The sequence below is a fragment of the Stieleria tagensis genome (assembly GCF_024129865.1).
Taxonomy (GTDB): domain Bacteria; phylum Planctomycetota; class Planctomycetia; order Pirellulales; family Pirellulaceae; genus Stieleria; species Stieleria tagensis.
In genome coordinates this window covers 57,672-115,342 of record NZ_JAMYFE010000038.1, presented here as the reverse complement: position 1 = coordinate 115,342, position 57,671 = coordinate 57,672, and the positions used below count along the sequence as shown (strand labels likewise).

The following is a 57,671-nucleotide window of genomic DNA, read 5'->3' as shown; positions in this document are numbered from 1 at the left end:
GTCCGCGAAGATTACAGCGAAGGCGGGGATGCGACGTGGAGCTACTTTCCGCACGACCACGCTCGTAGCCGGGCCTATCGCTGGGGCGAAGACGGGTTGCTGGGTTTGACCGACCGCAAAGGCCGATTGTGTTTTTCGGTCGCGCTGTGGAACGGCCGTGACCCGATCCTAAAAGAACGCTTGTTCGGCGTCACCGGTCCGGAGGGCAATCACGGCGAAGACGTCAAAGAGTGCTACTACTATCTCGATAGCACGCCGACGCACAGTTACATGAAGGCGCTGTACAAGTACCCGCACAGCCGCTACCCCTACGAAGAATTGGTTGATGTCGGTCGACGCCGTGACCGCACCGAACCTGAATATGAGCTGATCGACAGTGGCGCCTTCGACCAATCACGTTACTTTGACGTCGAAGTCGAATACGCCAAAGCCGGTCCCGATGACATTCTGATTCGATTGAACATCACCAACCGCGGCCCGCAACCGGCGGTCCTGCATGTGTTGCCACAACTGTTCTTTCGCAACACCTGGACATGGCACTGCACCGACGAAGGTTGCACCACCCGGCCGTCAATGAGGTTGGTTGGCGATGTCGTCCAAACGCATCACGAAACACTGGACCAGTTTTGGTTTGCCTGTGACTGCATGGGAACACCGGATAGCTGGGCCTGGCTGTTCACCGACAATGAAACCAACACCGACCGCCATCCCGGGCTGCCCTCGGAATCGGAATTTTTTAAAGACGCCTTCCATCGCTATGTCGTCAACGGCGACGTCAAAACGGTGAACCCCGCCCAGCGCGGCACCAAGTGCGCTGCCTACGGATTGGACCTGGTGATGCCAGGCAAAACCAAAACGATTCGCATGCGGCTGTCGCATGTCCAGGAACCGATCATCACCGATCGCTGCAACGGCAACGTCGAAAACTACTCGGCGGCCGCCTTCGATGAATCGTTTGATGAAGTGTTTGACCAGCGGCGGCAGGAGGCCGACGAATACTTTGCGACACGGATTCCCGAATCCGTACCGGCCTGTCGGCAGCCGATCATGCGCCAGGCCTATGCGGGGCTGTTGTGGACGAAACAGTTTTATCATTACGTCGTGGCGACTTGGTTGGACGGTGACCCCAGCGGCCCGACCGGCAGCGAAACTCGCAAACTGGGACGCAACAGCGATTGGCGGCATCTGTTCAATCGCGACGTGATCTCGATGCCCGATAAATGGGAGTACCCTTGGTACGCCGCCTGGGACCTGGCGTTTCACATGGTCCCGATGGCACATTTGGATCCCAAGTTTGCCAAGGACCAAATGATCCTGTTTCTGCGCGAATGGTACATGCACCCTAGCGGCCAGATCCCGGCCTATGAATGGCATCTGGACGATGTCAATCCACCGGTTCATGCCTGGGGCGTGTGGCAGGTCTACAAAGCCAGTGGGCCGCCGCAACAGCGTGACAAGATGTTCCTGGCGCGGGCCTTTCAAAAACTATTGTTGAACTTCACCTGGTGGGTTAACCAAAAGGACCCCCGGGGCAAGAACATCTTCTCCGGTGGCTTTTTGGGCCTGGACAACATCGGCGTCTTTGACCGCAGCAAACCGCTGCCCCGCGGGCACTTGGAACAAGCCGATGGCACCGCGTGGATGGCATTCTACTGCGGCACGATGTTGCGGATGGCAATCGAGCTGGCTGATGAAAACGAAGCCTACGGCGATATGGCCAGCAAGTTCTTTGAACATTACGTGGCGATCGCCGAAGCCATGAACTCCATGGACGGCAGCGGTCTGTGGGACGAAAGCGAAGGGTTTTATTACGACCACCTGTACGTCGATGGCCAATCCATTCCGATCCGGGTTCGATCACTGGTCGGCCTGTTGCCGTTGATGACCGGCGTGATCCTGGAAGAACACATCATTGAAAAACTGCCGGGATTCCGCCGTCGCATGCAATGGTTCCTGGACAGTCGCCCGGATCTGTCGCAACACATGACGTACATGGAGGGCGAAGGCCCCGACCAGGCCAGCGTGACCCGCCGGCTTCTGGCCATCCCCAGCGAAGACCGGTTTCTGCGGTTGTTGAGCGTGATGCTGGATGAATCGGAATTCTTGTCGCCCTACGGAATCCGCAGCATGTCGGCGGCGCATCGCGACCAACCGTTCGTGTTTGATTTTGGCGGCCAATCACACGAAGTCAGCTATATCCCCGGGGAGAGTGACAGCGGGATGTTCGGCGGCAATAGCAACTGGCGCGGTCCGATCTGGTTTCCGATGAACTACCTGATCATCCAAGCCCTGAAACGCTATCACGCATTCTACGGCGACTCCTTCCAAGTCGAATGCCCCACCGGCAGCGGGCAACGCATGTCGTTGATGGAAGTCGCCCGCGAATTGGAGAGTCGCTGCATCTCGTTGTTCGAACGCGATGACCAGGGCGGTCGCCCGGCCCACGGCGAGGTGCTCCAGTACCGGGACGACGATGCTTGGAAAGACCTGATTCTGTTCTACGAGTACTTCCATGCCGACCAGGGAACGGGACTCGGCGCCAGCCACCAAACCGGCTGGACGGCGCTGGTCGCATCGATGATCCGCAGCCAAGCCGATGTGCCCAAACATTCACCGGCCGCAACGGCCCACTAGGCGACGCGGCGCGAGCAACCGTTGGAGTTCACGCTTCAGCGTGTCCGGTCTGAATTCAAGCAGCCACGACTGAACAACGCTGCTGAACAACGTTGCCGTTCATCTCCAGCGGGTTGCTGCGATCACTCGCCCATCAGTGTGACCACGACTCGGCGGGCGCCGCCGCGGTCGCGGTGCTCGCACAAATAGATGCCCTGCCAGGTGCCCAATTTCAAACGACCACCGCCGATCGGGATTTGAACACTTGCGCCCATCATGCTTGCCTTGACGTGCGCGGGCATATCGTCGGGGCCTTCCAGGGTGTGCACATAGGGCAGTGATTCCGGCACCACATGATTCATCGCGGTTTCAAAATCTGTTCGCACGTCCGGATCGGCGTTCTCGTTAATGGTCAACGACGCGCTGGTGTGTTGGATGAACACTTGCATCATGCCGGTCTGGATCGAGCCGATTTCGGGCATCGCATCGACGATCCGAGACGTCATCAAATGAAACCCCCGTCGCGACGCCGGGAGCGTTAAAGTTCGCTGAACCCACACACTTTGCCTCTTTTATCTGAATCAGGCGAACCAAGGGCACACTTCCAAATAAAAAATTAGGATTTTTTTTCGCCATCGCCACGACCGGAAACCTAGCGATTCGGCGGTGATTTTCTAGTGGCGGTGCGGATGCCGTGGCGACCGACGCGCTCATTGGTGCTGCCCCCATTGACGATCGGCAGGCGACTTGATGTCACCAGATTCAATCCCAGCGTTAAGATTTGCCCCCTTGCCTAAAGAAAGCTCGATGAAGCCGCCGACCGGTTGGGCCCCCAAGTCGGCGGCCCGGTTGCTGAAAAACCGTTGCGGGGTCCGCGTGGGTAAACCGCTTCTGCAGGTAGGATCCAACAGGGATGACAAGGGCTGAGCCAACAATTTTCTTGACTCGGTTGATCTAACGTCAATAATCCCTGCGTCGCAAACCCGGGGCACACGGAAACGTTCACTGGGGAAAATTTCAGCTTGGTGCGTTAGACAAGATTCGATTTGGTCAGGATCAACGCACCCATGGAAGCCACAATCGAATTGTGGATCAACTTTTAGAATTTCGAGTCGTACAAATGAAAGACATGTCACGTTGCAAGAACGTCTTCGAAGCCATCCTCCGTTACGGGCACGATGAAGACTTCGTCCCACATTCGGACGATCTGTTTTCACCGACTGATGCACCAGCCGGTAGTGCTGCGAAGATTGAAGTCTTGCGTAGTCGAGTCGAACGCGGTCAACCGTTGTGGCACAACACCGACCGCGTCGATTACAGCGGATTGACCGGCGCCATTCGCCCCCGCGAATAATCCCGGCAGTTCCACTGCAACCAATTCAGGGAACCCACAAGCCACGCCGCTTGTGGGTTTTTTTAATGGCCCTTTCGCTCATCTGACAGTTCCGCGTTGTCGGACGGCCAACCCCACTTGCCCAATGGCCGTGGGAACACGATTCTCTTGCATCTCTGTTCATCTGCGGATCTCGATCTTGGATCGTTTCTGATGGAGCATTTGCTGGAATTTGAAATCCAGACTCAACCCTCTGACACCAGTTGTGGGCCGACTTGCCTGGCAGCTGTCTATCACTATTGGAACGACCCGGTTTCGTTGCCGGAATTGATCGACGATATCGGCCAGCTCAATGCCGGTGGAACATTGATCGTCGACCTGGGATGTGACGCCTTGGCCCGTGGCTTTGACGCTGTCATCGCGACCTACAATCTGCAACTGTTTGATCCCACATGGTTTGACGCATCGGGCGACATGATTTCAGCCGCTGCACTCGCTGAAAAACTGCGCCAACAGCGTGACGCAAAACGGCAGCGAACGGATTTGGACCAACATCGATTGCAATTCGCCACGACCAAGTACCTTAAATTCCTGGCGCTCGGTGGTCGCGTGCGGATGCAACCACTCGATGACACCCTGATCGCACAAACCCTGTCGACCGGCGTTCCGATCCTGTGTGGGTTGAGTGCAACGTACTTGTACAACGAGGCTCGGGAACGACCACACCGAAACGACGATCGACACGAGAGCATTAGCGATGACATCGCCGGCGACCCGACCGGGCACTTTGTGATCCTACATGGCTACCAACCAGCCGATCGGGTCGTCTTGGTCGCCGACCCACTGCACCCCAATCCGATGGCGCCGACCAACAAATACCCCGCATCGCTGTGGCGTGTCACGTCGGCGATCCTGCTGGGAATCGTCACCTACGACGCCAACCTGTTAACCATCACCCCCGCGAGCACCGGTTCTGAATGAACACCATTTTGATCGCCGAATCAGGCGATGACTGGCTGGGCCCTATCGAAGGCGTCGAAACGATCGACCCAAGAGATTATCTGTCGACCAATGACGTCAAATTGCGACGCGGCACTCGCATTTACAACCTTAGCCGATCCTATGGCTATCAAAGTATCGGCTACTACGTTTCACTGTTGGCCGAAGCCCGCGGGCATCGGCCGATCCCCGATGTCTCGACGATCCAAGACCTGCACGGATCAGCTGCCGTACGCCTGATCCCCCAACCGTTGGAGGAATTGATCGAAACATCGCTCAAAGGACTGGCGAGTGATGAATTTGTGCTCAGCGTCTACTTCGGCCAGAACCTGGCCAAACGCTATGACCGGTTAACAAAAGAATTGTGCGGGCTGTTCCAAGCGCCGCTGCTGCGATTTCATTTCCGCCGCCGCAACCGCTGGCGACTCAGCAGTGCGTCGGCGATCGCATTGAAAGCGGTGCCGGAAAGCCATCGAGACTTTGTCGCCCAGGCGGCGGCCAAGCACTTTGTCCGCCGTGGGTTTGATCGCCCCAAACGTCGCACGATGCGGTACGACCTGGCCATTTTGCACAATCCCGACGAAGGCGATTTGGCACCGTCAGACGAACCGGCACTCAAAAAATTGGTCAAAGCCGCAGCGGCCGAAGGGATCGCGGCGGAGTTAATCACGCGGCAGGATTCCGATCGGCTGATGGAGTTTGATGCGCTGCTGATCCGTGAAACCACGGCGGTCAATCACCACACCTATCGTTTGGCACGGCGCGCCCAGGCGGCAGGAATGGTGGTGATTGATGACCCGCTGTCGATTTTGCGCTGCACCAACAAAGTTTATTTGGCCGAATTGCTCAACCGAGCCAAAGTGCCGACGCCAAAAACGTGGATCGTGCACCGACGCAACGCCGTCGAAATCGCCAGTGAGGTGTCTTATCCGATTGTCTTGAAACGCCCCGACAGTGCGTTTTCCCAAGGCGTCTTGAAAGCGGCTAATCCGGAAGAACTGGCCGCCCGGTTGGCCGAATTTTTCGAAGACTCTGAACTGGTGATCGCCCAACAATACATGCGAACGGATTTTGATTGGCGAATCGGCGTGCTTGACGGCCGCGCCCTGTTTGCCTGTAAATACCACATGGCTCGAGGCCACTGGCAGATCGCCAAACACGACAGTGGCGGCGTCAAACCTCGCTTCGGGAAATGCGAAACCTTTCCAGTGGAAACCGCGCCGCGCAAAGCGGTTGCAACCGCGGTCAAGGCTGCCAATCTGATCGGTGACGGGTTGTACGGCGTCGACGTGAAAGAGGCCGAAGGCGCCTTCTATGTGATCGAAGTCAACGACAATCCGAACTTGGATTCCGGTGTCGAAGACGCGGTGCTGCGAGACGAACTGTACCGCCGCATCATGCAATCGTTTGCCCGCCGCATTGAAACCAACAAACAATGAACACTCAGCCCCTTGGTTTGTTCGATGCGGTCGGCATCGAAATGGAATACATGATCGTCGATCGCGACACGTTGGACGTACGGCCGATCGCTGATGTGCTGCTGTCAACCTTGGCCGGCGGTCAAACCGTCAGCGATTTCACAGCGGGTCCGATCACTTGGTCCAACGAATTGGCCCTGCATGTGTTGGAGCTGAAAACAACGCACCCGGCCAAACGCATCCGATCGCTGCCGTCACAGTTCGAAACCGCAATCCGTGATCTGCGCCCGACGCTGGATCAGCTAGACGCACGACTGTTGCCGACCGCCATGCACCCCTGGATGAATCCGGCCAAAGAAACCGTATTGTGGCCGCATGAAAACCACGACATCTACCAAGCCTATGATCGCGTGTTTGATTGCCGGTCACACGGTTGGGCGAATGTGCAGAGTGTGCACCTGAACCTGCCCTTTGACGGTGATCATGAATTTGCATTGTTGCACGCCGCGGTGCGACTGGTGTTGCCAATCTTGCCGGCTCTGGCCGCCAGTTCTCCGATCGTCGGTGGCAGCTTGACCGGGCAACTCGATTCGCGACTGCACCACTATGCCGGCCACTGCGATCGCGTTCCGGCTTTGATCGGCAACGTGATCCCAGAACCAATTTTTGACGAATCCGACTATCGACGTCAGATTTTTGTGCCGATCCAAGATGCGATCGCTGCGCATGATCCGGAGGGAGTCTTCGAAGTCGACTTTTTGAACGCGCGCGGCGCGATCGCACGATTTGACCGTGGGTCGATCGAGTTGCGATTGATGGACGTGCAAGAGTACCCCGCGGCGGATGTTGCAATCTGCGCCGCCGTGACCGCGGTCATTAAACGACTGGTGCAACAACAAACCTCGACGACCGAGACGCAACAATCGATCACGACCGAGCAACTGCGCGGCCTGCTGGACGCCGTGGCGACGACCGGGGAACAGACCTTGATCGATGACAGCGACTTCCTGGCCTGTTTCGGGATCGAACGCCCGCAATGTCGCGCCGGCGAACTCTGGTCGCTGCTGCTCCAGCAAGCTCGCCGAGACGACGAATCACTGGACAGCTTGTACGCGCCGATCGAAATCATCCTGTCGCAGGGCACTTTAGCGACCCGCATCCGCAATTCGCTGGGACCGAATTTTAGCCACGAGGAACTGCACAACGTGTACGACCAACTGGCTGATTGTCTGGATCTTTGGGAACCCTTCCATCCGTGAATCGCCCCGCCGCCGGTTTCGTCGTCAGCTGTGAACACGCTGGCAACCAAGTGCCCGCCCAATTCGCCGCGGCGTTTGATTCCAAGCAAGCGGCACATTGGCTGAACAGCCACCGCGGTTATGATCCCGGCGCATTGGCGGCGGCAACCGAGTTCGCGTCGGCGCTGCAAGTGGAATTGATTGCATCGAAAACCACCCGGTTGTTGGTCGATCTGAATCGATCCGTCGACAACGACCAATTGCTATCCCAATTCAGCCGCCGACTGCCCAGCGACGTTCGCGCAGAAATCCTTGCGGGTTTCTATCATCCCTATCGCCAAAGAGTGTGCGATGCGGTGACGTCGACGATTTCGGAATTTGGCCGGGCCATCCATCTTTCGATTCATACCTTCACCCCCCGAATCCGCGGTCAATGGCGGCCGATCGACATCGGTTTGTTGTTTGATCCGGATCGGGAGTTAGAAAGACGTTTCTGTGAAGTCTGGCAGCGGGGGATGCAGCGCTGCCATCCCAGGCGACGTACGGTGATGAACCAGCCCTACGCGGGTACCGACGACGGATTCACGCTGGCGCTGCGTCGACAATTTCGGCCGCAAGACTACCTTGGCATTGAAGTTGAAATCAGCAATCGCTATTTCAAATGCAATCCAGGCACACAGCACCAGGTCGTGGCCGCGCTGATCCAGACGCTGCCGTCGTTGTGACAAAGATTCGCCGCAATCCCCTTTCAACCATTCGATTCGAAAAAACAGCCGCCGATGGATCGAATTTTGACCGCCGCCGTGACCACCGATCACAGTGAGCAAACCGCGCGCGATGAAAATCTGCGTCACTCGATGGTCGATGCAGCCTGCTTTGGTGGCATGGTCGGCTGTGGCGAATCCTATTTCCCGGCCTTCGCCCTCGCGATCGGGCTCGGCGAAACCGCAGCGGGATTGGTTGCCAGCCTGCCGCTATTGGTCGGCGGTGCGTTGCAACTGATTTCACCGGCGGCGATCCGCTGGATCGGCGGCTTGCGTCGCTGGGTGGTAGCCGGCGCGGTTCTGCAAGCATTGGCGTTTGCTCCGTTGGCCGTTGCGGCTTGGCACGGTGAACTGTCCCTGACCGCACTGCTGTTGATCGCCTCGGTGTACTGGGCCGCCGGACTGGCCACCGGACCGGCTTGGAACACCTGGATGGAACATGTGGTGCCTCAGCAGGGGAGAGCACGATTTTTCACCTCGCGGTCACGCTTGCAACAGGCCTGTACGTTTGCATTGTTGCTGGTCGCCGGGCTGATCCTGCAATGGGCGTCGATGAATGGATTGACCAGCAAAGCGTTTGCGCTGCTGTTCTGTTTGGCCGGTCTGCTACGTCTGTCCTCGGCCAGTTATTTGCAACGCACTCAGTCGGACCGCCAGCTCAGCGGCGGCAGCGCACCGGTGCTGCCCGCCGACAGTTCTGCGCAAGCCAACCAACCGGTCAGCCAAGCTGCCAAGCGGTTGTTGGTCTACCTGGTCTGCATGCAGGCGTTCATTCAGGTCAGCGGCCCCTTTTTTGCTCCCTACATGCTGAAACAACTGCACTTCGGTTATGGGACCTATGTGTCATTGATGTCGATCGCGTTTATCAGCAAAGTCTTGTCGATGGCATTTTGGGGACGCGTTGCCGAACGCTACAGCGCGAACCGGGTGCTATGGATCGGCGGCATCGGATTGATCCCGTTGTCCGCTCTGTGGATCGTATCGTCCAATGTGGTTTGGCTGGGGCTGATGCAAGTGGTCAGCGGGATTGCTTGGGCGGCTTATGAACTGGGTTTCTTTTTAATGTTTTTTGAAACGCTTCCGGCCGGCCAGCGAACACGCTTGCTGACCTATTACAACTTTGCCAATGCCGCGGCGGTATGTGTGGGTGCAGTGACCGGCGCGGTGATCCTGAGTTCGCTGGGGTGCGAATCACAGATTTACTATCTGTTGTTCGGTATCTCGTCGGTCGGCCGGATGCTGTGTCTGGGATTATTGGTCGGAATCGCGGTGCCGACACACAGGCTGAAATCCATCGGACTGCGGATTCTGTCGGTCCGCCCCGGCGCCGGCAGCGTCGTCAGCCCGATCATGGCCAGCCAACAACGCAGCGATCCCTAGCCAGGATATGCTGTGTGCCTGGATTGTTGTCATTTCGAGCAGCAATTCCGAAGGCGAATCTACTTCCGGCGAGCAAACTCAATGCGTTTCAACCTAGTCCGTGCCATCGTCGTCTACATCGCATTCGGGTTGGTTGCGGGGCGTCACAACCACACCGTCGCTGCCGACCCGATTGACAACACCGCGGACCTGATTGCCGCGATCAACAACGGTGAACCGGGATCAACCCTACGCATTGCCGCGGGGACCTACGCCTTGGACGCTCCGCTGGAACCCAAATCCGGAATGACGATCCAGGGCGCGGGAATTGGTCAAACCATCCTGACACACACGGCCGCTTGGGCGCCTTCGACCGAAACCCTGCCGGATCCGGAAATGAAAACCGACGGCATGGACACACATGCCTACCTGATCCGAATCGCTGACAAAGCCAACGCGGTCAGTGTGTCCGATTTGACGTTGCGCGGGCCGCAACTGCACGGTGCCATTTATGGATGGGGCAACCAAGACTTGCACCTGCATCATCTGCGAATCGAAGACACGCTGTGGAGTGGGATTCGCACGTTTTCGATGCAGGGCGCCAAGATTCACGACTGCGTCTTTGTCGACGCCGGCGGACGCTGGCAGCAAGGTCAACCGGGAATCAAGGGCGGCATCACCGGGGGTGCCATTTTCGCGATCTGGATGAAGGACAGTGAAATCGCACACAATCGATTCGTCCGCACGCAACAGGGAAAGGCCGACGAGTTCTACGGCATCAAAGTCCGCCAAGGCAAACGCTGTCGCGTCCATCACAACACCATCGGTGTCAATTTTTCAATGGAGTTCCCGTTTGAAAACGACGAGGACGTCGAGATCGATCACAACATCTGCGCTGGCACACTCTCGATCCCGAAATACGCCGGTGGACCGGTCCCGGAAAGCGGACGTACGTTCCACATTCACCATAACTGGATGCGTGACAGCTATGCGATCGAATTTGTCCGCAACGGCGTCGAAATCGATCACAACCTGTTCGATTTCAACACGCAGCAGGACCACGGAAACCTGATCTCCGGCTTCGGCAAAGCCCCCGCGGCAGGTCCCGCCAGCTTTCACCACAACTTGATCAGCAATCCCGGACGTGGCGTGATCTGGATCAACGAACCCTACAATCAATTGACCATTCGTAACAACCACGTCCTCAGCCGAACCACCGTCACACCACGCACCGAAGGCCTGTTCGGATTTCATCCCGAATGTGATTTTTCAAGCTTCACGATCGCCGATAACGTGATCGAATGCCAAGGCCAGTCGCGGCCTCTGTTCCGCAATGAAAACAGTTATCAGGCGACCGTCCAAAACAACCACTTGATCAACGTTGCCGATAGCGACCGATTCGACAACGCATCCAGCCGGCGCGGGATTGGGATCGAAACGGCGCTGAAATTTGAATGCGGCGTGCACGGCGAATTCACCGTCGACGGCTGGCAAACCCACGCGACCCAACAATCCCCCAAATAAACCGGCAGTCCGACATCGCGTTTGGTCCGCCCACTCTATTTCCTTTTTGATCGGACAGGGCTGATGAAATCTATCCTAGCGAAGTTGGTGATCGCTGTTCTTTCCTGCGCGGCGGCTGTCGCCCAGCCGGCCACTCAAATCCTGATCGTGGTCGGCCCCAGTTCTCACCCGCCGGGATCACATGAAGTGGCCGCCGGCGGACGGTTGATGGCACACTGCCTGGAACAGGCCGACAATCTGTCGTCGATCAAGGCCACGGTGGTTGAGGGGTGGCCTGAACAAGACGACCTGTTGGACGCCGCGGACACCGTGGTGTTCATCGGTGACACCTTTCCGCCGCAGCGTTTGCCGGAAACCCAAGCCATCTTGGCCAAACTGGATCAAATGATGCAGCGCGGTTGCGGCATCGCCTGTGTGCATTATGCGACGGGTCTGTTGGGAAAAGACGTTGCCGACGATGGTGACCACCCCCTGCTGCGTTGGATGGGCGGCTACTTTGCTAACAGCACGTGCCCGCACCACAAAGGCGTGGCCAAGATCTATGCGTCGGCAACCATCACACCAGCCAGCGCCGACCATCCGATCTGCCGTGGTTGGTCGCAGTTCACGCTGCACGACGAACCCTACATCAACAACTACTTTGGCAAAGACAACAATCGCTTGGCCAAAAACGTGACCGCCATTGCCACGTCCATGCTGCCACCGGAAGCCCCCCAACAAGAAACCGTTTCCTGGTGCGTGCAACGCGACCAAGGACGTGGGTTTGCGATCGTGATGCCCCACTTTTATAAAAACTGGAGTGACGACGATCTGAGGCGTCTGATCTTAAACGGCATCATTTGGACGGCCAATCGAGACGTGCCCGCCGGCGGTGTGCAGGGGCAGGCTCCGGATCTGGCGCAATTTCAACCGGCTGCGATCAAGCCCGCTGCGCGCAAATAGAAAGACTCGCCAGGTTGCACCTGGCCTACTGTTCAAGAGAACTCGCCAGGTTGCACCTGGGCTACTGTTCGAGTGATTTCAGGCGATTGACTAAGTCGAGCATTGGCTCGGTTAACAATCGGCCTTTGCGCCACATCAAGACGATGCGTCGCTGGCCGAGTTGTTTGCTGAGCGATCGAGAACCCAGTTTTCGACACAGCGTTCCCTCGCGGCGACCGGCCAAGATGCCCACCCCCATCCCCTCGGCCACACAAGCGATGGTGAATGCGCTGTTGTCAGTTTCCGCCACAATGTTGGCGGTTAAGTTGGCATTGTGAAAGGCTCGATCGAGTGCATCACGACCGTGCGTTCCTGCCAGCGTGACCACCAACTCGTGTTTCGCCAGCTCACTCAGTTCATCCGACTCAGCCGCCATGTAAGGGTGGCTCTGCTGGGCGACCGCAAAGAATTCGACGGTGTAGGCGGGTTCGTAATGCAGGTGCGCCGAAGCCTGGTTCAACCCGGGTTCCAACGACATCGCCAAGTCCGCTTCGTCGGCCAACAGCAATTCCTCGGCACGCCGATTGTTGCCGTGCCGGACGACCAAACGGTTGGGGTGGCAGCGATGAAATGCGGCTAGCGGAGACGCCAAATCCTCCAACATCATTCGCACGCCGGTCACCATCCGAATCGTCTGGTCGGACTGGGCGCTGACCAACTCAAACGTCGATTCCAGCTGCACCAAAATTCGATCCACCTGCTCGTACAACCGCTTGGCTGCATCGGTCGGCGCGACCTGGCGTCCAACACGCTCGAACAATTGCACGCCGTACGACTTTTCCATCGATTGGATGTGTTGCCAGACCGACGGGACCGAGAGATGTGACACCTTGGCCGCCGCTGCATAACCGCCTTCCTGCATCACCTGCCGGAAGGTGCGAAGCTGGGCAATGTTCAAATCACTCAGTCGATCAACCTTTCGAACTTCCGAATCGTCCATTTGCCACCACCAAACAATTACCCATTTTTATTTTATTGTAATAAACAAACCAGCGACCGCAATTCGAATCGGATCCCGGTCTCTGAAAAAGGGGCTGGGGTTTTTTTAGGAAAGTGAGCGGTGGTTGCGACAGGTTTTAGGACTGCGGTTTCGGATCCGGGGTGGACTCATTGGCCTGCTGTCTGGCCATCGATCGCAGCACGTCATCTAAGCGGCGGCGAATCAAAGACGACCAGAGATCGTAGCCAGCGTCGCTGAGGTGCAGTTTGTCTTGGACAAACAATTCCGGCCGCGGCGTCCCGTCGGGTTTCAGATAGTGACTGGCGGTGGGAATGAAATAGGTATCGGGCGTCGAAAGCGCGATCTCACGAAGACGTGCGTTGACGGCACGAATTTTGGGCCAGACAGCGAAGCGGCTTTCGCAAGGCGTGATCTCGATCAGCAGGAATGGCACACCCGGTTGATGTTGCTGCGACACGGCAACGATCGATCGCGCCAGCGCTTCGATCTGATCGGGCGTGTGGTCATCGGGTTTCCCGACCACGCCGTTGCCGACAAACATCACGATGGCACGATACTGGTGCGGCGTGATCAACCGCTCAGCAAACACTGCCATGTCGGTGAACTTGGCACCGCCGTATCCACGTCGAATCGTGCGATAGGGGGCCATGTCCGTTTCCATCGTCGTCCAGCGACGAATACTGCTGCTGCCGATAAATAAGATTGAATCAGCAGAATCGGTTTCCGCTGCGTTTAGTTCATCGAATGCGGCGATGTCCTTGGACCATCGTTTCTCCGCCGCGTCCCGGTAGGGTGCCAACAACTCACTGACGGACGATCCCTGGTCGGCCTGATCAGCAACCAGCACGTCCTGGGCGACGGAGGATCCGCAGGAAACGCAAACGAAAACCAACAACATCAACAAACGCATAGTGAACCCAAAGGTGTGCAGAGGAAACGCGTCAAAACCGCTGCACATCATAACCACGCCCTGCAGCCGATGTCGTGCCGCAGCAACGCCGGTGTGCCAGCGATCTTTACTTGGATTTATCGTCCGTGTCCTGCTGGGCTTGGTCATCCTGGTCAGCCTGGTCGTCGGCTTTCTTATCCGCATCGCCATCGGGCTTGGATTCAGCCGTGTCTGAGTTGTCCGCATCTGGCGTTTTCTCAGCCGGTTTGTCCTCTGCTGTGTCTTGGGGCTCTGGTTGCGGCGGTTCATTCCATTCCAGCTTGGCCGCTTCGTCGCGTTGTTGCTTGGTGGCGATCACAGGAAAATCGATGTGCGTCAGTCCGCGATCGACGATCCACAGATTTCGAAAACGGACCGGATCACCGTGGTCTTGGACATGAATCGGTGACAGCGTGGGAGCCTCTTCTTTGCCGGCACCCGTTTTGCTTTTGAGTGCGACGTCGTCTTGAACTTTGACACCGTTGACCCAACTGGTCACATGCGCGTCACGAATTTTGGTTCCGTCAGACGCCCAGCGTGGTGCGGTGAAATGAATGTCATAGGTTTGCCAGACCAAGGGTGGAAGCGCCATGTTCAAATCGGGAGCTTTCATGCGATACAGCGACCCCAATCCGTTGAACATTTTTTCAGTTCCGAAGGAATCCAACACTTGGCATTCGTAACGGCTTTGAAGGTACAACCCGCTGTTGCCGCGTTGTTGCCCATCGGCCAGTGGCATGTAAGGCAATCGGAATTCGACGTGCAAGTCAAAATCCTGGAACATCGGACGAATCCGAAAGCCTTCGACCAATAGCCCTTCGTCGTCGACTTTGGCATCAATCAAGTGCTCGGTGAGTTTGCCATCGAACAACACGGTCGCGCCGTCGGGTGCTGGTGCGCCCAGGGTTCGGCTTTGGCGATGCACGCGTTTGAGTCGCCCCACATTCTCGCCATTGCTATTGATCAGATTGCAACCGTCGGCGTCGACAAAGATTGCCCACGGACCGCCGGACAGAATCAGATTGTCGCCCGAGCGTAGCCCAATCAGCCGCATTTCTTCGCTTTCATGATTAGGCTGCCCAGGCAGTCCGCCGCGAAAGGCGATCGCTTGGAATTGGTTTCCGGCGATCGGTCGGATCTGTAATGCCAGTGGCTGGCGTTTCTGCTGGCCGTCGACTTGAACGCGACCGGCAAATTCGCCCATCAACGGATAGTTGGCATCGTTTTCGGGTGGAGCGGTGTAGGCGGGACCTTTTTTGGGTTTTCCGTCGGCCTCCTGAGCGAATGCCGATGTGGCAAACGATCCCTGAAAAACGAGCAAAAGTGCAGACACAGCCACGGCAAAGTGGAACGGGTAGCGCGAGACAATCATGCGAGCATGGCGGGAAGGAGGTGGGGAAAGAGACCGAAATCGACAATCCGAAAGTCTAGTTCGCCGACAACGCCCAAACCATCATTCGCATGGAAAAATAGCGGATCAAAACGTGTTTTTGCCACTCCAGCAGTCCATTGCCTGATTCCGCCGGCGACCACAAACGTTTGTCCTGGATGATCGCTACGATTAGGATCTGCGGATTCGATCTCGGCCCCCTTCCTGCCTCAATTAGCACCACCCATGCCCACCACCATTGCTACTGCATCGCAGCGTTTGCTGCTGCTGACCGTTTGCATGTTGGCGTTGCCCGCCACCATCAGTCGTGCCGCCGAAGACGGCGAGCGTCCCAACATCGTGTTCATCTTCACAGATGATCACTGCACCCAAGCGTTGAGCGCCTATGACCCGACGCGGATCACGACACCGAACATGGATCGGATCGCGCGCGAAGGCATGCGTTTTGATCGCTGCTATGTGACCAATGGGATCTGCGGCCCCAGCCGGGCGGTGATCCAAACTGGAAAATACAGCCACATCAACGGGTTCATGACCAACGGCAATCGCTTCAACGGCGACCAACAGACATTCCCCAAACTGTTGCAGTCGGCTGGTTACCAAACGGCAATCATCGGTAAATGGCACTTGGTCACGACGCCGCAGGGGTACGACTACTACGACGTATTGAAAGGTCAGGGGCCTTACTACAACCCGCCGATGATCACCGCAGGCGACGACGGACAACCGGTCACGCGGCCTCACACCGGATACACGACCGAGATCATCACCGACAAGACATTGGACTGGTTGCGCGAGGACCGTGATCCGAACAAGCCGTTCATGGTGATGTACCAGCACAAAGCCCCGCACCGCAATTGGATGCCGGCACCAAAGTATCTGAACTGGTTGGACGACGTCACGATCGCCGAACCCGAAACGCTACGCGACGATTACAAGGGACGTACCCAAGCGGCCAGTCACCAACAGATGACTATCCGTGATCACCTTTCGGCACGCGACCTGAAACTGGGCGATGTGATTTCGTTGAACCCCGAGCAACGCAAGGTCTGGGATGCGGCCTACGAGCCAAAGAACAAGGCATTCGAAGCCGCCAAGGCGTCGATGACAGAAGACGAGATCTTCCAGTGGAAGTACCAGCGTTATGTCAAAGATTATTTACGCTGTGTGAAAAGTGTTGACGACGGCATCGGTGAAATCCTGGATTACCTAGACGAGAGCGGGTTGGCCGAAAACACCATCGTGATCTACTCGTCGGACCAAGGCTGGTACTTGGGCGAACACGGCTGGTACGACAAACGTTGGATGTACGAAGAATCCTTGCGGACCCCGTTGCTGGCTCGCTGGCCGGGTCACATTGCACCGGGTTCGGTCAACAACGACATCGTCTCGAACCTTGATTTTGCCGAAACGTTCTTGGAGATTGCCGGCGTTCCTGTCCCCGATGACATGCAGGGCCGATCACTGGTCCCCGTGCTCGAAGGCCAGACACCGGACGATTGGCGCGAAGTGTTTTATTATCACTACTACGAAAATCCGGGTGCCCACAACGTCGCACGACACTACGGCGTGACCGATGGTGAACACAAACTGATCCACTACTACGCGCTCGAAGGCAAAAAGATCGACGACTGGGAACTGTTTGACCTGAAATCCGATCCGAACGAATTGCAAAGCGTCTACGGCAGTTCGGACTACACCGCGGTGCAACAGAAACTACAAACCCAGCTGGAACAAGCGCGTCAGCAATTCAATGTCCCCGAGGACACGAACATTGCTCCGCAGCGTCGCAATCGCCAGCAACCAGCGGCCAAACGCAAGCAGTAAGGATCGTCGCAACCCGTCAACGTTCCGACGATTCCTTAACGGACGATTCGCCAACAGCGGTGAATGCGTCGGTTGCGAAAGTCTTCTGGAACTGTTTGGCTGGAGATTTCGTGACACTCACTGATCTGCAACTGCTGCGGATCAAATTTAAAGCGGCGGAAATTGTTGGAAAACAAGATCACGCCGCCTTTGCGGACCAGTGGCAACAGTTTTTGCAACATCGGCATCGCATCGGTTTGCACGTTCCAATCACGCTCGGTTTTCTTGCTGCGCGAGTAGGTCGGCGGATCAAAGACGACCAAATCGTAGCGTTCACCGGCGGGGTGATTGTCGATGAATTCGGCCACGTCACCGGCGACAAATTGATGCCCATCTTGTCGCCGTTGGTCTAAGAAACCGTTGATCCGCAGGTTTTCTTTGGTCCAAGAAATATAGGTGTTCGAAAGGTCGACCGTCGTGGTTTTTCGTGCGCCTCCGGCTGCGGCGTAAACCGTGAACGCACCGGTGTAGCCGAATAGATTCAGAAACCATTTTCCCTCGGCCATCTCGCGAACCATCGAACGAGCGACGCGGTGGTCCAAAAACAAACCGGTGTCGACGTAATCGTCCAGGTTGACCAAAAATTTGAGACCGCCTTCGTTGACAACGATGCGGTTGCCCGTCGAATCAACTTTCTCGTGCTGAGTCAGATCGCGTTGGCGACTGCGGCGTTTGAGATGCACCTGTTCCTGCGGAATCTCCAACGTTTCGCCTGCCGTCCGCGCCATCAGTTCCAACCAATTGGCGTGCTGCGAGGGGTCGCGGTCGCTGGGCCGTTCATATTCCGTGATGTGCAAATGGTCTTCGTAACGATCGACGACCAGTGGAATCTCGGGGATGTCGCGCTCGTATAGACGAAAGCAGGTGATTCCGCGGCGGGTCGGCCAACGACGAAGGTGTTTGGCACGTTTGCGTAGACGGGTGGCGAACAACTCGGATTGCTCGATGGCTTTCGCGTCCAGATGCCCAAACGCCGCCGGGCCTTGCGCGTGCAGGTACGGCTTGGCGGGGGGCTTGGCCGGTGGCTTGGCTGCGACTGTGACATCCGCGGTGTCTTGTGCGGGCACTTCCGATTCAACGGCGTTGACCGATTCGTCGATCTCAGCAGTCTCGGTTGCAACGTCGCCGGTCACACGGCGTGGGCCATGGAATTGGTAATAGGTGCATTCGATCCGACCGTTGTACAGTTTTCGTCGCCTGTCGGCGGGGCGTCCGACAGCGGCTTCAAAGTTCGGATAGGCGGTCAGAAAATAATGCGACCAGGTCGGCAATCCGCGCAAGACTTCGGGCAGCGCGTGATAAAGCGCGTCGAGTTGCCAATCGTCACCGATCCGCAGACCGTAGGGCGGATTGGTGATCAAACATCCAAAACGACGCTTGTTGGTCAATTGCAGGACGTCGCCGGTTTGAAAGTGAATGTCGTCGGCTACACCGGCCCGGGCGGCATTGTCGCGTGCGGCTCTCAGCACCCGCCCATCGATGTCGCTGCCCAGAATTCGTTCCTCGAGCGAATCGAGTTGAGCGGCAATCGCGGTGCTGCGGAGATCCTCGACCACTTCGCCGGGCGTATGCGGCCAATCCAGAAAACTGAAGTGGCGATCGATTCCGGGAGCAATATTGCGTCCGATCCGCGCCGCTTCGATCGGAATGGTGCCGCTGCCGCAAAACGGATCCAACAACGGTCGATCGGGTTTCCAAAAACTGAGCATCACCAGTGCGGCTGCCAACGTCTCTTTGAGCGGGGCATCGGAAACTTCGATGCGATAGCCGCGTCGATGCAGACTGCGCCCGGTGGTGTCGATGGTCAGCGTTGCGATGTCCTTGAGCAGCGCGATATCGATTTTGTAGGTGGCGCCGGACTCGTCCAGGGCGGTGGTGTGATGGTCGCGCATCATCCCGTCCACGATGGCCCGTTTGACACTGCGTTGACAGGCCGGGACGCTTGACAGTTGCGATTTGATCGATCGGCCGGTGACCGGAAAACTGGCATCGACCGGCAACAGTTCGCCCCATTGGATCTCGCGCACCGTTTCAAACAGGGCATCAAAATCGGCCGCCGGAAATTCCGCGACACGGATCAGCACGCGGTCGGCACAGCGCAGATGCAGATTGGCGCGGGCGATGGTTTCCCAATCGCCGCGAAAGTGAACGCGACCGGACTGGCCGATCGATGCTTCGATGCCCAGCGATTCGAGTTCGCGACGGACGATCGCTTCGAGCCCGAAGGCACAAGCGGCGATAAGATCTTGGGTTGTTTGCACGTGTCTGTTAGCCGTATTTTGTTTCGCGGTGAGGATAACAGACCGGGGGATTCGCGATAGACTCGGATGCCCCGGGAGGGAAGCCCACGTTCGTACCCGACTATGAACCGGTGTTGCCGGCGGAGTACACTCTGTGTCGCTCGCCCGCCCGACACCCCCCTCCATTAGAACTCTCTCCGACTGGACATGCGATTGATGCGTTCTTTAAGTCAAAAATCCACCGGCATGTGGATCATCGCCGCGCTGGTGGTGCTGCTTCTGATTCTGCACCAGGACAATTGGTTTTGGACCGACGACACGTTGGTGTTCGGTTTTATGCCGATCGGACTTTTTTGGCACGCATGCATTTCCATCGGTGCCAGCCTGACTTGGGCCCTGGCAACGGTGATTGCTTGGCCGCTAGACGACGCGGTGACCGCCGAACCAGAAACCAAATCTGAGGAGGCTGCGTCCTAATGGATATCATTGACCACAAGGGGTTACCCCAGTTAATCATCATTCTGCTGTACCTGGGCGCCCTGTTGGCACTGGGACTGTTTTCCAGTCGCTTGTTCAAAGGCACCAAGGAAGACTACCAGGTGGCCAGTCACTCGATCGGCCCGTTCCTGTTGCTGATGAGCATGTTCGGTACGACGATGACCGCCTTTGCGTTGGTGGGCAGCAGTGGCGAAGCGTTCAAAGAGGGAGTCGGCGTCTATGGGATGTTGGCCAGCAGCAGCGGCATCATCCACTCACTGTGCTTCTTTGTGATCGGCGTCAAGGTTTGGAAACTCGCCCGCCGCAATCACTACACCACTCAAATCGAATTCTTTCGCGATCGCCTGCAAAGTGACTTTATCGGGTTGTTGCTGTTTCCGATTCTGGTCGGATTGGTGATCCCCTACCTGTTGATCGGAGTGATCAGTAGCGGTGTGGTGGTCCAGTCGCTGACGGCAGGACTATCCCCGGATTTGTTTCCGGTCATCGGGCCCGACGGCAACCCGATTCGCGCCCTCAACGGCGGCGTCCCGACCTGGCTGGGATCGCTGGTGATCTGTGTGGTCGTGTTGGTCTACGTGTTCTTTGGCGGCATGCGAGGAACGACGTGGGCCAACACGATGCAAACGATCGTGTTCATGATCTTGGGCATCGTGACCTTTTACGTGATCGCATCGAAGCTGGGTGGGCAAGATGGCCTGATGGCCAACCTGAAGGCACTCGGTGAATCGATACCGGAGAACAAATCCACGCGGATCGAGATGAGTAAGATGAAATTCTTTACTTATCTACTGATACCGCTGTCGGTCGGCATGTTCCCGCACTTGTTCCAGCACTGGATGACAGCCAAAAGTGCCAACACGTTCAAAGTCCCACTGATCTGTCACCCGATTTTCATCATGATCGTGTGGGTTCCCTGTGTCCTGGTCGGCGTCTGGGCGACCGGCAGCCTGATGCCCAGCAAACCGCCATTGCCGCTGATTCCGGGCACCAACGTCGTCAATGCCAACGCGATCTTGCCGTTCCTGGTCAACACACAAACCGGCAACATCTTGAGCGGGCTGTTGGCCGCCGGCATTTTGGCAGCCATCATGAGCAGTCTGGATAGCCAATTCCTGTGCCTGGGGACGATCTTCACCAACGATGTGTTGACCCATTACAAAGGCAAAGAAAACGTCACCGATGCCCAACAAGTTCTGTACACACGGTTGTTTATCATCGCCATCGTCGCCATCACTTATGGGTTAGGCCTGCTGAAACCACCCAGTGTGTTCGCCCTGGGCGTGTGGTGCTTCAGCGGTTTCAGCGCCCTGTTCCCGATCGTGTTCGCGGCCTTGTATTGGCGTGGCCTAACGGCAGCCGGCGCAATCAGCGGTGTCTTTGCAGCGATCACCAGTTGGAGCGTGATGTTCTACCAAGCGGTCCAACAGGGCACGCTGCGGACGTTTGTGCTGGAGTTACCGTTTGGCGGCGAGACCTACGAAGTGATGCCGGTGGTCGCGATGTTACTGAGTTCGCTGGTGACGATGATCATCGTTTCGCTGTTCACGCCCAAACCGAGTGAAGCGGTGCTGGCCAGGTTCTTTGATTGATCGGAAACCATGGCTGACAGCACGCAGCCATGCGACCGGGCTGACGGAGTCCGGTCGCGGCGGGTTAACGAAGCGGAATTCAGTCGCTGCGGCGATCGACTAGCCGCTTGGATTTGGCCTGGAAACGTGGCAGCGAACCAATCTCGACCGGTTGGACATCGACCCGCATTGCCAGTCGGGTGTGAAACAATTCGGCCAATTCGGCGCAGCGATTCGGATCGAGCTCGGCTTCGACCGCGAGCGTGTCCATCTCGCCTTGCTTGGTCACGATCATGCGAAACTCGGCGGTTGCGTCGTGTTGTCTGACAATCGATTCGATGCTGCTGGGGAACACGTTGACGCCGCGGATGACCATCATGTCATCGCTGCGTCCCAGCACACCGCCGTCCAGGTACAGAAAGCGACACCTGTGGTCGTGGTTTCGATAGCCCTGCACGATATCACCGGTGCGGTAACGGATCGCCGGTCCGCCGTAGCGTCCCAGCCCGGTCAACACCAACTCGGCCGGTTCGCCATCGCCGGCGCGGCGCCCGGTGGGATGACTGTCATCAAAACAGAGACGTTCGGCGATGAATTCCGTCTCGATCACATGCAAACCTCGACCGTCATCTGAACCGAATCCCCAGGCGCCGATTTCGCTGGCGCCGCTGTGATCGATCACCGTCGCGCCCCAGCCCTGTTCGATGCGGGCGCGGATCGCCGGTTGGCTACCGCCCGGTTCGCCGGCGACGATCAGACGTGTCACCGTGCTATCGCGCAGGTTGATCGACATCTGGTCGGCCACCGCCAACAGATGCAGCGCGTAGGTCGGTGTGCAACAGACTAGCGTGCAGCGATGGTCGTGAATCATCTGTAACCGCGTCTCGCTGGACATGCCGCCGCCGGGAACCATCAGCGCGCCGCTGCGAACCAGCGCATCGCTGGCGGTCCAAAAACCGATGAACGGGCCAAACGAGAACGCCATCATGGCGACGTCAGCCGGCGTGACATGGGCGGCATGCAAAACGTGTTGCCAACAATCCAGCCACCAGCACCAATCGGCGGCGGTGTCCAGCACCGGCATCGGATGCCCGCTGGTCCCGCTGGTTTGGTGAAAGCGGCAATAGGATTGACGCGGCAGTGTGAACAGACGGCCGGGCTGGCCGGGTGAATCGGCGACCAAATCGGATTTGACCAACAACGGCAATTCGTCGAGTTGATCGAGCGATTCCAGCGGCAGTTTGAGCGGACCAAGCCGGTCGCGATAAAACGCATTCTGACCAGCGTCGGCCAGCAACCGATTGAGTCGTCGCAGCTGGATCGTTTCCAATTCGTCGGTGTCCACGCCCCACTGCCAGGCAATGTCGGGACGGGCATCTTGTTTGATAGGCGTTTGATTCATCACGCGAGCAGTTTAGCAACTCCCATCAGCCACCGGACGGAGGGCCAATTTTTTCGCAGTCGAGAGCGAAGATGAATTGTCGCGCGCGAGATGCGTGAAGGAGCCATGAAGAAGGCGTTCAAAAATCGTTTTGCCATTGTTGTTTGTGTCCCCAGAAACGACTTTCAACGAGACAACAACCTGACGCAACGTTACTCCTGTCTCCCCCCTCTTGGAATGCGAGGCCCGAATCATGAACCCCCAATCGGCGCGATCCTCCCGCTGGCGAAGTGGTTTCACATTGATCGAAATGTTGGTGGTGATTGCGATTATCGGATTGCTGGCGTCGATGTTGCTGCCGGCAATGGGCAAAGCCCGCGAGGCGGCTCGGGCGGCCGCCTGTCAATCAAACCTTCGGCAGTTCGGTGTGGGACTGTTGGCGCGCAGCAGCCAAGTCCCTGACGGATCGCTCTGTTCGGGCAGCTTTGATTTTAAACGCGATGGCGTCCCGACCGAAAATAGCTGGGTTGCGGATCTGGTCGAACGATCGATCTTGGCCGGTGAAATGATGTGCCCGAGTAACTCGGCGGTGACCGGTAAAGCGATCGAGGAAATGTTATCGGCCCCGCTGACGGACTTTGCCGACACGGATTGTGTGAATCGACTGGGCAGGCCGGAATACACCAACCAATCGGGCGACGTGATTCGCAATGTGGCGCGACAAATCCTAGCCGAAGCGGCACCGCCACAATCGGAGTTGCGTGCCGAGATCGTCAACAGGAAAATGATCGAGAACGGCTACAACACAAACTACGCCGCTTCCTGGTTTATGTTGCGGACGGAATTCAATTTGGATGGCCAGGGCAACCCGGCGCCGCTGGGCGGGTCCTCCTGCACCAGCACCGACCCGCGCGGCACCAACGTCACCAAGGGCCCGCTGAAAATCCATTTCCTCGATGCATCAAAGGCTCCCAGCACGACTGTGCCGCTGTTGTGCGACGCCACGCCGACGGGATACACCAGCACCGCGGTGGGACCGATTGCATCGGGCAGCTTGTACACAACCCCGATCGTCGGTGGGCCGATCGGCAACGTCGCCAACATCGATTTGGATGCTGATGGAAACGCCGAAACGCTTAGTCCCTATCACCTGCAAACTCCACATTTTGCGAGCGGTACTAGTCGATCCGGCCCCAGCGGCTGGCACAGGCAATGGAACTTTTTTACGCGGCAGGACTACCGTGGCATCATGCCGCTGCATGCTGGCGTGGCCAACTGTTTGATGGCTGATGGTTCGGTTCAACAGCTGTATGACACCAACCGCGACCAGTTCATCAACAATGGTTTCGAGCCGAAATTGGGCGCCGGCCCGGTGTTATGGACCAGTCAGCAGCCAGAGGTCGACAAATTGAAATTGGCGAGCTTCCATTCGTTGAAATCAAAAGGCCCGACTGAGTAGCTACAACGATTTGCTGATCAGCGTTAGACTTGGCAGGCCCTTTGACCTGCACCCCGACTCAACGCATATGAATCAGCCCCGGAAAGTTCGCTACGGATCACTCGACAGTTACGTCATCGATGGGGAGAGTTCGCAGCCCCCCACCGCGCTGGTGGTGTTGTGCCATGGCTACGGCGCCCCCGGCAGCGACATGGTGGGCGTCGTGGGTGAATGGGTGCACCTGCTGGGTGACACCGCGTCCAAGGTCCGTTTCATCTGCCCCATCGCGCCACACAGTTTGGCTGAATTGGGAATGCCCAGCGGCCGTGCCTGGTGGGCACTGAACATGGCCAAATTGATGGATGCGGTGCAGGCCGAGCGGTTTGATGAACTGCACCATGCCGTCCCGCCGGGACTGGACCAGGCCCGCAGCGATCTGTCGCAGTTGATCCAATTGGCGCTGGAGGAACTGGCCGGGCAGCGACACTGCGACGTCGCGGACATCCCGCTGGCGATGGGCGGATTCTCGCAGGGGGCGATGTTGACGATGGACACCGCGGTGCGTGGCGACGTCCCACCGCCAAACCTGCTGATGTTGTTTTCTGGAACGGTGATTTGCCAACCACGGTGGACCGCCGCCTTGCCGCGACTAGAAAATACGCACGTCTATCAAGCACACGGGACACTCGATCCGATTTTGCCCTATGCATCGGCCGAACGCCTGCGCGACTTGATCGCCGCCGCCGGAATCGATTCGCAATTCCATTCGTTTGCCGGTCCCCACACGATCGATGCCGAATCGATCGTCTCGACTGCGATGGCGATTCGACATTTGGTTTCTTAGATCCCACCCGCCCAGCGATGAAAAACACGGACATGAAGCGAATTGCCAGCCACCGACCGGAATCCAGTGAGTTTGAAAACCCGTATCACGGCGAATTGATCGGGATTGTCGACGGCGATTGTGCGATCGAGCAGCTACGTGGACAGCTGCACTGGATCTGCGAGTTGGCGGCCAGTATCAGCACCGAACAGGTCGATCGGATCCACCCGCCCTATCAGTGGAGCGTGCGGCAGGTGATGGAACACTGTGCCAACGCCGAACGAATGTATGGCTATCGAATCATGTGTATGGCCGATGGCAGTGAGCCATCACTGCCTAACTGGGACGAAAACGTTTCAGCCGACAGCCGATTCGGATTGGGCAATTTCACCCGACTGGCCAAGGAATTGAGCCAGCTGCGGAGCGCGAATCTGGAACTGTTGGAACGGCTGTGCCCTCACAGTTGGGATTGTGTCGGCAGCGTTGCCGGCAATCATCTCAGCGTGCGTGCGTTGGCCTGGCTGGCCGCCGGACACCTGCAACACCACTTCGAAATCCTTGAAAAGCGATGTCAGGTCACTGCGATCCGAGTCCCTGCCATGTTAGAGTGACGGATTACGCAACCGTCCGCTCCCCTTTTTACCGTCTCCAACAACGATGTTTGTCGACCGCGTTCAGATCGAACTTCACGCCGGAAAAGGCGGCGATGGTTGCTACAGTATGCGCCGCGAAAAATATATTCCTCGAGGCGGCCCAGATGGCGGCAACGGCGGACACGGCGGCAGTTTGATCCTGGAAGCCAGACTGGGGGTCAATTCGCTGGCCGCGTTCGGTACCCAGCGTTTTTTCTATGCCCCCAAAGGCCAGCCCGGCCAGGGATCGATGCGGCACGGTCGCAAAGGCAACGACCGCGTCCTGTATGTCCCCCCCGGCACAACGGTGATCGACGCCGAGCAGGGGTTTGTGATCAAGGACATGAAACACCACGGCGATTCGTTTGTGATCGCAAAGGGAGGCAACGGTGGCCGCGGGAACACGCATTTTAAATCCAGCACCAACCAAACGCCCACTCAATTCACCCGCGGTGAAGAAGGTGAGTCGCGACGGGTCATTTTGGAACTGAAATCGATCGCCGATGTCGGACTGGTCGGCAAACCAAACGCCGGCAAGAGTACCCTGCTCAGCCGAATCACCAGCGCTCGCCCGGAAATCGCAGACTATCCCTTCACCACCAAACACCCCAACCTGGGCATCGTCGAACTCTCCGGCGAACGCTCGTTTCTGCTCGCGGATATTCCCGGACTGATCGAAGGTGCCAGTGACGGGATCGGATTAGGGCATGAATTTCTACGACATGTCGAACGGGCCGGATTGCTGGTGCACCTGGTTGAACCCCAGGCGGCCGATGGCAGTGACCCGATCGAAAACTATCGGGCGATCCGTAACGAACTAGCCCAGTACGATGACGATCTGGCGGCGCGCGATGAAATTTTGGCTGTGACCAAGTCAGAAACTCCCGGCGCGGACGAAGTCGCCCAGCTGCTGCGTGAAGAAACCGGCAAACCGGTGTTCATGATCAGCGCCATGACCGGTGATGGGCTGCCAGAGTTGACCGAGGAAATCATGGTCCGCGTCGATCGCCGCCGCGCCGAATTGCTGGAATCCGGGGAAGACATTCCGATGTTGCGGCAAACCGAGACGCCGGCGCGAAAGGAACGACGTCGTGTGCCGCCTCACTTGGCCGGTCCGACCGCGCAACTGTCCAACGACTTGCAAGCCAAAGATTTCGAGAACGAATCGGCCGACGACCAAACGTCTGCGAAGGATTCGTCGTGACCTGCGTCGATTGGTACGTCGCCGTCGATGTCGGCAACACAGCCATCAAAGTGGTGATCGCAGACGCCGTCCAGAACGCCCCCGAACAGTCCGACTGCAACAACAGCGGCTACCCACAACAAACGTTTTTGTGGGAAGACCCCGCCTGGATTGATTCACTGTGCGGTTGGGTCCACCACCAGACCGGCGGTGCGTCGTCGTCCTGGTGGATCGCGACCGTCAATCACGCCGCCAGCGGACGACTGCACCAAAGTGTTGCGGCAACCTTTCCCGATGCGGCCTGGATGGAACTGTGCCATCAACAGGTCCCGATGAAAGTGGACGTTGATTTCCCCGACCGATTGGGAATCGATCGCCTGGTTGGCGCCTATGCCGCGTCATTGCGCTTTCCCGTGCCGGTGATTGTCGTCGATGCCGGATCCGCGGTGACAGTGGACTGGGTGGGCAACGATCCATCGGGGCAGCGCGTGTTCGGCGGTGGTGCGATCCTGCCGGGCATCCGCCTACAACACGCGGCACTCGCGTCCGGCACCGAGGGCCTGCGGCGCACCCTGCACGACCTGCAGGACCAAGACCGGCAAGTGGAATCGCGACCGAACACTCCGTTTGCTCCGGCCAAAAACACCGTCGATGCAATCCGTCTGGGCGTATTAGCCGCGGTCGCCGGCGGCATCGAGCGATTGACCGATGACTACGCGCTGCGTTTAAATTCAGACGGTGACGGCGAAATTCGCGGGCAAATCGCCACACCGCAGCTAGTGTTAACCGGTGGCGACAGCCCGCTGATTTCCGCGCTCCTGCGTGTTCCACATCGCTGCGCCGCCAATTTGGTGTGTTTGGGATTGCTGGATTTGGCCAGACGGCAATGCCAGAAAGCCGGCGGCCGGCTAAAATAGAAATGACAGTCGTGTCGCTCCCGATCCATCCCTGGCCCCCTGCGTTCCCCGCTTTTTTAAAGTCTCGCTTTGATCGCAGGTGCGACGCGGGAGCCAGGGATTTAGCACATTAACGGAATCCCTCGCTCACGCGTCGGGTTAGGAAAAAACAATCACTCATGCGAACGCGCAACTTCAAAGGTTCCGCCGCCGCTTGATACCACACCGCGAAACAACGGTCCCTTCTTTTTAAGTCCATGTCCGCCACCAAACTCTCCGATTTGCTGCCGATACCGGGTTCGGTCAACAAGCCAAATGCCTACCAAGTGTTTGGCCTGCGCAGCGGCGAACCGGACACCGCCACCATCGGCGCGGCGATCCAACGCGTTTATGCCGACCTGAGGTCTGCCAAACCCAGTGCCGATCCGATCGTCTGGAAACAAGCGGCGCAGTTGGCCGAAGCGGCAAGAAAAGTTTTGGAAGACCCCACGCGACGACGACAACTCGAGTCGCGTTTTGCAGCCGCAGAATCGCCAGTGCAACCCGCCCGGCAAACACCGACCGCTGCCCAACCATCGCTGGATCCTCCATCGGCTGCCAGCGACGACGATGATCCGTTGGCCGGACTGCTGCCAGCGACCAACCCGCTCGCTGCCCAGACCAACACGCCAGCAACGGATCCATCCTCCCCACCCAACACGACGACATCTGCCGCTGCGTCGCCGGCGGCGGTGTTGGGTGTTCCACCGCTAGGCACTCCCCCACTGACACCCGCCCCCGGCAACACCACGACGGGCAATACAACCACAGGCAGCGCGGCAACCACGCCCCAACCGGCGGCGCCGGCACCCGCCGGGATCGGTTGGCAGCCGCCCAAGCCGAAAAAGAAGAAACGTCGCAAGAACCAGTCAGGCATGTTGGTGCTGGGACTGTTTGTGATCGCGATGTTGGGATTGATCGGGTGGTTGTTGAATTTTCTGGTCAATGGCAATCGCGTCGCGATCACCCCTAACCAGACCGGCGTCACGGTCGCCCCGCCATCAGCGGTGAATGATCGGCCACGACCAGCAGCGACGCCGCGGGATGGAATTTTAGGCGGCGTTGCATCCAGCGGCATCGCCGAATCATTGCGACCGTCTAATCCATCGGACGCGTCGGACAAATCGATGAACGATGCCATGCAACCAGCCGAGCCAACCAACTCGGCACAACCACCGACGATGACGCCCGATCCGGCGTCGCCGATGCAGCCTGATCCACCGGCAATGAATCCCACACCGGATGCCGCCCCGGCCACGCCCCCCACGCCGCCGCCCCCGTCGGCAGAAATGATGCAGGCCAACCAGGCCAAAATCGCAGCGGTCGAACAGCTGATTCAATCGGCCGACTGGGGACAGATGAAAACAGCAGCAGACGCATTGTTGAAACTGGATCTTCCCGCCGACCAAGCCAAGCGTGCTGCGACGCTTTATGACATCGCCGATTTGGCCAGTTTTTATCGGGGCGCGATCGAACGTGGATTGGCAACGTTAAGCACCGGAAACACGTTCGAGTACACCAAGGATTTACCGGTCATCGTGGTCGAAGCCAAACCCGATGAGTTGTCGATTCAATACAACCGCACCACCAAGACCTTTACCTTGGACGACATGCCGCCGCGGTTGACCGAAAAAATCGCTTCGTTCTCCTTGCCTCCCGATCAACCCGACGCGATCGCCGGACTGGCGTTGTACCGCTTGATCCATCCAGGGACCAATGACGAGTACCGCCAGGCTGCGCTCGGATTGTTAGCCTCGGTCGATGGCAAATTGGAAACGGTAGACACCGCAGCGCTGCAGCAAGTCGCCAAAGAGATGTTTTCGAAGTAGATGTCAAACACCATGGACGACCACTGCCCGGACGGCACACTCGAATCAGCCATCGCAGTGCTCAAAGATCTGATTGCCTATCCATCGGTCAGTTCCTCGAGCAACCTGGAGATCAGCGAGCATTGCAGTGCCCTGTTATCGGAACTGGGATTTTCGATCTGGCGCAGCCAATACGATGACCAACGTGGTGTCCGCAAAGTCAACTTGGTTGCGGTTCGGCAACCGCTGGCCGAACGATCACAGCCGCAGCTTCCTGGCCTGGCTTATTTCTGTCACACCGATGTCGTCCCTGCCAAACAATGGATTGGTCCCGGTGGTCAGGCCGACCGAGGCGATCCGTTTGACGCGCTGGTCTACAACGATCGAATCTACGGCCGTGGTGCCTGTGACATGAAAGGATCGTTTGCGGCGATGGTGTCTGCCGTCGCCCGGATCGATCGCCGTGCCCAGACTGCGCCGATCTGGCTGGTCTGCACAGCCGACGAAGAAATCGGTTTCGAAGGCGCCAAACACATGGTTCGGCAGTGCCCCGGCTACCGTCAACTGGTCGCCAGCGATCCACCATCGATCATCGGCGAACCCACCGAGATGAATGTCGTTTATGCGCACAAAGGCATCCAAGGATGTAAGATCCGCAGCATCGGGCGGGCCGGTCATAGCGCGACCGCCTATGGGATCAATGCCAACGAAGCGATGGTTCCGATGCTGTCGAAACTGTTGCAGCTGTGCAAACTGACTCGCGAAGATCCGGGGCTGCGCGATGATCGTTTCGACCCGCCGACGCTATCCTGGAACTTTGGCTTCAATGACCACAGTCATGTGGTCAACATCACGCCCGAACGGTCCGACGCTTGGGTGTGTTTGCGGACCATGCCGGGCGTCGATGAACAGCCGTTGTTCGCACAGGTCCAACAGGCCGCCGATCAACTGGGATTGCAGTTCACGCTGGTTCCCGGCTGCGATCCATTGTGGACCGATCCCAGCAGTGCGTTTGTCCAGCAACTAAAAACTCTCGCTGGAACGCAAACACAAACCGTGTGCTACGCCACCGACGGTGGGGTGATGAACGAACTTTCACAGCGGGTCGTCATCGGACCGGGCAGCATTCACCAAGCGCACACGGTGGACGAATGGATTGCGATCGACCAACTGCAACGCGGCATCGAGGTGTACGAAACCGCGCTACGCCATTGGTGCCTTAGCGGCTGATTCAACCGCTCTGCTCGGACGCCTCCCATTCGATCGCGCTGTCGGCGATCAAGGAGGGGATTCCACCTCGTACGGGATACAAACGAGCACCATCGGCAGTGATTAACGCCTGTTCAATTTGTTGCTCGACACGCTCGTCCAAGCGGTCTCGGAGGCTTCCCTGGGAAATTTTTTGGTTCAATTTTTGGACCAGGTCATCCGCAGCAATCTGTAAGGATTGCCCTGAAATAGGACATTGAATCAAGTTCAGCAGCTTGGGGTCGATCATCTTTTTTCTACGTCGCGTCGGTATTGTTCGAGTTCGCCGGGAGTCACAACCGATTTTTGAAAACAGTCCAACGACGTGGGGCCGCGTCGATCGACGAATCTACTTTTCAGACGGACCCATTCATGCCCAAGCAGTGATTGCCGCGGCGGGGGAGAATTCAGCATGAACGTTTATCAAACGGAATTGTTACGAAAATCAGCACTTCAATTATGCCTTGCAGCGGGTTGCCTGACGACGGCAAGCAGCAGCCTGGCTCAAGCCCCCTCGGGCGGGTTCCATCAAGATCCGGCGACAGGGGACGTGTATCGCAAAGTCACTCGCAGTGTGGTCACACCGGTTGTCGACGAACGCATTGAGCGGCAAGAAACGCTGGTCTATCGCCCTGAAACGGTGAAAGAAACCCGCCCGGAATACAAAACCACCTACCTGCCGGTGACGGAAGTCAAATGGCGTCCGGTCGTGCAAGGGCGCTGGAATTTGCTGCGACAACCCACCGTGGCCTACCGCCAAGTGCCCGAAACGCGCTGGGAAGCCCGTACCGAAGTGGTCGAGCGAACGACGATGCACACCCGCTATGTCCCCGAAAAACGCACGGTGGAAATCCCTCACCGCCAGGTTCGCTACGAAAACCGCCAGCACACCGAATTGGAACTGGTCGCTCGAGCGATGCCGCAGCCGACGATTCCGTCGTCCAACGTGGACCCGGCCGTTGTGGCCCGATTGCAGCCGATGGCTTCGCCCAACGCCCCCGTCTCCTCGGTCGCCAGCCGCAGTGATCCGTCACGTAGCGTGCATCAATCCGGCATGGATCCTCAAGTGTTGTATCCGTCCAACAGCTACTCCACGCCGATGACCACCACCACCATCGCAACCGTGCCCTCGATCACCGTTCGTCGATAAAAACGGTCGTGGATCCTTGTTCAAAGATCCCACGCTGCACGTCTCAGCGATCACTGCTCAGTTTCTTCGGCCACCGCAGTCTTTGCTTTTCGCGCTTCAATGAAGCTGCGGATAAACACCACCATCGCTAGCACGGTCGTGATCAGCATCACGCTGACACGACCGATTGCCGCCCCGTCGCCACGGCCGATCGCACCTTTGAGTGGCATCGCCAGTCCCAGCAGGATCAGCAGCGTCGCCAGCACCGCGACGTGCGCGATGGCTTTGTTGTGCTTGCGGACTCCCGGATTGGTCGCCAACAGGATCACCCCAAAGACGACGGGAATAAACGCCGTCGGCGAAGGATTCTCGGAGCTAAAGTATCCGATCAGTCCCAGGACAATCAGGACGATGGCATTGAGCAGGCTGACGTTGGCAGGATTCATGGTTTCGATTTCTGGGGATAAGAAAGGTGACCGCACAGGGTCGGTGGGTAATTCAGGTTCATTGCGGCACGTGGCTGGGGACCACTAACACCGGGTGTGGGCTGCGACGAATACGATCTTGCACGAACCCTTGTGCGAAACGATCGTCGACTTCGATCGGCATCACCAACAACTTTTGGGTCTGGTCTTGCAACGGGTTGGGGGGGGCAACTTCACCGGCTTGCGGCCGCAGGTAATAGGACCGCCCCATTTCGGATGCCGTCTTGGCCATCGTCGCGTGTAGTGATTGATGCGTTTTGGCCAGCGCATCGGCAAACGCTTGGGTGTCCAATTTGGTGTCGTCCGACAGCGCTTCGACGATCGATCGGATGTTCTCGTATTGTTCTTTTTCGACCACCAAATTCAACGTCACGGTAGCTCGCTCGGCAGACAGGCCGAATGCCCAAGCGGCAGCCTTGCGTTCGGCGTCGCATTCGCCGCCGACCACCACCGCAATTTCGCCGACACATTTCTGCAGCAACTGATCGTCGCGACGAATCACCAACATCGGACAGGGACAACGTGACAGCAGCACATCGATCACGGTGCCCGCGCTGTCGGTTCCGACCTTCTGAAAATCCCGGCCGAAGGGACAGGGCACGATCAGCAAATCCACCGAATGTGTGACCAGAGCCACCAAGATGGCTTCGTAAGAATCGCCGTGCACGCGATCGATCGGCCGCGCCCCAACGACCGCCTCGATCACCACCGAAGTGATATCGTCGTGCGGGCTGGTGTCATCGGCCACCGAAAGGGACTCTCGAGCATCCAACACCAGCGTTTCAACATTAAATGCCTCGCGCAAGTACTGTGCAGCGGTGATTGCGGTTTGGTCCTGTGAGGAACCATCCAGTACCAACATCACGCGGGCCGGTCGAATCGGCGACAGCGCTGCGGCCTGGCCGACCTGAGATTTTTCGAACAGACGCATCGACGCATCGACGTCACGGTCCAGTTCATTGGACTCCGATTCAGACATGGCAAATCAAACAGCGTGGGGGTACGAATCAATCAGTCCACTTGATTCTATCGCCTATCGCCCGCGACCGTTATCCGGCGTCGCCCAACTGCGTCAATTCGCGGCTGGCTTCGGTGTAATCCAGCACGGCAACCCGAGCCGCCATCGGCAGCGATCGAATGCGTTTGTCGGTGTAGGGATCGGCGTGGCCGACCACCAATCGTCGGTACCAATTTTCCTGGGACGCTGATTGCGAATCGTTGGGCAACAGGTGCTGCCAAAATTGGGTGATCGCACCGCTGGAAGATTCCTTTTCCAGCGCCAACGCGGCCAGTTTGCGATCCAAGTTCGCCAATCGCAGCGCGATTTCAGCGGCTTCCGAATCACCCTGCCGGTAAACGGCGACGACAAAGTTGGAAATCGCCAGCGCTCGGATCTTGGTCGGTCCGAACAAGGCGCGGTCGCGACCATTGGCGATCACACTGACATCGATCAATCCACCGCGCCATGAATGCGGCACGGCGATGGAGACACGAAACTGTTTTTCGCCCTCCAACACATGTTGCGCAGTCCAACGCAATTTGAAATAGACCCCCCGACCACGATCGGTGGTCCCCGATGCGACCACCGCTTGCATCGGGGCCTGGCGGTCGAACTGTGTCGAATCAGATCGCTTGTCCTGATCATCGGCACCGGCATGCGCCGCGCCAATTTGCGGGAATTGCCCATCGATGCTGATCCCGTACGACTTGTTTCGCTCCTGTTTATTGGTGACCGTGATCGGGCTGGCAAAATCCGTTTCCAATTCGGTGCGTGGCGAATAATCGACCACCGGCCAGTTGTCACGCATCGCACAGCGAATCAATAGATGATCGATCGGCGGCGCTGCTTGCGGCAAATGCCCCGCTGCATCGACGATCAGCGAGGAAACCACCAAATCGAACGACACTTCCCTCATCCCATGTGTTGATGCGGTTGCAGAGCCCCCGTGATCTTCGTTGTGAACACAGTCCAGTGCCGTGGTGATCGCCGGCATGTCAAACTGAATGCCAGGCGATTGCGCCGGCAGCAGTGCCGGCGCCAATGCTGTGGAGAGAACTTGCATCGTCACGAACGTCAACGAGAACGTGACGGAACGTCGAAAGCCAAAATCCATTGTGAGAACACTCCCGTGATCGTCTTGAACGTCATCGGAATCATTCCAAGATCAAAAATCGGTTCCACCGATTCGAAAGGGCCGAATGGCCCACCGCCGGCACTCATTTCGCTGCCGGCTGACACACCATCAAGACTAGCGGGCGTCACGCCCCAGGCAATCGGCCGGTGCGATCAATGCGATCCCGGTCATCGCTGCGGCCAATACGATCGGCCGGGCGTGAAACACGTCGTCGAGGGCTGCCTACAACAGTTCAGCGAACTCGAATTCAGCCGCTACGCGCCTAGCGTCCGGTTCGTCGGACGTTGCCATGTGAGTCTCTCGGAACCGTGAGCTAGCGCTCAACGGCTGATTTCGGCAAAGACATTCCTTCGATCTTTCGACTCAGGTGAATTTGCGGGAAGGCGTGAAACAGCCGGGTTAGCTGTGCATCCTGGCTAACGGACTGCCTTTTGCGATGATCGCGGTTTCCTGCTCGGACAGTTGGTTCAATCGCACAATCACCGTCTCGCGGTCGGCGAATTGTTCGGCCAGTTTGACATAGGTCGTATGGTGCCGGGCTTCGGATTCAAACAGACCGGCGTAGAAATCAGCCAGCGCGGCATCCTGCTCGCGGACATGATCGGCCAGCAATCGAAATCGTTCACAACTGCGGGCTTCGATCAGCGAGGCAACCAGCAAACGATCAACGGCGCGCTCGGGTTCACGGTTGCGGACCAATGTGTTGAGTTCGCGGCCGTAGTGACCGCTGGCCAAACGTTTGAAAGCAATCCCGCGTTGGTCCAACACTTCCAACACCATGTGGTAGTGCTCGAGTTCCTCTTCGATGATCCGCGTCATCTCGACACACAGCGGACGATTCTCGGTGTAGGAATTCATCAGATTCATCGCCGTCGTCGCAGCCTTGCGTTCGCAGTGGGCGTGATCGACTAGGACCTCCGGCAAATTCTCGTCGACTTGTTTCAGCCAACGTTTGGTCGATTCCGATTGCAGATGCAACATGCCGTCGTTAACCCTCGAACAGCGCGGACGCGAAACTGTCGGCATCAAATTCGGCAATGTCTTCGATGCCTTCGCCAAGTCCGACAAATTTGACGGGCAGTTCGAACTGACGCCGGATCGGCAAGATCACACCGCCGCGCGCTGAACCGTCCAATTTCGAGAGAATGATTCCTGTACAGCCGGCTGCCTCGCTAAACCCCTTGGCTTGGCTGAGCGCGTTTTGTCCTCCGGTGGCGTCGAGCACCAGCAAGACTTCGTGCGGGGCGTCCTCGATTTTTTTGCTGACGACCCGGCGGATCTTGTTCAGTTCCTGCATCAGGTTCGTCTGGGTTTGCAATCGGCCGGCGGTGTCAATGATCGCCACATCGGCGCCGATTTCGAGGGCGCGGTCGACGGTTTGAAAAGCGACGCTGGCCGGATCGGCCCCTTGAGAACTGGTGACGATTTCACATCCGATTCGCTCGGACCAAATCGTCAGTTGTTCCACGGCGGCGGCGCGAAAGGTGTCGCCGGCGCCGAGCACAACCTTTTTGCCGCTGGCGGCCAAGTAGTGCGATAGCTTGCCGATCGATGTGGTTTTGCCACTGCCGTTGACGCCGACCACCAGAATCACGCTGGGGCTGCCCGACAGATTCAGTGGCGCGGCGTCTTGTTTGAGCATCTGCTGAGTCTGCTCGGTGATCGACTGCAAGACTTCGTCCAAATGGACCTTTCGCCCGCGATAGCGTTTGGCGATGTCGTCACGCAATTCTTCGGCGGGGCCGGCCCCCATGTCGGTGCGGATCAGTTTGGCGAATAGCTCCCCTAGGAATTCGTCGTCGACCAATCGCCCGTCGTCTTTGAACAGATCGCGGATATCGGTATTGAGCGCGCGGCGGGTTTTTGCCAGCCCGCCGCGAAACCGCGACAACAGGCCTCCGGTCGGTGGCTCGCCGGGTGCCGCTGCAGCAGCCACATCCGCAGTGGTATCGGGTGCAGACGGCTGTGGTGACGCAGCGGCCTGCGGCGAGACTTCCTCGTCGGCTTCTGCAGAATTCTTTTTGGATCGCCAGAAAACCATCGGTTTTGCTTCCGGACAGACTGAGATTGAGTAGGAAATAGGGGATAAACAAAGAGTTTGTCGGATTGGCAGCCGTTGTGGTACCGCCCCAGCGGATGGTTTCTGCAATCAAGCGACGCACAGACCACCAGCCCCGCCTGGACCAATCCGGGGATTCAGACGCCACAACGCAGCCAGAAAAGTTTGACTGACAGCGCATTCCGCGACATCTGAACCATCTGGACCACTACCGGGGGGACTGCTGCCAAAGAATGCAGATTGCTCCCAACTCCTGAACAAACCATCCCGATAACCCACTCTGACGACAGAGGCGACACGTCAGAAGGTCATGTGAATGGCCTGACCAATGAGGGACATCAACGGCCCGCGTGCTTTGGTCGCGAGCGTAATGCGTTGTTGCCCCTATTTAATTTGAAACCCAGAAAATGGAAATTCGGGAGAATCTGAAGCGATGAAGCTTAGCAAAATTGCCATGATGGCGGCGATTGCCTGCGCGTCCTATACGAGCAGTATGACCGCCAATGCAAATGACCCCTTTCAATTAGTCTCGCACTGTGCCGCCTCGTGCGACTGCGGTGAACCGGTCTGCGGCTGCGAACTGGTCGACACCGGTTGCGGCGACTCCTGCGACGGCGGCTGTGACTCGGCGTGCGGTTGCGGTCTCGGCAGCATGCTGGGCGAATGTGACCTTGGCGAGCAATGGTCGCTGTTCGGCGAACACTGCGGCGTCAGCGTCGGCGGCTGGCTGCAACTGGGTTATCACAGCGCGGGCAACAGCCTGTTCAACAGCTATCCCGACCACCTGCAACTGCAACAAGCATGGTTGTACGCTGAAAAAGCGATCGACACCTCATGCGGATTCGATATCGGTGGACGTGTCGACTACATGTACGGTACGGACTCGCAGGACACGCAGGCCTTCGGAACTGACCCTCGCGGTTGGGACAACTCCTGGGACAACGGCGGCAACTACGGCCGTGCGATGCCACAATTGTACGTCGAAGCCGGCTACGGAGACTTCTCGGTCAAAGCGGGTCACTTCTACACCCTGATCGGGTACGAAGTGGTGACCGCCCCCGATAACTTCTTCTACAGCCACGCCTACACGATGTACAACAGCGAGCCCTTCACGCACACCGGTGTGTTGGGAACCTACAACGTGAACGACCGAGTGACCGCCTACGGTGGTTACACGATGGGTTGGGACAGTGGTTTCGACGACAACGGTGACAACTTCTTGGGCGGTCTGTCGGTTGCAATGACCGACAGTCTCACCCTGACCTACGCCACCGCGATCGGTCGCTTCGGTGACCTGCCCTTGGGAACTCCCGAGAAAGGTTACATGCATTCGATCGTCGCTGACGTTGCCGTCACCGACAATCTGCAATACATCTTCCAGAACGATTGGTTGGACACCGACGACGCCACCGGCGCAACGGTCCGCAAGACCTTCGACATCAACCAGTACCTGATCTACTCGATCAGCGACTGCTTGGCAGTCGGTGGACGCTTCGAATGGTACAACCAAGAAGGTGTCTACAGTGCTCAAGAGTCGGACATCTACGCTCTGACCACCGGCATCAACTACAAACCGCATGCCAATGTCATCGTCCGCCCCGAAGTTCGCTGGGACTGGGATGAAGATCAAGTTGCTGGTCTGGAAGACGGCGACAAACAAACCACCTTCGGTGTCGATACGATCTTCTTGTTCTAAGCAAGTCTCGATTCGAAACCATTCGGTTTGATGCATCAGCCGGCCATCGCTTTGCAAAAAGTGATGGCCGGTTTTTTTTGCGCCCATTCAAAGACGACCTGACCGGTACGGATTAACACCGCCTGTTAAAACAGGCGCCTTTGGCAAAACGCGAAAATCCAGAACACTCAATTTTCCTGACGGTTTCTCCCGATAGTTCTGTTGGCAGATGATCAGGTGGTGGCGATCGGCATCGAAGCAAGGGCGGGCGATTCTGATCACGCGCTGAGAAGATTACAGACAGGAACGTCCCGCGAGGACTCATTCGAGAAACACTATGAAACGTCAACTACTATTCAGCACGCTTGCTTTGCTGTCCTTCGGTGGCTCCGCCTTGGCTGCAAACCGCGGCGGTGACTTCGCCCCCGGTGGTGCGCAACAAGCCGGCTATCACGAAGCTCCCGGTGCTGCCCGCCAGGTCGCCCCGGTCGGATTTTTCGGCGAAGTCGGCTGTGGCTGCGAAACGCCCTGTGATTGCGATTCAGTGCCGTTTGAAGAACCGGGCTGTGGTGTCGAGATCGATTGTGGCTGTGCCGACATGTCCTGCGAAGGCGGTTGTGGCGGTGGATCGGCAGGCGGTTGCCTGACCGATTGCTGCTTCAGCGGCATGCTTGGCAGCTGCGATTTGGGGGAACCCTTTGCACTGCTGGGTGAAAGCTGTGGCTACTCGGCGGGTGGTTGGCTGCAATTGGGATACACCAGCAAAGCGCTGCCACTGTTCAACAGTCGAGCCGACAACCTGCAATTTCAACAGGCCTGGCTGTGGGCTGAAAAAGCCATCGACACCTCCAACGGTTTCGATATCGGTGGGCGAATCGATTACGTCTACGGTACCGATGCCCCTGACACCCAAGCGTTCGGCACTTCGCCCTACGGCTGGGACAATAGCTGGGACAACGGCGCCGACTACGGCCACGCCCTGCCGCAGTTGTACATGGAAGCCGGCTATGGCGACCTGTCGTTCAAAGTCGGTCACTTCTACACCCTGATCGGGTATGAAGTCGTGGGCGCCCCCGACAACTTCTTCTACAGCCACGCTTACACGATGTACAACAGCGAGCCCTTCACGCACACCGGTGCTCTGGGAACGTTGGCCGTCACCGACGACATCAAGGTCTACGGCGGATACACACTCGGTTGGGACAGCGGTTTCGACGACAACGGCGACAACTTTTTGGGTGGAATTTCGGTCGACGTCAGCGATGACATCAGCCTGATCTATTCCTGCACCGGCGGTCGATTCAACGACTCAAACGGCAACTCCGAACGCGGCTACATGCAGTCGATCGTGGCCGATATCTCGCTCACCGACAAACTGCAGTACATCTTCCAGACCGATTACCTGGACACCCAAGACAAGTTCGACGATGGCGTCCGCAACACCTTCGACATCAACCAGTACCTGATCTACTCGGTCAGCGACTGCTTGGCTGTCGGTGGCCGCTTCGAATGGTACGACCAGGAAGGCGTGTACACCGCCTATGGGGATGATTCAGACATCTACGCACTGACGTTGGGCGTGAACGTCAAACCGCACGCCAACGTGATGATCCGACCCGAGATCCGCTGGGACTATGACAACGAGGAAGTCATTGGCCTGGAAGATGGCGACAAGCAAACGACCTTCGGCATCGACTCGATCTTCTTGTTCTAAACGCCTGGCTCGCTCACAGCCAGACAGCGATTCCCGCAGCGGTCGCGTTCACTTTCACCCAGTGGACGCGACCGTTTTTTGTTGCGTTAAACAGCCTGCTCAACTCAAATCACTCAGCAAATTGCCGCTTCGATCGCATTGCTCTCCCTTGGGCAGGTCGTGCAGCTTGGCGTGCCACCNNGGGGTCACTGTCGAACCTGCTGAGTCTGCGCGCTCTCTGCTGAGAACGAAAGCCAAACAACACTTCGAGCGAGCCAGACACAGAGTCCCGCTTGCCCAAATCCCAGGCATCCGTCTGCGCATTGCCTAGGCAACTAACGCCTGGTCACGTCCTGTACACCTTAAATGGACAGCCATTTTCTTTTTCTTAGTTTTTTTAAACTCTTACTGTCATTCGACTTAGGAACGACGCTGCGATCACGATCCGGCATTTGGCGCGACTGATGCTTCGGATCCCGGTCCATCAGGCGGACGCTCAAGTTCCACGAGTACCCACTCAACCTTTTCGACGGATGGCCCGGGCAGGAGTAGGTAGCGGGCGGATTTGAATGGCTTGCTTGGATGTTGATGAACGAGGCCGGAGGAAGAAACGTTCATCGGCATTGTCAAAGACTGAACGGTCGGTCTTGGGACATTCCGTTAATTACCACACGAGAGAGAAGAAAATGGCACGTTTTGGAAAGTGGCGTCTGCCACTCGCCCTGCTCGCAATTGCGGGCGTTGGAATCGGGGTGGGTTGCCCCGAATTGTTGGCTCAGGAGGCGGAAGCCGAAGTGGAAGTGGTTGCTGCTGCGACGAACTACGACTACACGATCAACACCTTGATCATGTTCGTCTGCGCGGTGCTGGTCCTGTTCATGCAGGCCGGATTTGCGATGGTCGAAGTCGGAATGAACTCCGCCAAGAACACCGTCAATATCTTGGCTAAGAATGTGATGGACATTTCGGTCGGCGTGATTCTGTTTTTGTTCATCGGTTTCGCTTTGATGTATCCAGGCGATTCATGGATCATTGACGGCTACTTGGGGACGCCGGGTGCATTTGTTGGTGAAGACGCACCTTACGAGGGCGACTACAGCAACTCGGCTGACTTCCTGTTCCAAGTTGCTTTTGCGGCAACGGCAGCAACGATCGTTTCCGGTGCCGTTGCGGGACGGATGAAGTTCGGCGCCTACCTGGTCTACAGTGCCATTCTGACTGGATTTATCTACCCCATCAGCGGTGCCTGGAAATGGGGCGGCGGATTCCTGGACGCAATGGGCTTTCAAGACTTTGCGGGGAGTGTGGTGGTGCATGCCGTCGGTGGTTTTGCCGGCTTGGCCGGTGCGATCGCATTGGGGCCAAGGCTGGGACGCTACACCGCCGAAGGGAAAAGCGTTCCGCTACCCGGACACAACATCGCTTTCGCCGCACTCGGGGTATTCATCCTGTGGGTGGGGTGGTACGGATTCAACCCCGGTAGCCAATTGACCTACGCCGGTGACGCCAACGCCGCCGCGACAACCTACATCGCATTGACCACCACGCTTGCCGCAGCCGCCGGTGCAATCATCGCACTGCTGGTCGGTTGGGGATTGTTCAGCAAACCCGACCTGACGATGGCCTTGAACGGCATCCTAGGCGGTTTGGTTGCGATCACCGCGAACTGCGACCGTGTAGCCCAGTGGGAAGCCCTGGTGATCGGCGGGATCGGTGGAGCCCTGGTCGTGATGGGCATCGTGCTGTTGGACCGACTGAAGATCGACGACCCGGTAGGTGCCTGGCCCGTTCACGGTCTGTGCGGCGTCTGGGGTGGATTGGCCACCGGTATCTTCGGCGATTTGCCGGATGGAATCGAAAGCGTCGGTGCCTTCGTCGGTGTCCAAGCTCTGGCCACCGTCGTGATCTGTGCCTGGGCTTTCATCACCATGGGCATCGTGTTCTACGTGCTCAAAGCGGTCGGCATGCTGCGAGTCAGCCCCGAAGACGAACAAGCCGGTTTGGATGTTTCCGAGCACGGCATGCAAGCTTACCCATCGGACGCCTTGGCGGGCGGTTCGGTGAACTAACTGTCTACCTATCGCTGCCCTGTCACCAGCCGTGATTCGTCGCGACTGGCGGCAGGGCAACCGAACAACAACCAGAGTGATCACCGCAACTATGTGAGAACTTCTCGGCTCTTGCCTGGGCCAGAAGCTGCCCTGCTCGGATGAGTGTCCGCCTCGCTCGTCCGAGTTAGGGCTTTCTCGCACCCCTGCTTTTTGCTCTGCCGCAAAGCCGGCCATCCAGCGATGGATGCCGGCTTTGTTTCGTTGTCCGCTGTGGGTTATAACCCCAGTAGGCCAGGTGCAACCTGGCGATCTTACATCATCACCCGGATTCCGCAGCCGTGAAACTGATCATCGCTATCATCCAGCCGACCAAATTAGACGCCGTCAAAGAGGCGTTGACCCAGGTCGACGTGCATCGCTTGACCGTCCTAGATTGCCAGGGATTCGGTCGCCAGAAAGGCCAGACGGGGAATTACCGCGGCACCGAATTCAGCGTCAACCTGCTGCGCAAGGTCCAACTGCAGATCGCTGTGAACGAAGAATTTGTCAAACCAACGATCGAAGCCATTTTGGCCGGCGGTCGCAGCAGTGATTCGGGAGAGATCGGCGACGGCAAGATCTTTGTCCTGCCGATGGATGATTGCATTCGGATTCGCACCGGCGAACGCGGCAGCGAAGCGATCTGAGTTTAGAAGGGGGCGTCTTCTTCGCCCGCTTCGCTGAACGCAGCATTGGGATCTGACACCCGCTCACTCATTGCATCGGCCGGATTGGCATTGCCGGTGATTTTGAACGACGTCGCTTCGACGTTGACAAAGAACTTGACTTCGCTGGTGGCGTCCTTTTGCCAGCGCCGGCCGTTCAAACGGTAGGTGATTTCAACCTCATCCCCCTCGTTCATCTCATCCACGCTGTCACATGCATCGCGTGTGAATTCCACGGGCACGAAATTGGTGAAACTGCCCTTATCTTGCTCCAAGACAACCATTCGCTTGCGAAAGCCTTTGCTCCCGTAGGTCTTGGTTTCTTCAATCAGGTGAACAACGCCGGTAACGGAAGGATCGCTCATCGCTTTTCTCGAAATCGCTCTATTTTGGGGGGGTGCTTGCTCATGCAAGACGCTTCCTCGGCGCAAAATCCATGCCGCCGAACTGAATGTGATGGGGTCACGGATTGTAACGGGTTTTTAACCGACGCGAGAGGCGGGTTCTGGCAACCGGGTTAACGCGCAGTCATACTGCCCCGTCAAAACCTCCCCCCAAACCATACCCCTGCTGGAGAAATCGATGCCTCGTTTGTTTGCCTTGGGAACTTTGTGCCTGATCCTGACCGCCAACTGCTGTGCCGACCAACCGCCGACCGCAGCCCCACCTGAACAAGACGGCATGACCGAGTTGTTCAACGGCAAAGACCTCGATGGCTGGGACGGCGATCCGCGATTGTGGTCCGTCAAAGACGGGGTGATTCATGGCGAAACCACGTCGGAAGTTCCCACCAAAGGGAACACCTTCCTGATCTGGAAAGACGAAGTCGCCGATTTCGAATTGCGACTCTCCTTCCGCTGCACCGAATCCAATAACTCGGGCATCCAATATCGTTCGCAGCGCGTCAGCGGTGGCAAGAACCCTGGCAACAATTGGATTTTGCGCGGCTACCAACACGAACTTCGCAACGAAGAAAATTTCCCTAACGTGCCTTCGTTCATCTATGACGAAAAAGGATCGCGCGGGCGAATCTGCTTGGTCGGTGAAAAAGCCGTCTGGGAAAAAGATGGCAAACAAATCATCGGCGAACCATTGATCAACGCCGATGAGTTTAAAGAACTGATGAAAGTCGATGAGTGGAACGACGTGGTGATCATCGCCAAAGGCAATCACATTCAACACTACTTGAACGGGCGTTTGGTCCTCGACTTCACCGACAATCATCCTGAAAAATCGTTCTCCAAAGGCCTGATCGGATTGCAGCTGCATGCCGGCAAACCGATGTGGACCGAATTCAAGAACATCCGCATGCGCACTCTCTAGACGACTCGCATCGCCGGCCTGTCCGATTACCCGGCCCGCCGCGCGAGACCGATCAATGCCATGGATCGCTTCGTCGATCCAATGCCCCTAGGCGCGGATGATTCATCAGCCATTGAGCGATCGCTCACGACCAATGGCGTGAATCATCCGGGCGCCAGCGCGCACAACACACCGCTGGCGTTCAACCACATCGTCCGATTCTTTCTTGACGCAGATCGGGTGAAGCCCGTGTGTGCATTGCGTTAAACGCCCGCCACCTCGTTGGCAGAGTCGCGCCATTTGATGAAGCTGCGCCGTGGTCGTTGCAAAGGAACGATGAAGTCTCGGTAGCAGCACGCGGTTTGCGATTGCGGCGCCTTGAGAGCTCGGTTCAATACGCGGGTTCAGTCGACCGAGTTCATCGATCCAGCAGACTTCAACGTAGTCGGTGAATAGCTTCACCATTTACTCATGTTTGCCGCATCAAGACTTCTTCGAACTCTGGTTAACTGCTGTCGTGATGAATCCTTGGTGTGTTGCCGAGGCTCCGAAACCAAACATCGACGTGAGCGTCATGTCATGTGTGGAGTTTGAAAAGAAAAGAGTACTCGGCCAGCCGACTCTCTTGAGATGTTTCCCTATTGTCGGACGGGCACCATTTGCCAGTCCGTAGAAATCCAAACAAGGAATTTCGAAATGTCGCGCATGCGCAAGTCAGGTTTCACCCTGATTGAATTGTTGGTGGTGATCGCCATTATCTCTCTGTTGGCAGCCCTGTTGTTGCCCGCAGTGACCAAAGCACGTGAAGCTGCTCGCGCAGCACAGTGCCGTGCCAACCTGAAAAACGTTGGAATCGGATTGTTCAAATACAGCATCCGCAATTCGCGTGGCGCTCTGTGCAGTGGTGCCAGCGATTTCCGTCGCGACGGCTGCATGGACACCTATGGCTGGGTGGCCGACTTGGTCAACGTTGGTGACGCCAACATGAACGAGTCGTTGGACCCCTCGAACCCGCTGAAGGGTTCGGAAAAACTCAATGACCTGCTTGGTGGTGACACCAACGACAGCAAAGACAACGCCCCCCCAGCTCGCCTGGCCAAAGGTATCTGTGGCAAAGACGGTGATGTGGCCAACGGTGGTGGATTCGCCGGCACCAGCGGTGGTTCCGAACTGTTCTTCGCAGGAACCGCCGTCGACACCGATGAACGAGCCGCATTGGTGTCTCGCTACTTCATCGCGCAAGGCTACAACACCAACTACGCCGCGAGCTGGCACCTGGTCCGCGGCATGGTGAAGACCGCCGTCGACGTCACGGGCAACTTGACCACCGCCGACGCTCCCAACGACAAGTTCAAGGGTCTGGGCGGAACCACCGGACCACTGTCGGCCAGCTTGCTGGACAAGTCCCGTATCAGTTCTAGCAATGTCGGCTTGATCGGCTGCGCCGCTCCTGGAGATATCGACGAAGCAATCTGTGCGCAAACGATCTCCCACAGCCCCGACGACATTTTTGGCACCGCGTTGGGCACCAATGATGAACGTGTCGATATCAACGTCGGTGACCTGCTGACCGAAGCGTTCAACGATGGCCCCGCCTTCTGGGACGAAAACACCAAACGCATCGGATTGATCACCGGGCTGGCAACCTTGGAAGCTCAAAAAGCTTGCGAAGCCGGCGAGCCGACCACCGCCGCCTGTGGCGCTCCCAGCGGATCGGCGACCAGTGGCAACGACGTCTACATGCAAGACACACGCGACTGGTTTGCACTGCACCAGGGCTCGGCCAACATCCTGATGGGCGACGGCAGCGTCAAAGTCTTCTATGACCTGAACGCCGACGGATTCCTGAACCCGGGTTTCGACGTCAACGGGCTGACCGACGCCGAAGTCAGTGCTGTCGGTTACTCCGATGCCACTGTCGAAATGAGCAAAGACCAGTTCTTCGCCGGCTTGTTCCTAAACGACAGCTACTTCAAAGGTGTTTTCGAAGCTCCTTGATCTTCGAACCATCTGCTGTTTTCAATGGCTTCATCCCTGCGGCTTCTTCGGAAGTCGTAGGGATCTCTTTCGTTTCACGTCGAGACTGCTGTGACTGCGTTTTCAAGAAAACTGATTTGGTGTGCGACCGGAATGTTGACGTTCATGCTGGTGACAGCTGCGTTCGCCATGACTGTGACTTACAAACCCTATGGCGTTCCCGATCACCTGCGAGATCAATACGACATGGCAGTCGACAACCTGAAAACGCGACAGGTGATACGGCAAAACCTGGACGATCGTGCCAGACCTGTCGCACGGATCGATCAGCAGTCACATGACTTTGGCATGATCAATCCGCATTCGACCGCGTCGCATACTTTTGAAATCTCCAACGACGGCGATGATCCACTGTCACTGAGTATCCGTGAGACCAGCTGCAAGTGCACGATTGGTGATTTGAAATCCGATTTATTGCTACCGGGGGAAACGACCGAAATCACCCTGACCTGGAACACCGGCTACAAGGAAGATCGCTACGAACAGACGGCCACGATTGTCACCAACGATCCACTGAAGAAAACCATCGAACTGAAAGTCAGTGGCCAGGTCCGTGCCAAACTGGTTGCACCGGAGAGTCTTTCATTTCCCAAATTGGAACTTGGTGAACGCGGCGAAGTGTCGTTCGTGGTTTACAGCCAACTGTGGGAAAACTTCGTGATCAGCAAGGTGCAGTCTGACTTGGATGAATTTGAATGGACCGCCGTCCCCGCCGATCGATCGGATTCGCTGCTGGTCGACCAAGACCCGCTCTGCGCATGGACAGTGCGGTTGTCCACACTGGTCACCAAGCACGGCGAATTCAATGCCGACGTGACGCTGGAAATCCAACCCTCTGACGGCAGCCCCGCGGAAACACGAACCATCCCGTGCCAGGGAAAGACACGTCCCCCAATTTCCTTTGCCAGTCCCGAAATCCATGCGACCGACGGTCTGGATTTTGGCACCCTGACCAGCGGAACCACGCACCAGTTCCATCTCGCCGTGCGCGTCCATGGGGACAAAGGGCGCCACGTCGAAGTGCTGGATCATTCGCCGAAAGAACTGTCGGTTGCACTGGCAGCCACCAAGATCGAAGGCACCTATCGGTTGACGATCACCGTCCCGGCCGATTGCCCGATGGTCGTCTTCAACCGACGTGACAAACAGGGTTATGTCCAAGTCGGTGATCCCGATCACAAAGAGTTTTCCAGTTGGTTCCCGCTGCACGGTGCCGTGGTCACCTTGGACTAGATCCACGATGTCGGAATGTTCATGTTGCGTTTTTCATCACAACCCGACGCGTCAGCGAGGGATTCAGGGTGTGAACGGGATCCCTCGCTGACGCTTCGGGTTACCAAAAAACAATGCATGTTGGGTTCCTGACCCCGTTTCCGCCGGCCACGACAGTCATCATCTAAAAACGATTCGAACGATCTATGTCAACCGATAGCCCCACCCGATCGGCCGCCGCCATTGATTGCGGCGTCTGCACGACGGCGAATCCGCCAGGCACTCAATTCTGTCCCGGATGTGGACACTCGCTGTTTGAACCCTGCGGCGGATGCAGCAAACCGGTCCAGTACTCACAAACGTTTTGCGGCAGTTGTGGTCACAACCTGGCCAAAGAAATCGAGACCAAACGCGCGAAGTATTCCCAATGGATGTCCGAAGCCGTCACCATGGCCAAGCATCACAAATACGACGACGCAATCGGTTTGCTCAGCCGTATCCGAGGGGAGAAAGACTACCGATTCAAAGACTTGGCTGACAACGCTCGGCAAGCGGTCGAGAAAGTTGATTCGATCGCTGCTCAGATGAAGGCCAGCGTTGCCCGTGCCGAGACAGCCGCAGAGTCGGCGATCGAAACGGAAGACCACGCCAAAGTGGTCGAACTACTGGGAAGCGTGCCGGAGGTTTTGCTCAGTCCTGCTGCGAAGCGGTCGCTCGGCCTCGCTCAATCACTGATCACTCAAACCACGGATTTAGAACAATCCTGCCACGACGCGATCAACGCCAAGAATTGGGTTGCTTCCGGACCACTGTTGGATCAACTGATCGAGTTGTATCCCAAGAACGATCAGTATCCGAAACTGGCTAGACAAGTTGGTCAACGACTTCTGGCGGCGGCACAAAAATATTGTGACCAGCGGCGCTATGCTAAATCGATGAAAGCCCTGCGGGCGGTGCCTGCGATCGTCCAGTCCGGCGGCTACTATGAACTTCGCGGACGCATCGAGAACATTCTTTGGTTACGTGAACAGTTCGACAGCGAACCGTTTGATTCGCCGACACTCGGTCGCCTAGCCGTACGTCTGGCAAAAGAGGAACCGGACGATCCCGAGAACGTCAAACGCGTTAACAAGATCTCGGCCAACTTAAAGTCCGGCGAACGTTGCCCACGCAACGGATTCCCCTATCGCCCGCTGCCCAACAATTCCTGGCTGGGCGGAAAGATCGAATTTTTGCGTTGCCCACAATCCATCGCACCCATCAAAATCAAGGGATTGGAGCTCTGGTCCGGACGATTGAACGTCGCCATCGGACTGGCGTTGCAAGGTTTGGAAAAAGCTCGTCTCGATTACAACTTCATCGAGAAAAAAGGGTTTCTCAAGTCACTCGGCCGGCGCAAATCGACGTTGACTTGGGGAATCGATATCGGATCGTCGGCGATCAAAGCCATCGCGCTGCAAATCACAGCGGACCAGATCGAAATCGTTGATGGCTTTGTCCATGAATTCGAAGAACCGTTGTGCCGCCCACTGCCAGGCCAACCGCGCGACCAAGCCTTGACCGAAGCACTGGCACAGATCAATGAACAACATTCCATCGGCGACTCGCCGGTATGGGTGAATTTTCCTGCAACCGCCGCGATCGCTCGATTTTCATTGCTGCCACCGGTCGGCGACAAACAAGCCAAACTGTTGCTGGAACGCGAAATCGCAACTCGAATTCCAATGGAACTTGACACCATGGTGATTCGATCGTGGACGGGCGACCACGAACCCGACAGCACACTCGGGCGTGCCGCGATGACCGTTGCGGTCAAAAAACAGACCGTCCAGGAATTGCAGGAGCGGATCGCCGGCGTCGGCTGGAATCTAGCCGGCATTCAAGCCGAGCAGGTGGCGCTGCTGAATCTAGCCTACCACGAATTTCCCGAAGAACTCGCCGCGGAATCCGTGGACCCATTCAAACGTCCCACCATCGCGATGTTGCACGCCGGTGCCGAGGCCAGTACTTGCCTGCTGCTTTCGGATCGATCGCATTGGTTCTGGACGATCGAAGCGGGCGGCGAAGATTTGACCAGCATTCTGGCACGGCAATTGAAACTGCCCCGTAACGAAGCCGAACAATTGAAGCGTCGGCCGCATGCGCTCCCATCTCCCGCCGCCGACTACCAACCCATCGAAGCCCGACTGGATGATTGGCGAGCACGGTTCAAAAATACGTTCGCTGATGGCATCAAACAGGACCCCAGTTTTCATGTGACGCACTGCTACGTCTCCGGCGGCGTGCCCTACGCCCATCAATGGACGCGGCGCACGATGATGATCAACACTTCGGATCAGTGATTTAGGATGCAAACCGTCAAACCAACACAACGTCTCGTCAAGATCTCGCTCCTATTGACGACATTCTGTCTGTCGCTGCCAGCCTGTGGCCCCAGTCAGCATGATTTGATGATGCGCGCCGCAAGGCGACAACGACCGACATCGGGAGATGAACAGGAACAGGAAGCAAAGCCCAAAAAACAGACGGCGACCGCTGCGGTGACCACTGCGGCGAGTGAACCGTCATTGAAAGTTCAACCGGATGAACCCGATGAACCCGCAGTGGCAAACGTTGAAACCACCGATCAACCGGAACCGCCGGCGGTGCTCAAAGTGTCCCCCATTGGTCAGCGTGTTCCCGAAGCACCATTGAGTGAAGAAGAGCGTCGGCGACATGCGTTCCGCAGCATTAAAAAGATTGCTCAGGCGTTGGAACGTTACCATCAAAAAGAGGGAATCTTCCCTCCGCCCTACAAAACAGTCGACGGCGGTTTCAAAGGACTCTCCTGGCGCGTCGAACTATTACCCTACCTCGGATACGAAACGCTCTATCAAAAGTTTGACAAAAGCCAGCCGTGGAATCGTGAACCCAACCAATCCTTGCTGGAATTGATCCCCGACGAATACGTCTCTCCCGAGCGGTTTGACACCAAGACGAACTTTCAGCTTCCGGCCCATCCGACATTTACATTTGGCGAGGGACGAACCACCTCGCAGCGACGAATCGAAGATGGGGCGGAGAACACGATCCTATTGCTGGAGGTCGATGATCGAGATGCCGTTCCGTGGACGAGTCCCGAGGACTATATCCCGAAAAATTTATTGCAGATGTCGCAAGAGTTGGGAGAACTCAGAGGAGACGGAACCTTTGCCTGTTGGGCCAACGGCTGGCCGACGCTGCTGTCGAATTCGGTCACGGACGAGCAATTACGTGCCGCGATGACTCATGAAACGGGTGACTATATGGTCGCAAGCATGATCCATCGCGACATCCCTGTCACGGATTTGACCGACGGTGAATCGCAAACCAATGCGTATGCCCAGCAGCTGCAACAGCAATTGCAGGACGTCGCAGAAGCCGTCACTACGAATCCGGGAGCACCAAAACCGATCGAAACCATCGCTGCTATTGAGCGCGAAGACCTGCCGATCGCAGCCGACGTGGCCAAAGCCAAAGACCGCTTGCGACTGTTGTACGCCGACGCCATTGGCGATGCGAAGTTTGAAAAGGCCAAGGCCACGTTGGCCACGCGGATGCTCGCTCAAGCCGAGGAGATGACAGCGGACCCGGCCGGCGCGTTTGCCTTGCAGACCGCGGCACTTAGTCTGGCACTTGAAAGTGCTGATGCCGCAGTGGTCATCGAAGCGATCGACCGCAAGGTGCTGCGATTCAATGTCGACGCCTTTGAAACCAATGTGGATGCGTTGACACGGTTCTCGGAATCCTCTTCCGCGCTGGGGCGTACCGGAATTGAGGGAATCACCGACTTGTTAAAGCGTCTGACCGTGGTGATCCATGCCTGCGTGATCGAAAATGATTACCTGCGTGCTGCGAAACTGACCCGGTTCGCCAGCCGTGTCAGCGACCGCGCCGACTCAGACGAAATCACTCGGATGCTCAATCGACTCCGCAGCCAACTGGGCGCGGCTCAAGCGGAATACGACAAATCCGTCGAGTTCCTACAGATCTACCGCGAGCAACCCGAAAACGTCCAGGCCGCTGCTGCGTTTGGCTCCTTTCTGTGCTGTTTCAAAGGCGACTGGGAAACCGGATTGCCGTTGATCGCAAAATCCGAATCCTCCGCATTCGGCAAGACAGCCGCATTGGACTTGGCAGGCGCCGCCACCCTGGATCAATTGGTCGTGTTGGGCGATGCATGGTGGGATCTCAGCCAGCGCGGCCGAGGCGTTTATCGCCAAGCTGCAGAAGACCGCGCCGTGATGTGGTATTTGGCAGCGTTCGAACAGATGCCCTCGTCGCTCGAGCGAATGCATGTGAAAAGCCGCCTGGCCGAAGCCCAGGAGACGTTGGCGTCGAGTCCGTTGGCGCTGTGTACCCAATTGGCTGAAGCGTTCGGAGCAGACCTGTCGATCAACCTGATCGCGTTGGCAGACCCCGCCACAATCCAACGGCGACTTGCCAAAGCCGACCGCGACGAAGATTGAACGGCTAACCGCGGCAGCGGCGGAGCACGTAAACGACGTCTTCGCTGCTGGCGTCGACGGTGATCGGATCGGCCAAGTCGTAACCAAAATCGTAAGTGGCTTCGGTTTCCCAGAGCCCGCTGCGGTTGATCAGTGACGCCATTTGCTTGTGGGTGTAACTGCGGAGCACCAGTTCGTCTTCGATGCGGACGCTGCCCGAGGGCCGGTGGATGTCGAAACGGATCCCGTATTTCTCCACCCGTTTTTTCGGATCGCGAGAATTGGTCCACATGTGTGTGTTGACCATCAGATGACCGCGGCGTGCCGACCAGGACTCACCGTCACTCGGCGGCACCTCAGTCGGCGTCAGGTGCACGCCCAACAGATACAGCCCACCGACGCGCACGGCCGCGGCCATCGATCGCATGTGAGCATCGGCGTCCGCTTCGCTGGAGAGGTGGCGAAAACTATTGATGGTGTTGAATGCCACGTCGGATTTACGCTTTAGGCGGAAATCCGACATGTCGGCAACAAACGCGCGAAAGGGCATCTCGTGGCGGACGAAACGGGCGTTGCAAAATTCGACGGCTTTGGGGTTCAAATCCAATCCATCGACTTCAAAGCCGCGTTTGGCAAGCGAATACAGCAACCGCCCTGTCCCACAGGCCGGTTCAAAAAAACGCTTGGCCGGGCGTGAGAGGTACTCGTTGGCACAACCCAGGATGAATTTGGTTTCTGCCGCACAGTCGGCTCCAAAAACCAAGTCGTAATATTTTGGGTGATCGTAGATTGATTCGTTCAGAACTTGCATTTCATTTTCTCGGTGGCATTTGGCAAGGCTTTTACTCTCTCTACAATCCTGCGTCCACCCGCTGCCCGATTCATCCCTCCCGTCAAACTCAACATGCTGATCGTTCTTTCCCCAGCCAAGACGCTCGACTACGAATCGAAACCGACAATCGACACACAAACCACGGCGGAGTTGCTTGATCAAAGCGAGATCCTGGTCGGCTTGCTAAAGAAAAAGACACCGAAACAAATCGCGGCACTGATGGGGATCAGCGACGCCCTGGCCGAACTGAATCATCAACGGTACCAAGAATGGGAACTGCCGATGGCGGCTGATGCCTGTAAACAAGCGGTGCTGGCGTTCAACGGGGATGTTTACGTCGGACTGGAAGCCAACACGATGACGAACAAACAATTGCTGTACGCCCAAGACCATCTGCGGATCCTGTCGGGGCTGTACGGCGTGCTGCGACCACTGGATGCGATGCTGCCCTATCGGCTGGAGATGGGAACGGGCTTGAAAAACAAACGCGGCAAAGACTTGTATGCGTTCTGGGGAACACGGATCACCGCCGCGATCAACGCACAGCTCAGTGAAATCAATTCACGTCACCTGCTGAACCTGGCTTCCAACGAATACTTTCGCAGCCTGCAAAAAAAGCAGATCGACGCCCCGATCGTCACGCCGGTGTTCAAAGATCGAAGCAATGGCAAGTATCGGGTGATTAGTTTTTTTGCCAAGAAAGCGCGGGGTGCGATGGCGGCCTGGGTGATTCGCAACAAAGTGAAATCGTTGCCGAAGCTGATCCAATTTGATCTGGACGGCTATCGCTATGCGGAAGAGTTGTCGTCCGATTTCGCCCCGGTGTTTCTCCGCGATCCGAACGACACGGGCAATTGAAAACGGCGGGCGTCAGCTGGACGCGGATGATTCATCCGTCGATGAAGCGCCAGGTCAACGGTTCGATTTGACTCACATTGCAACGTCCGCGGAACCGGACACCAGCGCGCGTGCCGGCTGATTACCAACGATAAATTGGTGTCGATCGATGCCAATGTCATGATTCACCAGCGCCTACTGGTGTTCGATCAGGTGCGCAAAGAAGACGGCTTTATCATCCGCATACTTCTGTGGCGCGCCGCTGGCCCGTCGCCAACTCGATAGCTTGGACGTTTCGAACCGCAAGGAGCGCTCGCGGTCGCTGCGCAGGGCGTCACGCACCGCCAGCGCACTACGATAGAAAGGGCTATCACGGTAGGTGATGAACAGCCGATGGGTTGGGTCGCCGCCGCGGGGTTTGTCCATCACGATCGTTTCGGCCGCCCACATCGGCGTGTCACGCTGGCGAAAATTCAGGCCTTCGATCAAATCTGCCGACGTCAACATCGCCTGTTCGGCGTCGTGATCATCGCGGACCACAGCGATCACGTCCAAAATCGGACGCGCCACCATGCCACCGATCGCGGTGCTGCCGATGTGTTGGATCTCCGTCACCCAGCCCCGACAGCACTGCAGGATTCCGCTGCGAGTCTGTTGGAACTCTTGTGGCCAACGTGGGTCGTAGTGCATCAGGCGGACGACGTCGGACATTTCGATCGTTCCAATAAAAAAGCGAGCCCATCGTAGATCACGATAGGCTCGCCGGATGGATTCAGACTGTCAAGCGATTCGCAATGACAGCCGACTGCTTCTGCGTCCGCTCGGCTCAGTTGCTGCTCAGCAGAGGAACGCGTGAAAGTTTGACCTGGTCACGAATCGAATCGACATAGGTCGCGTCGGCCGGGCACAGTCGGCCGGCTGGGACAGTGCAGGTCCGACCGTTCGATTTCAACAGACGAACATACTCGCTGGTGATCTCGATCAATCGACCTTGGACTTGAAACTTGCCGGTGTTGTCGATCCAAGTGCGGACGTGAGTGCTGCCAAGCGGATCGACCGAATCAATCGGCACGGTGCTGACGACTTGAACCGACACCGAATCAGGCGCCGCCGCGGGATTGGATTGGCCAAACAGGTCATCCATCGTTGCGTCGTCGGTTTTCTCCGCAGGCGCGGCGTCATCGGCCGGCGGGTCGCCGAACAGATCGTCTAAACCGTCGTCTTTGGGAGCGGCATCAGCAGGCGCGGCGTCGGTCGGCGTACCGAACAGATCGTCCATCGCCGGATCACTGTCAGCCGGTGCGGCATCCGCAGGGGCCGCATCGCTGGGAGTTCCGAACAGGTCATCCATCGATGCATCATCCGCGGCCGGAGCTGCATCTGCCGGAGCCGCATCTGCTGGAGCCGTGGTATCAGGCGTTCCGAACAGATCATCCATCGCGGGTTCATCGACTGGAGCGGCATCGGCCGGTGCGGGGTCGCCGAACAGGTCGTCCATCGCTGGCTCATCTGCAGCGGGTGCTGCGTCGGCCGGTGCGGGGCTATCGGGCGTTCCGAACAGATCATCCATCGCGGGTTCGTCGGCTGCTGGTGCGGCATCCGCAGGAGCCGGGTCACCGAACAGATCATCTGCAGGCGCGTCGGCTGGGGCAGCGTCAGCAGGGGCCGGGTCGCCGAACAGGTCGTCCGCAGGCGCGTCGGCTGGGGCAGCGTCAGCGGGCGCCGGGTCGCCGAACAGGTCATCCATCGCGGGTTCGTCGGCTGCTGGTGCGGCATCCGCAGGAGCCGGGTCGCCGAACAGATCATCCGCGGGCGCGTCGGCTGGTGCGGCATCCGCAGGAGCCGGGTCACCGAACAGGTCATCCGCAGGCGCGTCGGCTGGTGCAGCGTCAGCGGGGGCCGGGTCGCCGAACAGGTCATCCGCAGGCGCTTCGGCTGGTGCAGCGTCAGCGGGGGCCGGATCGCCGAACAGGTCGTCCGCAGGCGCGTCGGCTGGTGCAGCATCGGTCGGCATCGGGGCAACCGGCGCGGGCTGCGCCGTCGACGGGGCATCAAACGGGTTGGAGTCCGCAGCGTCGGTCGCAGGTGCTGGGTCTGCTGCAGGTGCTGGATCTGCAGGCGCTGGGTCTGCTGCAGGCGCTGGGTCGTCCATCGGTGGCCGCGCCGATTCCTGTTTTTCTGGTTCCGGTGCTGCATCGTTGCTGGACTTGGGCTCGACAGCATCATCCGCCGGTGCCGCCGGAGTAGCAGCCTTTGGCTCGGCTGCTTTTGGTTCGCTCACCGGCGGCGGATCCGAGCTCGGTTGCGGCGCGTCGGTCGCGTTGCTGGATTGGGTCGGCGCGTCCAAGATGACATCGCCATGAATCATCGGCGGGGCAGCCGATTCGACCGGTGACGACAGGATCACCTCGCCGCAGCAAGCGGACGATGGATGGCTGATGATCGGCGCCGCCGTGATGACTTCACAGGTCGGCACAGGGGCACAGCAAACCGGCTGCGGGCAGGTCACCACGGGCGTGCAAACCTCGACGCACGAATCATATTGTTGACAGCGCATTCGTTCGAGCAGACCGGCGGACACGGGGCTGATTCCTAGCCCTGCGATCAAGCAGATGACCAGGGCCCACTGGAGAACGTTTCGGACCTTTCGTTTCATAATGGGAGGCTCCTGAGCGGCTTGGCAGCCGCGCGGTTCAAGCGGTAAATGTTTGGGGGAGGTGAAATCGTAAGCGTTGTCGAAAACACGTTTCGTGCTTCAAGCAATGCTAATTGGCCCAAAATCAGGTCACAAGCGGATAATATGGGCAAAATGATCTTGTTATCTTTGATCGCTAGCGAATGAATCACTCTGTCGATGATGCCGGCTGACGCGATAAAACTAAACACAGGGACTGCCGTGGTACTGAACAACCATGGTGGGCCTGTCGACACCACCCTCACTGTTTCACTCTTTCAAAGACTCGATCAACGTCATGTTTCGCCTGGTTCAAGGACTGTTTTCGTCGATGAGCCTGGAGCGAAAGTGTTTGCTTTTCTTTGGATCCGCGTTCACCATTCTAATGTGCGGGGCGTTCCTGGTGGTGCAAACCCTGGGAAATCGGTTGGTGCTGCGCACCACCCAACAGCGGGCCCAGGATTTAGCCGATGCGGAATTGATGCTGCTGCACAGCGACGCGATCTGGGCCCAGCGGAGTGACGAATCGGCGATCGCGACCAACGTGCCGATCTTGACCGGGCTGCGTGACGAGATGTTGGCCAAGAACATCGACTTTGAAATCCTGGGCTTAGAAGACCAGGTGAAATACGACAATTTGCGGCCGATCCAGCCGCCGGCGGATCCGACCGAGCGCCAACTGTTGGAAAAGCTCGAGCCGCAGTTTCGCAACCAACTGGCACGGCGGATCACCCAGCAACTGCCTGACATTTCCGAATCGATCGACCTGGGCGAAAATGAATCGATGAGCATGATCGGATTGGGCACTTTGCCGGTCCACCAACAGCTCGGCCCGGTCGATGGGCGCTACATCTACTATCGACCGATCTTTCCCAAACAGACCTGTATCACCGGTTGCCATGCGCCCCCGGACGACCGCGATGCCGAACTGGTCGCCAACGGCACACCAATCGAACAAGCCAACCTGGCGCCGTTCCGCGTGATTCGTGTCCGCATGCCCTACAAGGAAACCGAGAACCAAACCACCTGGATCAGCTCAATCGTGGTGGCCCTGGCATTGTTTATCGTCGCCGCCACGCTGTACATGCTGCACGCCTTGATCCGCTACCTGGTCCTTGAACCGCTCTATCACTTGCGCGATGTCAGTGATTCGATCACGCACGGCGATGTCACGCAGCGCGCGGTGATTGAAAGTGAAGACGAATTTCGTGAGCTGGCCGACGCCTTCAACCGGATGTTGCGGGGGATG

General features: G+C 57.6%; 47 protein-coding genes (2 of these 47 cut by a window edge). 31 read left to right on the top strand and 16 right to left on the bottom strand.

The features are described 5' to 3' along the window. Positions 1-2,634, top strand: the 3' portion of a protein-coding gene (locus NHH03_RS08900) for an MGH1-like glycoside hydrolase domain-containing protein (protein ID WP_253155417.1). 96 nt of this gene lie to the left of the window's left edge; 2,634 of the gene's 2,730 nt are visible here — the last part of the coding sequence; its start codon lies off the left edge, out of view; it ends in the stop codon at positions 2,632-2,634. Positions 2,635-2,756: 122 nt separating this feature from the next. On the opposite strand, the gene NHH03_RS08895 is transcribed toward NHH03_RS08900, so the two are convergent. After that, the gene (locus NHH03_RS08895) at positions 2,757-3,173 is read right to left on the bottom strand and encodes a secondary thiamine-phosphate synthase enzyme YjbQ (protein WP_315861437.1); all 417 of its coding nucleotides are present in this window, start codon (positions 3,171-3,173) and stop codon (positions 2,757-2,759) included. Between the two features lie 560 nt (positions 3,174-3,733). Here NHH03_RS08895 and NHH03_RS08890 point away from each other — a divergent pair. The 8 genes from NHH03_RS08890 (at position 3,734) to NHH03_RS08855 (ending at position 12,190) form a co-directional block, all read left to right on the top strand. Next, positions 3,734-3,967, top strand: coding sequence for a hypothetical protein (locus NHH03_RS08890; RefSeq protein WP_253155415.1), 234 nt, complete (start codon positions 3,734-3,736; stop codon positions 3,965-3,967). Between the two features lie 192 nt (positions 3,968-4,159). Next, complete coding sequence (locus NHH03_RS08885) at positions 4,160-4,927, top strand: hypothetical protein (RefSeq protein ID WP_253155414.1); 768 nt, start codon at positions 4,160-4,162, stop codon at positions 4,925-4,927. Next, complete coding sequence (locus tag NHH03_RS08880; RefSeq protein WP_253155413.1) at positions 4,924-6,384, top strand: RimK family protein; 1,461 nt, start codon at positions 4,924-4,926, stop codon at positions 6,382-6,384. Before NHH03_RS08885 ends, NHH03_RS08880 begins: the two co-directional genes overlap by 4 nt. Beyond that, positions 6,381-7,622 (top strand): carboxylate-amine ligase, encoded by a 1,242-nt coding sequence (locus NHH03_RS08875; RefSeq protein WP_253155412.1) that lies wholly within the window; start codon positions 6,381-6,383, stop codon positions 7,620-7,622. Before NHH03_RS08880 ends, NHH03_RS08875 begins: the two co-directional genes overlap by 4 nt. Continuing rightward, a complete protein-coding gene (locus tag NHH03_RS08870) occupies positions 7,619-8,326 on the top strand; it encodes an N-formylglutamate amidohydrolase (RefSeq protein ID WP_253155411.1) in 708 nt (235 codons plus the stop codon). The genes NHH03_RS08875 and NHH03_RS08870 overlap by 4 nt, the downstream gene beginning before the upstream one ends. 54 nt (positions 8,327-8,380) lie before the next feature. Next, positions 8,381-9,745 (top strand): MFS transporter, encoded by a 1,365-nt coding sequence (locus NHH03_RS08865; protein WP_253155410.1) that lies wholly within the window; start codon positions 8,381-8,383, stop codon positions 9,743-9,745. Positions 9,746-9,826: 81 nt separating this feature from the next. Next, on the top strand, positions 9,827-11,248 hold the full coding sequence (locus tag NHH03_RS08860; protein ID WP_253155409.1) for a right-handed parallel beta-helix repeat-containing protein: 1,422 nt from the start codon (positions 9,827-9,829) through the stop codon (positions 11,246-11,248). Positions 11,249-11,311: 63 nt separating this feature from the next. Further along, entirely contained in the window at positions 11,312-12,190 is an 879-nt protein-coding gene (locus NHH03_RS08855) for a ThuA domain-containing protein (protein WP_253155408.1), read from the top strand. A 61-nt stretch (positions 12,191-12,251) separates the two neighbouring features. On the opposite strand, the gene NHH03_RS08850 is transcribed toward NHH03_RS08855, so the two are convergent. From NHH03_RS08850 to NHH03_RS08840, 3 genes are all read right to left on the bottom strand, one after another. Then, positions 12,252-13,169: a LysR family transcriptional regulator gene (locus NHH03_RS08850; protein ID WP_253155407.1), complete on the bottom strand. Its 918-nt coding sequence runs from the start codon at positions 13,167-13,169 to the stop codon at positions 12,252-12,254. A gap of 136 nt (positions 13,170-13,305) precedes the next feature. Next, complete coding sequence (locus NHH03_RS08845; RefSeq protein WP_253155406.1) at positions 13,306-14,100, bottom strand: GDSL-type esterase/lipase family protein; 795 nt, start codon at positions 14,098-14,100, stop codon at positions 13,306-13,308. Between the two features lie 106 nt (positions 14,101-14,206). Further along, a complete protein-coding gene (locus tag NHH03_RS08840; RefSeq protein ID WP_253155405.1) occupies positions 14,207-15,490 on the bottom strand; it encodes a 3-keto-disaccharide hydrolase in 1,284 nt (427 codons plus the stop codon). Positions 15,491-15,733: 243 nt separating this feature from the next. On the opposite strand from NHH03_RS08840, the gene NHH03_RS08835 reads away from it, so the two are divergent. Then, a complete protein-coding gene (locus NHH03_RS08835; protein ID WP_253155404.1) occupies positions 15,734-17,335 on the top strand; it encodes a sulfatase family protein in 1,602 nt (533 codons plus the stop codon). A 35-nt stretch (positions 17,336-17,370) separates the two neighbouring features. On the opposite strand, the gene rlmKL is transcribed toward NHH03_RS08835, so the two are convergent. Beyond that, positions 17,371-19,635: a bifunctional 23S rRNA (guanine(2069)-N(7))-methyltransferase RlmK/23S rRNA (guanine(2445)-N(2))-methyltransferase RlmL gene (gene rlmKL, locus NHH03_RS08830; protein ID WP_253155403.1), complete on the bottom strand. Its 2,265-nt coding sequence runs from the start codon at positions 19,633-19,635 to the stop codon at positions 17,371-17,373. Between the two features lie 195 nt (positions 19,636-19,830). Between rlmKL and NHH03_RS08825 the strand changes: the two genes are divergently transcribed. Further along, complete coding sequence (locus NHH03_RS08825) at positions 19,831-20,091, top strand: DUF3311 domain-containing protein (protein ID WP_253155402.1); 261 nt, start codon at positions 19,831-19,833, stop codon at positions 20,089-20,091. After that, positions 20,091-21,704, top strand: a complete 1,614-nt coding sequence (locus NHH03_RS08820) for a sodium:solute symporter family protein (protein WP_253155401.1) — start codon at positions 20,091-20,093, stop codon at positions 21,702-21,704. Before NHH03_RS08825 ends, NHH03_RS08820 begins: the two co-directional genes overlap by 1 nt. Before the next feature lie 79 nt (positions 21,705-21,783). Here the strand turns inward: NHH03_RS08820 and NHH03_RS08815 are convergent, their stop codons facing one another. After that, positions 21,784-23,085, bottom strand: a complete 1,302-nt coding sequence (locus NHH03_RS08815; protein WP_253155400.1) for a phenylacetate--CoA ligase family protein — start codon at positions 23,083-23,085, stop codon at positions 21,784-21,786. Positions 23,086-23,317: 232 nt separating this feature from the next. On the opposite strand from NHH03_RS08815, the gene NHH03_RS08810 reads away from it, so the two are divergent. From NHH03_RS08810 to NHH03_RS08780, 7 genes are all read left to right on the top strand, one after another. Then, complete coding sequence (locus NHH03_RS08810) at positions 23,318-24,523, top strand: DUF1559 family PulG-like putative transporter (protein ID WP_253155399.1); 1,206 nt, start codon at positions 23,318-23,320, stop codon at positions 24,521-24,523. 67 nt (positions 24,524-24,590) lie between these two features. Then, positions 24,591-25,346, top strand: coding sequence for an alpha/beta hydrolase (locus NHH03_RS08805; protein ID WP_253155398.1), 756 nt, complete (start codon positions 24,591-24,593; stop codon positions 25,344-25,346). Positions 25,347-25,378: 32 nt separating this feature from the next. Further along, positions 25,379-25,936, top strand: coding sequence for a DinB family protein (locus tag NHH03_RS08800; RefSeq protein ID WP_253155397.1), 558 nt, complete (start codon positions 25,379-25,381; stop codon positions 25,934-25,936). A gap of 46 nt (positions 25,937-25,982) precedes the next feature. Continuing rightward, positions 25,983-27,161, top strand: coding sequence for a GTPase ObgE (gene obgE / locus NHH03_RS08795; protein ID WP_315861436.1), 1,179 nt, complete (start codon positions 25,983-25,985; stop codon positions 27,159-27,161). Next, positions 27,158-28,057, top strand: coding sequence for a type III pantothenate kinase (locus tag NHH03_RS08790; RefSeq protein ID WP_253155396.1), 900 nt, complete (start codon positions 27,158-27,160; stop codon positions 28,055-28,057). The genes obgE and NHH03_RS08790 overlap by 4 nt, the downstream gene beginning before the upstream one ends. A gap of 236 nt (positions 28,058-28,293) precedes the next feature. Then, positions 28,294-29,904: a hypothetical protein gene (locus tag NHH03_RS08785; protein ID WP_253155395.1), complete on the top strand. Its 1,611-nt coding sequence runs from the start codon at positions 28,294-28,296 to the stop codon at positions 29,902-29,904. Continuing rightward, on the top strand, positions 29,905-31,113 hold the full coding sequence (locus tag NHH03_RS08780; RefSeq protein ID WP_253155394.1) for a M20 family metallopeptidase: 1,209 nt from the start codon (positions 29,905-29,907) through the stop codon (positions 31,111-31,113). It abuts the gene before it with no gap. Between the two features lies 1 nt (position 31,114). Here the strand turns inward: NHH03_RS08780 and NHH03_RS08775 are convergent, their stop codons facing one another. Beyond that, the gene (locus NHH03_RS08775) at positions 31,115-31,381 is read right to left on the bottom strand and encodes a Trm112 family protein (RefSeq protein ID WP_253155393.1); all 267 of its coding nucleotides are present in this window, start codon (positions 31,379-31,381) and stop codon (positions 31,115-31,117) included. Between the two features lie 162 nt (positions 31,382-31,543). On the opposite strand from NHH03_RS08775, the gene NHH03_RS08770 reads away from it, so the two are divergent. Next, positions 31,544-32,281, top strand: a complete 738-nt coding sequence (locus NHH03_RS08770) for a hypothetical protein (protein ID WP_253155392.1) — start codon at positions 31,544-31,546, stop codon at positions 32,279-32,281. Between the two features lie 50 nt (positions 32,282-32,331). Here NHH03_RS08770 and NHH03_RS08765 read toward each other — a convergent pair whose 3' ends face one another. From NHH03_RS08765 to ftsY, 5 genes are all read right to left on the bottom strand, one after another. After that, positions 32,332-32,706, bottom strand: coding sequence for a hypothetical protein (locus NHH03_RS08765; RefSeq protein WP_253155391.1), 375 nt, complete (start codon positions 32,704-32,706; stop codon positions 32,332-32,334). Between the two features lie 58 nt (positions 32,707-32,764). After that, positions 32,765-33,724 carry a universal stress protein gene (locus tag NHH03_RS08760; RefSeq protein ID WP_253155390.1) on the bottom strand — a complete coding sequence of 320 codons (960 nt, stop codon included), beginning with the start codon at positions 33,722-33,724 and terminating at the stop codon, positions 32,765-32,767. Positions 33,725-33,794: 70 nt separating this feature from the next. After that, on the bottom strand, positions 33,795-34,808 hold the full coding sequence (locus NHH03_RS08755) for a hypothetical protein (protein WP_253155389.1): 1,014 nt from the start codon (positions 34,806-34,808) through the stop codon (positions 33,795-33,797). Between the two features lie 471 nt (positions 34,809-35,279). Beyond that, complete coding sequence (gene miaE, locus NHH03_RS08750; RefSeq protein WP_253155388.1) at positions 35,280-35,861, bottom strand: tRNA-(ms[2]io[6]A)-hydroxylase; 582 nt, start codon at positions 35,859-35,861, stop codon at positions 35,280-35,282. Between the two features lie 7 nt (positions 35,862-35,868). Further along, positions 35,869-36,921 carry a signal recognition particle-docking protein FtsY gene (gene ftsY / locus NHH03_RS08745; protein WP_253155387.1) on the bottom strand — a complete coding sequence of 351 codons (1,053 nt, stop codon included), beginning with the start codon at positions 36,919-36,921 and terminating at the stop codon, positions 35,869-35,871. Positions 36,922-37,372: 451 nt separating this feature from the next. Between ftsY and NHH03_RS08740 the strand changes: the two genes are divergently transcribed. From NHH03_RS08740 to NHH03_RS08725, 4 genes are all read left to right on the top strand, one after another. Continuing rightward, on the top strand, positions 37,373-38,635 hold the full coding sequence (locus NHH03_RS08740; RefSeq protein WP_253155386.1) for a porin: 1,263 nt from the start codon (positions 37,373-37,375) through the stop codon (positions 38,633-38,635). A gap of 316 nt (positions 38,636-38,951) precedes the next feature. After that, positions 38,952-40,328, top strand: coding sequence for a porin (locus NHH03_RS08735; protein WP_253155385.1), 1,377 nt, complete (start codon positions 38,952-38,954; stop codon positions 40,326-40,328). Positions 40,329-40,993: 665 nt separating this feature from the next. Beyond that, positions 40,994-42,376 carry an ammonium transporter gene (locus NHH03_RS08730; protein ID WP_253155384.1) on the top strand — a complete coding sequence of 461 codons (1,383 nt, stop codon included), beginning with the start codon at positions 40,994-40,996 and terminating at the stop codon, positions 42,374-42,376. A gap of 320 nt (positions 42,377-42,696) precedes the next feature. Further along, a complete protein-coding gene (locus tag NHH03_RS08725) occupies positions 42,697-43,044 on the top strand; it encodes a P-II family nitrogen regulator (protein ID WP_253155383.1) in 348 nt (115 codons plus the stop codon). A 2-nt stretch (positions 43,045-43,046) separates the two neighbouring features. On the opposite strand, the gene NHH03_RS08720 is transcribed toward NHH03_RS08725, so the two are convergent. After that, positions 43,047-43,427, bottom strand: a complete 381-nt coding sequence (locus NHH03_RS08720; RefSeq protein ID WP_253155382.1) for a DUF3127 domain-containing protein — start codon at positions 43,425-43,427, stop codon at positions 43,047-43,049. Between the two features lie 217 nt (positions 43,428-43,644). Here NHH03_RS08720 and NHH03_RS08715 point away from each other — a divergent pair, with 217 nt between their 5' ends. The 5 genes from NHH03_RS08715 (at position 43,645) to NHH03_RS08695 (ending at position 52,100) form a co-directional block, all read left to right on the top strand. Continuing rightward, positions 43,645-44,385 (top strand): 3-keto-disaccharide hydrolase, encoded by a 741-nt coding sequence (locus NHH03_RS08715; protein WP_253155381.1) that lies wholly within the window; start codon positions 43,645-43,647, stop codon positions 44,383-44,385. A 675-nt stretch (positions 44,386-45,060) separates the two neighbouring features. After that, positions 45,061-46,362, top strand: coding sequence for a DUF1559 family PulG-like putative transporter (locus NHH03_RS08710; RefSeq protein WP_390895542.1), 1,302 nt, complete (start codon positions 45,061-45,063; stop codon positions 46,360-46,362). A gap of 90 nt (positions 46,363-46,452) precedes the next feature. Beyond that, the gene (locus NHH03_RS08705; RefSeq protein WP_253155380.1) at positions 46,453-47,634 is read left to right on the top strand and encodes a DUF1573 domain-containing protein; all 1,182 of its coding nucleotides are present in this window, start codon (positions 46,453-46,455) and stop codon (positions 47,632-47,634) included. A gap of 185 nt (positions 47,635-47,819) precedes the next feature. Then, on the top strand, positions 47,820-49,955 hold the full coding sequence (gene pilM, locus NHH03_RS08700) for a pilus assembly protein PilM (RefSeq protein WP_253155379.1): 2,136 nt from the start codon (positions 47,820-47,822) through the stop codon (positions 49,953-49,955). Between the two features lie 6 nt (positions 49,956-49,961). Next, on the top strand, positions 49,962-52,100 hold the full coding sequence (locus NHH03_RS08695; protein ID WP_253155378.1) for a DUF1559 family PulG-like putative transporter: 2,139 nt from the start codon (positions 49,962-49,964) through the stop codon (positions 52,098-52,100). A 4-nt stretch (positions 52,101-52,104) separates the two neighbouring features. Here NHH03_RS08695 and NHH03_RS08690 read toward each other — a convergent pair whose 3' ends face one another. Further along, a complete protein-coding gene (locus NHH03_RS08690) occupies positions 52,105-52,890 on the bottom strand; it encodes a class I SAM-dependent methyltransferase (RefSeq protein WP_253155377.1) in 786 nt (261 codons plus the stop codon). A gap of 93 nt (positions 52,891-52,983) precedes the next feature. On the opposite strand from NHH03_RS08690, the gene yaaA reads away from it, so the two are divergent. Beyond that, on the top strand, positions 52,984-53,769 hold the full coding sequence (gene yaaA / locus NHH03_RS08685) for a peroxide stress protein YaaA (protein ID WP_253155376.1): 786 nt from the start codon (positions 52,984-52,986) through the stop codon (positions 53,767-53,769). Positions 53,770-53,943: 174 nt separating this feature from the next. Here yaaA and NHH03_RS08680 read toward each other — a convergent pair whose 3' ends face one another. Both NHH03_RS08680 and NHH03_RS28135 read right to left on the bottom strand, forming a co-directional pair. Beyond that, a complete protein-coding gene (locus NHH03_RS08680; RefSeq protein WP_253155375.1) occupies positions 53,944-54,459 on the bottom strand; it encodes a GrpB family protein in 516 nt (171 codons plus the stop codon). Positions 54,460-54,574: 115 nt separating this feature from the next. Continuing rightward, positions 54,575-56,404: an SHD1 domain-containing protein gene (locus tag NHH03_RS28135; protein WP_315861435.1), complete on the bottom strand. Its 1,830-nt coding sequence runs from the start codon at positions 56,402-56,404 to the stop codon at positions 54,575-54,577. Positions 56,405-56,720: 316 nt separating this feature from the next. Here NHH03_RS28135 and NHH03_RS08660 point away from each other — a divergent pair, with 316 nt between their 5' ends. Continuing rightward, a protein-coding gene (locus NHH03_RS08660) for a sensor histidine kinase (RefSeq protein ID WP_253155374.1) crosses the window boundary here: on the top strand, positions 56,721-57,671 show its 5' portion. It continues 882 nt past the right edge of the window; 951 of the gene's 1,833 nt are visible here — the first part of the coding sequence; its start codon is at positions 56,721-56,723; its stop codon lies beyond the right edge, outside the window.

Excerpts from the sequence above, each read along its gene's own strand:
- NHH03_RS08880 (WP_253155413.1), top strand. The coding sequence starts at position 4,924 with ATGAACACCATTTTGATCGCCGAATCAGGCGATGACTGGCTGGGCCCT.
- NHH03_RS08805 (WP_253155398.1), top strand. The coding sequence starts at position 24,591 with ATGAATCAGCCCCGGAAAGTTCGCTACGGATCACTCGACAGTTACGTC.
- obgE (WP_315861436.1), top strand. The coding sequence starts at position 25,983 with ATGTTTGTCGACCGCGTTCAGATCGAACTTCACGCCGGAAAAGGCGGC.
- NHH03_RS08690 (WP_253155377.1), bottom strand. The coding sequence starts at position 52,890 with ATGCAAGTTCTGAACGAATCAATCTACGATCACCCAAAATATTACGAC.
- NHH03_RS08775 (WP_253155393.1), bottom strand. The coding sequence starts at position 31,381 with ATGATCGACCCCAAGCTGCTGAACTTGATTCAATGTCCTATTTCAGGG.
- NHH03_RS08765 (WP_253155391.1), bottom strand. The coding sequence starts at position 32,706 with ATGAATCCTGCCAACGTCAGCCTGCTCAATGCCATCGTCCTGATTGTC.
- NHH03_RS08845 (WP_253155406.1), bottom strand. The coding sequence starts at position 14,100 with ATGCGTTTGTTGATGTTGTTGGTTTTCGTTTGCGTTTCCTGCGGATCC.
- miaE (WP_253155388.1), bottom strand. The coding sequence starts at position 35,861 with ATGTTGCATCTGCAATCGGAATCGACCAAACGTTGGCTGAAACAAGTC.
- NHH03_RS08735 (WP_253155385.1), top strand. The coding sequence starts at position 38,952 with ATGAAACGTCAACTACTATTCAGCACGCTTGCTTTGCTGTCCTTCGGT.
- NHH03_RS08695 (WP_253155378.1), top strand. The coding sequence starts at position 49,962 with ATGCAAACCGTCAAACCAACACAACGTCTCGTCAAGATCTCGCTCCTA.
- NHH03_RS08855 (WP_253155408.1), top strand. The coding sequence starts at position 11,312 with ATGAAATCTATCCTAGCGAAGTTGGTGATCGCTGTTCTTTCCTGCGCG.
- NHH03_RS08820 (WP_253155401.1), top strand. The coding sequence starts at position 20,091 with ATGGATATCATTGACCACAAGGGGTTACCCCAGTTAATCATCATTCTG.
- NHH03_RS08715 (WP_253155381.1), top strand. The coding sequence starts at position 43,645 with ATGCCTCGTTTGTTTGCCTTGGGAACTTTGTGCCTGATCCTGACCGCC.
- NHH03_RS08875 (WP_253155412.1), top strand. The coding sequence starts at position 6,381 with ATGAACACTCAGCCCCTTGGTTTGTTCGATGCGGTCGGCATCGAAATG.
- NHH03_RS08780 (WP_253155394.1), top strand. The coding sequence starts at position 29,905 with ATGTCAAACACCATGGACGACCACTGCCCGGACGGCACACTCGAATCA.
- NHH03_RS08840 (WP_253155405.1), bottom strand. The coding sequence starts at position 15,490 with ATGATTGTCTCGCGCTACCCGTTCCACTTTGCCGTGGCTGTGTCTGCA.
- ftsY (WP_253155387.1), bottom strand. The coding sequence starts at position 36,921 with ATGGTTTTCTGGCGATCCAAAAAGAATTCTGCAGAAGCCGACGAGGAA.
- NHH03_RS08835 (WP_253155404.1), top strand. The coding sequence starts at position 15,734 with ATGCCCACCACCATTGCTACTGCATCGCAGCGTTTGCTGCTGCTGACC.
- NHH03_RS08720 (WP_253155382.1), bottom strand. The coding sequence starts at position 43,427 with ATGAGCGATCCTTCCGTTACCGGCGTTGTTCACCTGATTGAAGAAACC.
- NHH03_RS08740 (WP_253155386.1), top strand. The coding sequence starts at position 37,373 with ATGAAGCTTAGCAAAATTGCCATGATGGCGGCGATTGCCTGCGCGTCC.
- NHH03_RS08865 (WP_253155410.1), top strand. The coding sequence starts at position 8,381 with ATGGATCGAATTTTGACCGCCGCCGTGACCACCGATCACAGTGAGCAA.
- yaaA (WP_253155376.1), top strand. The coding sequence starts at position 52,984 with ATGCTGATCGTTCTTTCCCCAGCCAAGACGCTCGACTACGAATCGAAA.
- NHH03_RS08860 (WP_253155409.1), top strand. The coding sequence starts at position 9,827 with ATGCGTTTCAACCTAGTCCGTGCCATCGTCGTCTACATCGCATTCGGG.
- NHH03_RS28135 (WP_315861435.1), bottom strand. The coding sequence starts at position 56,404 with ATGAAACGAAAGGTCCGAAACGTTCTCCAGTGGGCCCTGGTCATCTGC.
- NHH03_RS08680 (WP_253155375.1), bottom strand. The coding sequence starts at position 54,459 with ATGTCCGACGTCGTCCGCCTGATGCACTACGACCCACGTTGGCCACAA.
- NHH03_RS08755 (WP_253155389.1), bottom strand. The coding sequence starts at position 34,808 with ATGCAAGTTCTCTCCACAGCATTGGCGCCGGCACTGCTGCCGGCGCAA.
- NHH03_RS08730 (WP_253155384.1), top strand. The coding sequence starts at position 40,994 with ATGGCACGTTTTGGAAAGTGGCGTCTGCCACTCGCCCTGCTCGCAATT.
- NHH03_RS08710 (WP_390895542.1), top strand. The coding sequence starts at position 45,061 with ATGTCGCGCATGCGCAAGTCAGGTTTCACCCTGATTGAATTGTTGGTG.
- NHH03_RS08885 (WP_253155414.1), top strand. The coding sequence starts at position 4,160 with ATGGAGCATTTGCTGGAATTTGAAATCCAGACTCAACCCTCTGACACC.
- NHH03_RS08770 (WP_253155392.1), top strand. The coding sequence starts at position 31,544 with ATGAACGTTTATCAAACGGAATTGTTACGAAAATCAGCACTTCAATTA.
- NHH03_RS08890 (WP_253155415.1), top strand. The coding sequence starts at position 3,734 with ATGAAAGACATGTCACGTTGCAAGAACGTCTTCGAAGCCATCCTCCGT.
- NHH03_RS08760 (WP_253155390.1), bottom strand. The coding sequence starts at position 33,724 with ATGTCTGAATCGGAGTCCAATGAACTGGACCGTGACGTCGATGCGTCG.
- NHH03_RS08850 (WP_253155407.1), bottom strand. The coding sequence starts at position 13,169 with ATGGACGATTCGGAAGTTCGAAAGGTTGATCGACTGAGTGATTTGAAC.
- pilM (WP_253155379.1), top strand. The coding sequence starts at position 47,820 with ATGTCAACCGATAGCCCCACCCGATCGGCCGCCGCCATTGATTGCGGC.
- NHH03_RS08825 (WP_253155402.1), top strand. The coding sequence starts at position 19,831 with ATGCGTTCTTTAAGTCAAAAATCCACCGGCATGTGGATCATCGCCGCG.
- NHH03_RS08815 (WP_253155400.1), bottom strand. The coding sequence starts at position 23,085 with ATGAATCAAACGCCTATCAAACAAGATGCCCGTCCCGACATTGCCTGG.
- NHH03_RS08810 (WP_253155399.1), top strand. The coding sequence starts at position 23,318 with ATGAACCCCCAATCGGCGCGATCCTCCCGCTGGCGAAGTGGTTTCACA.
- NHH03_RS08800 (WP_253155397.1), top strand. The coding sequence starts at position 25,379 with ATGAAGCGAATTGCCAGCCACCGACCGGAATCCAGTGAGTTTGAAAAC.
- NHH03_RS08785 (WP_253155395.1), top strand. The coding sequence starts at position 28,294 with ATGTCCGCCACCAAACTCTCCGATTTGCTGCCGATACCGGGTTCGGTC.